The following is a 57,671-nucleotide window of genomic DNA, read 5'->3' on the forward strand; positions in this document are numbered from 1 at the left end:
TTAGGACTTTTGTCCCAGCCACTCTTTTATCCCAGCATCATCCCTAAACCAACTGCCATCAGCCCCAGAACCACCGAGCCAACCACGTAGAGAACTGCCATTTTTACCCAACGTTCCTTGATTAAGCCAATCGTTTCAAACGCCATTGTTGAAAATGTCGACATGCCGCCACAAAAACCAATTCCTAATAATCCGTAAAAGGTTCCGTCTCCATGGCTCATCGTCATGAAGATTCCCAACGAAAAACACGCAATAACGTTAATAATCAGCGTTCCTAGTGGAAAATAGGTCCGCCACATAAGCTTGAAAAATCGCGTTAACTCATAGCGAACGACCGCACCAACGCCAGCGCCAAGTGCAACAAACGGAATCATCATTCTGACACCTTCTTTAGTTTGTGACCAGCCTGGACTCCTAGGTATGACCCAGCTAATCCAAAGACTAAACTGCCAAGCGTATACAGTCCCGCAATCAGCCAGTCATGCCCCATTAATAAGTTTAAAATTTCGAGTGTGAACGATGAAAACGTCGTGAAAGCACCGATTAAGCCCGTTCCTAATCCAAGAGATAACCGTGCTGGCACTCGCTCTGAAACTACCAAAGTTGTGTTCAGAAGGGCTAAAAGGAAACAGCCCACCAAATTTATGCTAAAAGTTGCAATTGGTAGTGGACTATTGGGAATTAATTGGTCGATACCGTAGCGCATTGTACCGCCAATCATTGCAAAAATAATGATGAATAGTTCGTCCATGTTGCCACCACCCTCTTTTGGTAAATACAAATAATATCATATCAAACTTTTCAAAAAGTGCCAAAAAAATTGAGTACACCGGTAATGGGTACTCAATTTTTATTTTGGGGCTTCATTTTTGTCGTAGTACTTTGGCGTATTTTGACCAAATGACTGAGTTTTCAGCCAGTCATTCAGTTGATTGCCTAATTGATCTGCCATTGAACCCGCCGCTGCAATTTGCGCTTTGGTAATACCGTCAACGTGGATGCCAGCAGTGATGGTACAACTCCCAGGTAAATTTGCTTGAATCGCCTTCGCAATCCGATTTGAAACGAAATCATCCTTATGGAATCGTCCGTCATGACTTGGAAATCTGACCGTTTGCGGTTCATCATTCCTTGTGAGCGTGGTGACGTCTCCAATATGCGGATGATCTCCACCAGTGATGACAATGAGCAAATCCTGGCCAATGACCGTTACTTTTGCGGAAATTTCATAGTTCTCCTGGTTAACGCTTATTTCAAAACTCAAGTGGCTCACTCCTTTTGATCAACTATAAAGGTCATAATACCGTGCTGACAGGCTTATTTCAACCATCTTTCTCCAAATAAAAAAGCAGGGGCCCACTCCTGAACACTATCAGGATCCCTGCTTTACTCAAATTCTATTTAGTCTTCATCATCGTCATCGTCTTCTTCAACGAGACCTTCCCAAGCAGTCTTGCCTAGAAGTGCTTGCAATTGACGAATTGCTTGATTGTTATGACCACGGAGCGCTGTCAAAAATGCAGCCATTGCTGGTCGAGATTCTTTTTCAGCTAATTTGATGGCACGATCGACAAATAGGTTTTGCGTGTTGTAGTCGTGTGCCGCAATATCAACTAACTCTTCAGCAGTGAGATACTTATTGCGTCCGTTTTCCTCAAGCATCGAATACTTGGTGTACTCCGCAACCGTTGAAGGCGCAATTTCATTTTCGTCGAGTAAAACGAGGCCAAGTTCATCATAATCTTGACGAGTTTGCTCGATTAATGACTTAAATAAGTCACTAATTTGAAACGCTTGCAACCCCTTCACGTACCACTGAGCCTGGTGCAATTTCACGTTATTAACCACTAAGTTTGATAAAATGTGACCCGTCATGGCACCAGCCGTTGGTTTATGGTGATCAACGTCTGCTTGCTTTAATTCTGCTTCATATTTTGCATCTACATCTGTCATATTAATTTCCTCCTGAATGTCGCTTACTTAACTTACAAATTCAGTTTAACGCGCATCCAGAAAGTTTAATTTGATCTAGGTCAATTTTGCTAAATTAATTATCAAATCCGTTCATCACGAACATGGCAAAGCCACCCACAACGACCGCTAATATTAAGGCGCCACCAACCGCAAGGCTAAAGAAGAACCCCAGCCCACCGCACAGCAACAAAATAATAAAGAGGATTGGGTGGCGGAAGCAAAACTTAATGAATCCAATGATAATCTTGAAAAACAAAAGAACAAACACGATAATTCCGGCAATGATGCCAATTTGGCCTGCATTGCTAGCTGCAACTGAAAATAATGTACTCATTTAATAGGTTCCTTTCACTTTTGATAAATCGATTTCAGACCTTTTAAATCGGCATCGGACAGCGTGGTGATTCCCTGATCGATTGGATACATCAAATAACTCTGCTGGTCGCTATGTCCCAGCCCAAGTGCATGTCCCAGTTCGTGCATCGCAACCGATAATTTAACCGATTGCGAATACTTAATATTTAATCCAGAACGGGCATGGTTGGCAGTATAAGCGCCGAAACCATATTGCTGAATAATTTGCGGACCTCCATGGCCCAACTCAACTGCTCCCTGTTGCTTATCGGACATATTCTTTTTATAGACGAAAAAATTAATCTGATTTTGCTTGGCGGTTCCTTCACCAGCTATTAATTTAACCAAACCGGTTTGATTATACTTTTCAACCGCCTGCTCAAATACGTTTCGAACTGATGTGGGCACGTTCTTAGAAAAATGGTAGTAATAGGTTTTCGATAGCCCACTTGATGGGACATTCGATTCCAAAGGCGTTTCTTTTTTAGAGGAGGTTGTCACCGTTTTTGATTCACTACGACTCTCCTCTTTTGGAGAGTAAGCTTGCTTTATTTGGGGAATCGTTAATTCAATTGATTTTTTTACTTCGGTTATTGTGGCTGCGGCTGAATCGCGTAAGTCTTCGTTTTCATACACAACTCCAGCACCAATTAATAAGAACAGCCAAAAGAATAGGGAAAGACGTTTCAAACTGACTCCTCTTTTCAAATTACTTAGTGGTTTAGCGTTAGATAACTATAATCCGTTTCAGAGAAAACGGCTACATTTTTGGCCTACCTTAACGCTTTATTAGTGAAAATATAAGAAAAAATCAAATAAGCCGATAGACCACGATGGTCTACCAGCTTTTTTTAATTCACTCTAGAAGTTTTGGAACATGCCACCTTCGGCCATCAATTGCACATAATCGCCTGCAGTTTCACTCCGATTCCAATCTCGCTGCAATTCACATGCCAATTGTGCAATGCTCGTTAGCTGCGCGCCAGCTTGTTCGATTCGCCGAAGCGCAATTTCATGGGCAACGGTTGAGGTTCCACCAACCGCATCCACAACTGGAAAGACTTCATAGCCTTCCTTTAACGCATCCAAAGTTGGAAATGCTAAACAAGCTTCAGTCCATAATCCAGCAATAATAAGTTTTTTCCGGCCAGTTGCCTTAACCGCCTGTTTAAATTCAACATCTTCCCATGCGTTGATGGTTGTTCGATCATAGCTCACGTTGTCGGGCAGCAGTGACCTCAACCGTGGAATCGTATCTTGATTTCGGTGGGTGCCAACATTCACGGTGGAAAGTACCGTTGGGACCTTGTACAAATTCATTAGCTTAACGGTTTCTTCAATATGATCTAGCAACTCCCCGCGGGGAACTGAACTAACCGAATCAATTTGAACGGGTTGATAATCAATTAATAAGAATACTGAGTTTTCAGGGGTTAACAGGTTGTCATTCTGGGGATCTCGTCTTGCTTCACTCGTCATGCGAATCGCTCCCTTTTTAGTTGTTAACGTAAAAGTAACCGCTTTCAAATTAAATTTCAAGCAATATGACTCCATAAAAAAACGGGCCCTTGCCCGTTTTAAAGCTTAAACTAATTTGCCAACCACTGTTAACTTCGATAAAACACTCTTACCGTGTGGGGCCTTCGTAATTTCTTCAGACAAATCCTTACCAGCGGTCAACCCATGGTGTTTGCCATTTTCCCAGGCACCAATTTCCGTTAGATCATAAACTAATCCGTCAATTGCTACGTAAGCCTTATGACCATCTTTCCCATCAAATTGGCTTAACTCTTCTTTAGTGAATTCTTTTTCTGCCATTAAAAATACCTCGCTTTCGTGTTCTTGAATTAAGTATAGCGCTTACATTTTCTTAGTCAATTTTTACCTATTGTGGCACGGCTAGTCTAACGCTAAAACTTTATAGTCAAAGTTCATTGCGTGAATGAACTTAAAAACATCGCTTGTCGCAACAAAAATGGTATGCGTATTCACGTTTGGATGAAAACTCATTCGGTCTTCTTCGATGATATCCCGATCAAAGAATACTTGAACATCCCGCTCTTGATTGTTAATCAGGCCAAATATTGACACCATCCCTGGGGCTAATCCCAATTTTTCCTGCAAACTTTCTGGCGATGCCATCTTGACTCGTTTGGCACCGGTCAACTCTTCAAACTCGTGAAAGTTTAGTCGCTTGGCGTCATCCATAATCAACAGGTAAAAGGCCGTTTTCTTCTTATTAGTCATGAACATTGACTTGGTCCGGACGCCCTCAATCCCAACAATGTATTGATCCGCCTCATCAGTTGTGAAGACGGCAGGATGATCCACCATTTGGTAAGAAATGTCGAGATTCTTCAATGTTTGCTTAACTTGTTCAAATTGCGTCATCAAAGGTGCCTCCTCTATTTAAACGTTAAGATAATCAGTGCCAAATTGATGACTGCTGGTAAAAATTGGATGAACAGAATTTTCTTGGTTGCGGTCATTGCGCCGTATAGCGCTACCACTGCAATAAAGACCATCAGCAAGCTTAAAAAGGTCAGCATTGTGCCAATGGGAAAAATAAATAGGGTGGCAATAATTAAAATTCCCAGCATCCCATTATAAATTCCTTGATTACCTAGGGCGACCTTAGTGTTGGGTAGCTTCACGTAATCGATTGGCATATCAAATGCGTTGGCCTTTACCGAATCACTCGCAAACATTTCTATTCCCATGATACCGATGTGTTCAATTCCAATTAGGGCGGATAAAATTATAATTATTAAGTTCATCAAATCACTCCTCACCCCTTAAGAATGCCCCAAATCACTAAAAAAATCTAGCAAGCCGACTATTTTTCAAAAAAAGGAGACTGGCAAATTGCCAATCTCCTTACCCCTTAATTAAAGAGGCTGATTATCATGTTTTCCAAATTGACGCACGTGTTCCTGCGCAATCGCCACAATCGTCTTAGCGGTCAAAGCCATGGCTTCCGTTGTCACATACTCATACGGTCCATGAAAGTTGTCACCACCATTGAACAGGTTGGGCGTTGGAATCCCCTTTGCTGTTATCGCATTTCCATCGGTTCCACCACGAAACGGCTGAATATCAGGCGTTAAGCCAATCCTCCTGTAAGCATCCAATGCTAAATTCACGATGTAGGGATTTTTGCGAATTTCATCCCCAATATTTTGATACTGTTCCGTAATTTCCAACATGACTCGTTGCTCATCAAACCGACTATTAAGTCGATCGACAATCTTTTGAAGTACGCCTTCGTTTTTATGAAACCTTGGGGTATCAAAATCACGAATAATTAGTTAGATGCTGGCGTGAGCCACCGTTCCATCAAAATGATTAACCAGAATAAAGCCGTCATGATCTTTACTTTTTTCTGGTACTTCATCTTTTGGAAGTGCGCTGATAATCTCGTTACCAAGCGTCACCGCGTTGACCATCAAACCATACGCATCGCCGGGATGCACCGCAGTCCCCGCTATTTCAATTTTAGCTTCCGACGCATTAAACGTTTCGTATTCAAATTGCCCCGGCTGCCCGTTATCTAACGTATAGGCAAAGTCCGTTCCAAAATGGGCTGCATCGAACCGTTTGGCACCTCGACCGATTTCTTCATCTGGTCCAAATGCAATGCGAATGGGACCGTGTTTCACTGATGGATTCTTAAGTAAGAATTCTAAGGCCCCGAATAAAGCCGCAACTCCTGCTTTATCGTCTGCGCCAAGGAGCGTCGTCCCATCTGTCGTAATGAGTCGTTGGCCCTTCACCTTTTTTAAATTGGGAAACTCGCTCACTTTCAACACAATGTTTTGTGCTTCATTTAGCACGACATCTTGACCATCATAGTTCGGATGGACTTGCGGTTGAATATTATCTGCCGGAAAATCGGCCGTATCCAAATGGGCGATGAACCCCAACGCGGAGATTCCTTTGCTGGCATTTCCTGGCAGCGTCGCAGTGACGTAGCCATTCGTTTCATCAAATTTTACTTCTGAAACACCGAGTTTCTTCAAATCGGTTTCAACTTGTTTAGCGAGGACTACCTGTCCGGGCGTCGTTGGTACCGTTTGGCTACCTGCGTCAGAGCGAGTATTCACTTTTGCGTAATCAATGAACAGCTTTTCAATATAATGCTGATTAATCTCACTCATGCATTTCACCACTTATTTCGTAATATAGGTTGTCTTCCAGTCATAAGGCACTCCTGCAGGGTTGTAGATAATTCCCTTCACGTTTGAACGAACGAGCTGGGACTTTGCTGCTTGGTAAAGTGGAACGGTGCCTTGGTCATTTAAGAGCACTTTTTCGGCCTCTACCAATTTAGCCCAACGTTCTGAAGCATTGTTGGCATCCTGGTTTTCTGATTCATCCAGTAACTTATCAAATTTGCTGTTGCTGTAACCGGACGTATTGTAGCTAGATCCCTTTTCGTAAACGTCCAAGAAGTTAATTGGATCCGCAAAAACTGATTGCCAACCTTTGACGGTAATGTCGTACTGCTTTGAACTTTGTTTTTGAATCAAAGTGACATATGGAATCGTTGAAATTGACACCTTAACGTTCGGCAACTTTTGAAGTTCCGTTTGTAGGAATTCAGCGGTTTGTTTACTACTGTCGGTATCGGAAACAAGTAAGGTCACGTCAATATTCTTGAGACCTGTTTGCTTGTAACCCTTCTTGAGGAGCTTCTTAGCTTGGGCCAAGTCGTAACTAACGGATGACTTAACTTCGGATTCTTTATCAAATGCCTCGCCCGTCTTCGGGTTATTTCCCATTCCTGCTGGAACAAATCCCTTTGAAGGTTCTGACCCATCTTGGAGGACATTTTTGGTCAATTGCTTACGATTGATAGCTAATGAGAAGGCCTTTCGAACGTTCACATTTTTGAAGGCTTTGACCTTGTTTTGGTTAAGTTCCAAACGTTGAGTCCCAGTTGGGAGGCGTTTAACGAAATCAGAACTAGCCTGGTTATTCTTAACTTGTTGGCCACTTAATAACGTTTCGTCAACTTGTTTTGATTTAAATAAATTGTAGCTGGTCGTCGTGCTGACCGTAACCAATTCATTAATCTTCGTCAAATGAACCGACTTTTTGTCCCAGTATGACTTGTTTTTAACCAACGACCACTTGTCGCTTTGGCCGTTCCACTTTGTGAGCTTGAAAGGACCGCTATAGACAGAGTACTTGGCCTGAGTGCCATACTTTTTGCCGTACTTTTGAACCGCATTTTGATTGACGGGGTAGAAAAGTGGCCATGCGAGTAATTTTTTGAAATAGGTAACGGGTTTCGTCAAATTAACGGTGAGCTTGTACTTGCCATCCGCCTTAATGCCTAAACTACTTAATGGTTTCTTACCAGAATTAATGGCTTCCGCATTTTTCACTTGGTAAAAGTAGAAGGCGTCCTGAGAAGCGGTTTTAGGATTAACCGTGCGTTGCCAAGAATAAACGAAATCTTGAGCGGTTACGGGATCCCCATTTGACCACTTGGCATTCTTCCGAAGTGTGAAGGTGTATGTCTTACCACCATTTGTAACTTTCGTGTCCGTTGCAAGCGCGCTGTTATCCTTAGCAGCCCCCTTACTGTTTAACCGATAGAGACCTTCTTGGGTTTCCATCAACGTGTTAAAACTTAACGTGTCTGTTGCCTTTGAAAGATCGGCAGTTGCCAATGTTGAGGCTTCCGTCCAGTTGAGTTCCTGCGTCTTTGCTAACTGTTTATCACTGCTTGATTTTGCTTGACTGCCACAACCCGCTAATACTAATGCAATTAACGCAGCTGCTCCAAATAATGTTGCTTTCCGACTCATAAAAACTTCCCCCTCAAATTAAAAAAGTCGCCCTCATTGCTGAAGGACGACTTTCGCGTTACCACCTTAATTTATGACGTACTCACATACGCCACCTCAAAACTTCTGTTGCCAAAAGTTAGAGGCTTTAACGTGCCTAATTCCGAATAGTCAGCTTGCACTGCCTATTAACTCAGAGCTCATCTTCACCCAGTTTTTAGATCCGCATTCTCACCAATCTGCGGTCTCTTCAATCTTGATTACTGGACTACTCTTCTCATCATTGTTGATTGTTCCTCATATATTTCTAATATGATTTTAATATTATCATTTTTTATTAAAGTGTCAAGGCGGGATTTTAATTTCTAGTCAAAATTGACGTCATTTGGGAATCTTGCAATTCTTGCACCCTTCCCCAGATCCTCTTCAATTCTAAGCAACTGATTATACTTTTCCACACGTTCAGAACGAGCTGGAGCCCCCGACTTTAATTGGGCTGAATTTGTTGCAACCGTAAAGTCAGCAACAAAGGTATCACCCGTTTCACCCGATCGATGGGAAATCATCGTTGTGTAACCATTTTTACGAGAGAGCCGAACTGCTTCAAGCGTTTCAGTAACCGTTCCAATTTGATTTAATTTGATTAAAATTGAGTTCGCCAGTCCCTCTTTGATTGCCTTCGTAATTAATTCAGGATTCGTGCAAACGGGATCATCCGCCACGATTTGAACTTTGTCGCCCATTTCCTTGGTGAAGGTCTCAAAGTTTTCCCAGTCGTCCTCACTAAAGGGATCTTCAATAGAAATGATTTCTGGAAATTCCTTTAGTAACTCTTTGTAGTACTGACCCATTTCTACGGCGGTTTTATGCGTGCCTTCAAAATCATACTGCTTGGTCTTCGTGTTATAGAAGTAGGAAGCAGCTGCGTCAAACGCAATCGCAATTTCCTTGCCTGGCGTATAGCCAGCCTTTTGAATCGCTTCGTGCAACATTTTAAGTGCCTCAGTCGAAGAATCCAAATCTGGTGCGAACCCGCCTTCATCGCCTAAACCTGATTGGTAGCCAGCGTCTTCAATCACCTTTTTTAAGGTGTGATAGGTATTCGCAATTTTTTCAAATCCATCACGAAAACTGGTTCGCTCAACGGGGGTAATCATGAACTCTTGCATGTCGATGCCGTTGTCTGCATGTTCGCCACCATTAATGACGTTATGGAAGGTTTGTGGCAATTCCAAGTCTGTTCCACCTAAATACCGGTAAAGGGGAATTCCTTCATAATTGGCGGCAGCACGGGCCGTTGCCATCGAAACGCCTAAAATGGCATTTGCACCTAAACGGGCTTTATTTTTGGTGCCATCTAGGTCAATCATTATTTGGTCAACGTTAGCTTGATTAAGTGGAGATACGCCCTTTAGCGCTTTATTAATTTCGGTATTGACGTTATTGACAGCCTTGCTAACCCCTTTGCCCATAAGGCGGTTTCCGCCATCACGCAATTCAACTGCTTCCAACTCACCAGTTGAAGCGCCAGAAGGTACTTCTGCCCTGCCTAACGTGCCATCCGACAAAATAACGTCGGCTTCAACGGTTGGGTTTCCTCTTGAATCAAAAATTTCTCTAGCTTTGACTTGTTCAATTACAATACTCATCAAAAATTCCTCCTCAATTATGTCTAAAAAAAAGACGTCTGCTAGGAGAAAAACTCCTAACAGACGTCGTCAATTATCTTAGATAATATTACGTGAACGTCATCACGTATTCGATTACAACTGAATTATAGGTCAACGTTAAACTGAATGCAAGATGCGTTACTCTAATTTAGTTAGGCCCCATCTTCTATTTATATACACTCTTTTGGAAACCTGTTATTCTAATATCACCAAATACCTCGTTTAAGGAGTTCGTTATGAAAATTATTAAACTTAACGAAGCTAATTCCAGAGCCCAATTTGAAGTCAGTCAAATTTTTGTTGATGGTTTTTACGACTGGCTAAAATTTTTTTCAAAAGATCGGGAGAAACTTTCTCGCGCTTTTGCGCACATTTTTAATGCTGATGTCTTTTATATTGCTGTTGAAGATGGTGCTGTTATGGGCTTTGCAGCTTGTACTAATTCTCAGCATCCGTCAATCATGCTCAATAAAAAGGAATTTCGGAAACACTTTGGGTTAATAATGGGCACAATTGCTTATCGAATTTTGCACAGGGAACTTGAGACCAAGCCCTATCCGTTCACCCTCGAACCAAATATGGGAGCGATTGAATTTGTGGCAACTTCAGCTAATCATCGGGACAAAGGTGTCGCAACCGCCTTAATTAACTATCTCCATGAAAATACGCCATTTAGCTCGTACGTTCTTGAAGTAGCAGATTCAAACTTGAAGGCCATTAATCTTTATAAAAAGTTGGGCTATCAAGTTTTCATGAAAGTTTCAGAAAAACACGCTAAGCAAAGTGGCTTCGAAAACTATCTGTATATGAAATATAGTCAATAAGCACCAAACTCGTTTTCGCCAACTTAACCCTGTAAACTTAAGGTAGACAAAGCTAAGGAGGCAATTTCATGACAAATGCAGCTAGTGATCATCCAGAATTTCCTGCCCATCCGCGGGATCCTAACCGGACGAAACCGCCTATGCCAAAGGAACAACCCCCTATCAAGCCGGAAGTAATGCCCAAACCAGGGCCAATCGAACATCCGCTTCCAACTCCTGGAAAGGCGCATCCGCCAATTCCTGAGGAGCATCCGGAAAAGGAATCGTAAACAAAAACAAGGGTGCGACAAAAGGCGGTTTGCTTATGAGCATAGCCTAGATTAACGAATAATCCTGCACTTGGGATTGTTTGTTGATCGTAGCTAGGCGGAGAAAGCAGCCTTTTGGAACCCGACTAAGCAAAAGTATTCGGAAATAACAGAGCNTATTGATCCAAATATTCCTTCGTTGACGCAATAATTTCTTGCAATCCTTTTTTAGCATCCGAGAAGAACATTCCCGTCTTATCATTTGAGAATAACGGATTTTGAATTCCTGCGTAACCCGTGCTCATCGAACGTTTGATGACCACGATTGATTTCGATTTATCGACGTCCAAAATTGGCATCCCCGAAATCGCCGTGTTTGGTTCACGTGCTTCCGGATTAGTGACGTCATTTGCACCAATAACCAACGATACATCGGTGCTTTCAAACATCGCGTTCGCATCCTCAAGCTGTTTCATTTGATCGTAAGGAACGTTCACTTCTGCCAAAAGAACATTCATATGCCCAGGCATTCGGCCGGCCACTGGATGAATGGCGTAATTAACGTTGATGTCGTGATCACTCAATAACTTGGCCAATTCGGCAACTTCGTGTTGCGCCTGTGCAGCTGCTAACCCGTATCCAGGAATAATCATGACGTTCTTGGCATAGGCGAGCTGAACCCCGATATCATCAGCGGTCGTTTCCTTTACGTTAACTGGCACATCAGATTTCGTTGCAGCGCCACTATCACCGGTACCAAATCCACCGGCGATAATGTTTGCAACAGAACGGTTCATTGCTGCAGCCATTTGTAAGGTCAAAATGGTTCCGGCCGCACCAACTAAGGCACCCGCGATAATCAAAACTTGGTTATCGATGACGAAACCAGCCATTGCAACTGCCAAACCAGTAAAGGCGTTCAATAGCGATACAACCACTGGCATATCAGCGCCACCGATTGGAATGGTCATTAAAATTCCAAAGACTAAACTTGCGATAATTGCAATTAGGAGCGTTGAGACGCTGGTCGCAAAGCCAACCGTCATCGCAATCGCACCAATAATGACTAGAACGACTAGTCCATTTAGGAGCTTAGCGCCAGGAAAACTAATCGGTTTACCGGAAATCTTACCAGCTAATTTTCCGGTCGCAATTAACGACCCCGAGAAGGTTACACTCCCGATAATCAAATCCAGAATCACTGGAATTGAAAAGGCGAGCGATAACATTTTTCCGTTAGGTTGACTGAGGTAATCAAAAGCCCCGATTGCGGCGGCTGCACCACCACCAACTGCGTTAAATAAACTAACCAGTTGAGGCATATCGGTCATTTTAACGGTTCGCGCCTTAGCGGCACCGTAGCCAACTCCGATAACAAGTGCAACGACCAACAATATCCAGCCGATTAACGATGCTTCACTTTTTTCAATCGCCACTACAAAGGTCATAATGACGGCTAAAAACATTCCGACTGCTGAAAGACGATTCCCATTACGCGCCGACTTTGGCGTTCGCATCATGTGCAACCCAATGACGTAGCAAATCGCACTCACTAAGTAGAATAAAGAAACAATTGTCATTGTCACTGACATCATTTGTCATCCCCTCCCTTCTCAGAATTCTTGGGAGTCTTAGGCTTGGAGAACATCGTCAGCATTCGATCGGTGACAACGTAGCCACCTGCAACGTTAATTGCCCCCAAAAGAACTGCAATAAACGCAATTACGTAGAATAAAGGTGTTTGGGCCTCTAACGCAATTAAAATACTACCAACCACAACAACGCCATGAATCGCATTTGCACCGGACATCATCGGGGTGTGTAAGGTTGCTGGAATCTTACTAATTACTTCGAACCCAACGAGCAAGCTCAAAACGAAGATGGCTAAATTTGTAAATAACTGTTGACTCATCTTAACGGCCTCCTTCAGTTGGCTCTGACGCTGGCTCAGGTAATTCAGGTAACTTTAAGGCCTTCCGAAGGCGAGCGTTGATAATCTCACCACCGGTTGTGGCAACCAGTCCCTTAAAGACGTCGTCAGTTGGATCAATTTTAATTTCATCCTCAACCACTAAGGCGTTAATGACTGCCTGAACATTTTTTGAAAATAATTGTGAGGCGGAATTTGGTAGTTGGCTGGCTAAGTTGCCCGCACCCACGACCATCACTTGGTTATCAGTTGTAATCGTCTCATCTGGTTTACTGGATGCCACGTTACCACCCAGATTGCTAGCTGCTAAATCAATGAATACGGTTCCTGGTTTTGCGCTATCAACACTAGATTGAGGAACTAACAGCGGTGGTTTGTGTCCTGGCACCTGAGCAGTCGTGATAATGACATCATTTTGTGCAATAAAACCAACTAATTCAGCTTGTTGTGCCTGTTGCTCTTCAGCCGTTAGTTCACGCGCATAGCCGCCCGAACCGGACCCATTTGCGACAGAGCTGGTCAAAAAAGTAGCTCCGAGGGATTCAACCTCCCCCTTTGACGCCGCTCGAACATCGTATCCGGAAACGACGGCGCCCAATCGCTTGGCAGTTCCAATGGCCTGAAGTCCCGCAACACCAGTTCCTAAGACAAGTACCTTAGCTGGCTTAACGGTACCAGCGGCCGTAATCATCATTGGAAAATACTTCGGGTATAAATCACTCGCAACTAAAGCCGCTTTGTAGCCGGCAACACTAGATTGTGAGCTCAAAACGTCCATTGATTGCGCCCGGCTAATGGTTCTTGGTAGCAGTTCAAAGGATAATGCGCTTACATTTTTCTCCGCCAACGCAGTCATTTTGGCTGGTTCAATCAGTGAATTCAATAACCCTAAAATAACCTGGCCAGCTTTTAATTTGGCCAAAGTTTCATCCCCAGGATTATTAATCACCGCAATAACATTGCCGTCATCAAGCGCGGTCTGGCGATTTACCACCTTTGCACCTGCTTGTTCATAACTCGCATCACTATAGTAAGCTGATGCGCCTGCACCCTTCTCAACTAAAACGGTCATGTTGTTTTTGACTAACTTTTTCGTAACCTCCGGATCAATTGCGACCCGATTTTCCTGTGGCTGTGTTTCTTTTAATACTGAAACCACAATACTCATTCAAATGACCTCCCCTGTTTCATACTCTTCTTCAGAATTTGTCGCTAAACATAAAAGGAAGTTGTCACAAAACCAATGTTTTGTTCAACCTCCTTTATTATACCAAATTTACGGAATCACCTTTGCTAAATAGCGTAATCCCTTTTAACTTGTTTAATTGAACTGGTACTTAGCTTTGCGCCTTTTCGGGGTGTCCCTGAAGGTAAATGACGTGGGTGTTCAAGAATTCTTCAATTCCATGACGACCATCGTCACCACCAATCCCTGATTCTTTCCAACCAGAGTGTGACCCATTCATGGCTTCAAAGTTGAATCGGTTGATATAGGTTTCACCGTCTTCAAGTTCATTCGCAGCACGAGAAGCTGTATCCAAATTTTCAGTGAAAATTGAAGAAGTTAAGCCAAAGTCACTGTCATTTGCCATTTCAATTGCGTCATCCAAGGTCTTGAAGGTAACAATTGGTAGAACAGGTCCAAAGATTTCATCTTGAACAATTTCCGAATTCTGTTTAACATTCACAATAACAGTTGGTGCATAATAGAATCCTTTTTCAATCTCAATCTTATGACCGCCAGTTGTCACTTTGCCACCGGCTTCAACGGCTCGTTTGACCATTCCGTCAACCTTGTCTAACGCTGCTTGATTGATTAATGGACCCATTCCAGAATTTTTATCTGAAATTGGATTTGCCACCTTAATTGCCGCCATCTTTTTCGTCAATTTGTCGATAAATTCGGTTGCAACATCTTCTTGAACATAAACTCGCTCACAGTTGTTGCATAACTGACCATTATTATCAACTCGTGAATCAATGATGGATTGAACTGCCAAATCAATGTCCGCATCGCTGCAAACAATGGCTGGGGCTTTTCCACCCAACTCCAAGGATACCTTTGCCATATGTGTAGCAGCGGCTGCCATGACTCGTTTTCCTGACCCAACGGATCCAGTCAAACTAATAATGCCAATCTTCTTGTTGTGTGATAATTCATCACCAACGACTGAACCAGGACCAGAAACGAAATTCACAACACCCTTAGGAATGCCAATTTTGTCAACAATCTTAGCAAACTCCAAAGCTAAGTTTGGTGTGTCTGAACTAGGCTTCAACACAATTGTATTACCCGTTACCAAAGCTGGACCCATTTTACGGGCAATCAAGAAGAATGGGAAGTTCCAAGGTAAAATACCTGCCGCAACCCCGATTGGCTGTTTGGTAATCATGATGTTTTCATGCGCATTGTCTGATTGTAAAATTTCACCTTCATAAGTTCTTGCAGCGGAACCCATGTAATCAAAGTAATCAGCTGAGAACATGATTTCAGTTGTCGCCAAGGATTTAATTTTTCCCTGTTCCTCTTGTAGTAACGCAACTAAATGATCCTTCTGGTTTCGAATCTCGGTTGCCAGATCATGTAAATATTGTCCTCTAGTTGCTGCGGGAACCATTTTCCAGGTCTTTTGAGCTTCGTATGCATCATCAATTGCTTCCTGTGTTTCTTCACGAGTCGCACTTGGGACCGTTGAAATTTGCTCCCCAGTTGAAGGATTGATCACTGTTAATAGTTTGCCTGAAGTTGAATCCTTAAATTCTCCGTTGATGTACATTTTATAATGCTTTAACTTTGTCAATGTCTCTGACATCGTAACTGCTTCCTTCCAAATTTGGAAAATAACGCACTTCATTTCGACAACGACTAATTGATGCCTATCATCCTCAACTGATAAGTCGATTTGTAGTAAACACTTTTACATTTGTGAAATTAATCACATTTGCTTATCGCCTTCGTTATAGTCCCTTTTTGGTGAGAATGAAAGTCTTTTGTCGTAAAAAAGTAAAAATAATTATTTGATAGTGGTTTCCATGTAAAACTGATATGCTTTAGTGAAACATGGATATTTGGAGGAATAAACGATGGTATGGTTAGAATTGTTCGTTGCCGGCATTTTTGAAACCGTTTGGGCAACACTGATGAAGTACAGTCATGGATTTACAAAGTTGGGATTCTCAATTGCGACAATCGTCACCATGGCAATTAGTATCCTGCTTTTAGCACGAGCCACCAAGTCCCTACCGCTTAGCATTGCCTACCCTGTCTGGACTGGAATTGGCGCAGTTGGTAGCATCCTTGTCGGTGTCGTTTTGTTCAAAGACGCTCTTTCTCCCCTTACTTGGGGATTTGTTGCATTACTGATTATTGGAATTGTTGGTATTAAAATGACAACTGGAAGTTAAAAAGAACGGCCAAAATTGGCCGTTCTTTTTAGTCTACCCCGTTGCATCCTGCTCAATGATTGGGTCAAACAGTCCCCAACTAAAGACGGACATTACCTTTTTAAAGTTTTGAGTGGGTAGCTTTCCTTTATTCGCCATGGTTGCGTATTCGCCGCCAGGTTCCTTGAGTCGGTGCGGTGTTAAGTAAAACCCGTTGCGTTCATAGAATCGCACCCGTTTTTGTCGCTGATCATAATTAGCGGCCTTTTCGTCTAATGGTTCAACGTTTAAAACAATCTGCTTTTCGGGATAAGTTTCGAGTAACCAATTGATAATTTTGGTTCCATAACCCTTCCCACGAATGGCATCGTTAATCGCCAAGTAACTCACATAAATTGTCTGGTCAGCAAGACAATAATAAATGAACCCACACAGTGTTTCATCATCATAAAATACCCTGAAAATTAACTGTTTTCGTAAGGTCATCAATGTTAGAATCTCCAGCGGATAAGTTTCGTTCGGTGGAAACGCACTCTTATAGAGCTTCTTAATTTCTGGAAAGTTCCTGGAAAATAGGCGTACGTTTTTTACTAGCATATAGTGTCCTTTCTATCTGTCTGTATTTAACGCTAGCGTAACATGGTGGCTTTTTTAAGACAAGAAAAAGACTGCAGCCGGTTCACTGCAGTCACAATCCACTTATTTACATAATCCCCGCTAAAATGATGCCAGCAATCATTGCCACGATGACGTAGCCGACCGCCACAACACTCGTGACTAATGCCGATTTTTTTGAATTTTGATTTTCCATTGAAATCTCCTCTATTCGTTATGCCGTTGCGAGTTTTGTCTTGTTCAAGAGTAAAGAACTAGCGACAACTGACAGTGAGCTAAGTGCCATTCCCAATCCGGCTAACTCTGGACTGAGTACTAAACCAAGGCCAAAAAAGACGCCTGCTGCAACCGGAATACCGAGTGAATTATAGATAAACGCCCAGAATAAGTTTAATTTAATTCGATTAAAGGTCTTTTTACTCAATTCCAAGGCCCGGACGACATCCATCAAGTCATTTTTAACCAAAACGATTCCGCCCGATTCAATCGCAATATCCGTTCCAGAACCCATAGCAATCCCAACATTAGCAGTTGTCAATGCTGGAGCATCGTTGATTCCATCGCCAACAAATGCGACCGGTGCCTGCTCCTGTAGTTTCTTAATATGGTCTGCCTTATCACCTGGCAAGACGTCGGCAATAACTTCATCGATTTTAACTTGATCCGCAATTGCTTGGGCAACCCGCTGGTTATCTCCTGTTAGCATTACCGTCCGCATCCCAGCCTTTTTCAAGGCTGCGATTGCAACGGCGGAACTTGGCTTGGGGACATCCTGAATAGCAATTAATCCGATAATGTCACCATTCAAACCGACAACTACCACCGTTTTCGCTTCATTTTGAAGTTGGGTCATTTGCGCCTGTAACTCAGCTGACAATTTACTATCTTCTAATAGTTTGGCATTTCCAACGAATGCTGATTGTCCGTCAACTTGCGCACGAACACCCTTACCTTCAATTGCTTGGAAGTTTTGGAGGTTGGTGTCTTCAATATTCTTTTCGTTTGCCTTATCTAAAATTGCGGTCGCAAGTGGATGTTCTGAAGCAGACTCAAGCGCTGCTGCAATTTTGAGGACTTGGTTCTCATCACCGATAATGTCAGTCACTTTTGGCTTACCAACCGTAATCGTTCCTGTCTTATCAAAAACAACCGTTTTAACGGTGTTAACAGCCTCAAGAACTTCACCATTTTTGATTAAAATTCCCATCTTTGCACTGCGACCAGTTCCAACCATTAACGCAGTTGGTGTTGCGATTCCAAGTGCACAAGGACAGGCGATAATAATCACTGAAACAGTGAACAGCATTGTGCTGACCGCACTTGCCCCCACGATTGAATACCAGACAACAAAGGTCAGAATGGCAATTATTAGAACGACGGGAACAAATATGTCCGCAACTTTATCGACTACTTTTTGAATTGGTGCGTGGCTAGATTGGGCCTTCTTAACCATTTCAACAATCTGAGCTAATAACGTATCGTCACCAACTTTGCTTGCTTTAAACATGAAGGTTCCATTACTGTTCATGGTTGATCCAATAACCGCATCACCAACCTTCTTTTCAGTTGGCATACTTTCACCCGTGACCATGGATTCATCAATTGTTGAATTTCCCTCAGTAATGACGCCATCAACTGCAATCTTTTGGCCTGGCTTAACGCGCAATATATCCCCCACAACAACTTCTGATAGTGGAATCGTCACCATTTTGCCATCACGTAAAACTTCAGCATTTTTAGCCTGCAAATTAAGAAGTTTATCAACTGCACCCGATGCGCTATGTTTCATATTTTCTTCAAATACCTGTCCCAATAGGATTAGCGTAATCACCACGGCTGCATCTTCAAAAAAGACGCCTTGGTTATTTAACATCGCGTAAACACTATAGAGATAAGCCGTCAGAGTACCAATCGCAACCAGTGTATCCATATTGGCATGATGATGTTTAAATGATGCCCAAGCAGTTTGAATAAAGCCTCGACCAGATACCAACATAATCGCCGTGGTCAGCAGGAACTGACTCCAAACGCCTCCTGGAATCTCGTAGCCAAACGGCATCATCATCATGTTAATTAGGATTGGAATTGAAACGATTAATGAGAAAATGAATCGATTCCGAATACTCATGACTTCACGACCACCTTTCCGTGGAACATGTTCATGCCGCAAGCAAAGTCATATTCACCCGCTTTACTTGTATCAATTTCAATTGAATGGTTTTCATTTTGTGGTAAGTACTCATTGATCCCGAATTTTTCAAAGACCACTTGTTCCAAACAACTTGAGGGATCTATCCGGTTAAAATTAATTTTTGCTGGAATGCCCTGCTTTAGGACGACGGTTGCCGGTGAATAGCCACCACTCACAACGACATCCACACTTTGACCATCGGACTCAACATCAGCAGTCACTGCCTTTGTAACGTGCTTACCAAAGAACCACCAAACAATAAACCCAATTAAAAGTACTGCAATAACGGCAACTAATATTTTATCCATGATGAAAGATCTCCTTTTATGTATAATATAGAATTATTATGATTACATTTGTAATCCACAAATTAAATATACACCCTATGTTTACGTTTGTAAACAGTGGAGACAAAAAAACAATCTCCAATTAAGAGATTGTCCGTTATTTCTTATTTAATTGGTTTTTTCTGTCATTTCCAAAACGCTCTTTTAGCTTATGCCAAGCTTGCAAAATCATCTTGTTAACACTTCGATATAGACTGTGTGAGATTTGGGAGAAGGTAAATACGTTGTAATAGAGCCTGATAATGAGGACGTAGAAAATGATTCGTCCCAAAATTGAATGGGCAAAGAAGAAAATATCGGCGCCAAAAAAGTGAACGAGTATAATGACACTCATCAAACGAATCAGGTTCGCCACGTAAATCCAGATTACCCCAACAATAACGAAAAATGCCTTTTCAAACCGATTATAGAATTGGTAGAAAAACAACCAAACTGACAAAGGCCGTTGTTTCAATAATGCCGGAACACTCATAATCAATCATCATCGTGACGGGTGACGTCGAATTATAAATGCTAACTAATCCATACTTTGGCATAATCTCACTCATATGGGTTAACGAGCCTAGCCAACCAATTCCGTGCATGACGGCATGGGTAAAGAACCAGATCCAATAGGGATCACTTAATGTAATCAAAATAAAAAAGAGCCCAACGCTACCAACAATAAAGAAGAATGCGTATAGCTTTGAACGCTTTAATACTGAAAGGGCATATAACCAGACAACTGCGCCAATTATTTGAAAAATGCTCATTTAATGGTCTCCGTTTTTTCTACCTAATTTTATTTTACGGGTTCCAGTCACACTAACAACGGCTAGAATGGCAATTGCAAATCCAACTCCGGCGAGTACAACGGGACCTGTACTACCACTGGTGGTCATGACCTCGCCACTCCAAAGATTGGAATTCTCTAGGGTAATCGTTTGGTTCTCAGTCTTTGTTATCCCATCAAGTTTATCAAATGGAATCTTAACTTCCCATACGTAACCAGTTCCTGCGTAATCCGACCCATCACCATTCTTTTATGTGATGTTCTGTCGACTTACTCCACCACCATCTTGCACAGTCGCATCTGTATTTGTAGCCGCGTCCCAGATATCAACTGGTACAACCTTTTGCTCGCCAACATTTAGGTATACTGAACCATGATTATTTAAAGATATGTCATAGGTATGTCCACCCATTTTCAATTTGTAACCACTAGCCTGAAAATCGGTATAACCACCTTGTAATTTAGGCGTCATTGCAACATAAAAGTAAACGTTCTTTTTATCAGTCACCATTGCGACTTGCTTATCATTGTCATTGTCACCGTCAGAAGTCATCGTTGATTTCGTAATGCTATCCCAATCGGAGAAAGCACCATCAATACTAATATTCATGTCACCGCTGATGTTGTTGTTCTCTGCTAAATTTTTATCTTTAGCGGGTGTGTCCTCACCATTTAAAACCTGCTGAGCAGCGCTAGAATCGTCACTATCAGTTGTGGTCGTATCATCAGGTACCGTCGTCGCCGTGTCAAAAGGCGTTGAAAAGTCATTACTTTCAGCGACTATTGGTTGCGGACTGAGTTCTGAGCTTGAAATCGAGACAGTTTGATCACCATCAGTATCGCCAAGAGCCGTCTTTGAAATCTGGCCCTCTAATTCAACCGAATGCCAGATATAATTTGGCCCTTCGTTAGCTGAATACTCGACTGAGCCAACATTAGAATTTTTCTTCTGCCAATTTGAATCAGCCGATGAAATTGTATATTGTTTCGTTTCTCCGTAAGGCGGCGTGTAAGCATTCAGGTTCACAAAATAGGTATTTTGACCAACAGTCAGGTTAAACCCATAAGGAATATAATTTTGTTGAGTCGAGCTAATATGAAAGTAAATTTCATCATTGCTTGTTATTACCGAAGTTGAATACCCCGAAGTAGACAAGGTCTGTGAAGCACCTTGCCAATCATCGTAATTTCCATCAATAGATATTGATGATGCATTAACCGAAACGGGATGTGCAATCGCTGCAATAGTCACAGCAAACATAACGGTCCCTAAAATCGTTAATCCTAATTTCAAAATTCTTTTCATTGCATTTCTCATTTAGATGACCCCCATCCCTAAATAAAAGTCGTGTCTTTTTTATATAATCGAACAACCACATACCTTTTGCTTTGTCAACTACAGTATACACCTTTTATTTTACATTAATTACTCGTTCGTTTGATTTTAAGACAATTAGAGCACTTATTTGCAAGTCATTTCAGGTCATTGTGTTCTCTAAGTGCTATCTTACTCAAGCCCACAAAGAACTTTCGCGAATCGTTCGCCACCATCGTCGCTAGTAAAATTATAACGGGCAAGTACTGAATCAAATAACGACTCCGTCCACCTTCAAACAGCAGTAGGTAAGCAAATCCACCCAGTATAGCGAGACGGAATAGTTGTGTCATTTTCTGCTTATTGTGCCAGCCAAAAGCAACCAACCCGAGTAAGAAAACCCACCAAACTTGCGAGATATATCTAAAATCTCCTAGATGAGTCCCATACAAGTACACAAATTGTCGAAGAAATCCTGAAAAACCAGTTTCCTGAGGCGTTGGATTTTCATTAATAAAATGACCTTCTTTGACCCAAGCAAAGGTTCCATCAGCCGTATTATTTCGATGCTTTAAAATTAAAAATTTTGCGTAGCCTACTGGTCCTAGCTTTTTAAGCCGTTTAACCAGCAACTTTTTAGAATAGTCAGATCGCGCTTTAACAGTCGGTAACTCTCCCATTTTTAATGCATCCTTGGGATTGTACCCACCGTCTCCCGAGACACCCATACTAATAAAATGGATAGCTGGAACTGCCCGCAACCGGTTCACCACAATGTAATTCTGATTGTTGGTTACTTGCTTACCTCCAAAATAACCAGCTCCCAGCGCGACAACACAGAGCAATAGCAATCCCCACTTAGGCAAATTGTTTCTCCCGAGGCTATTACGAAAGTCTTTTAAATTAACTTGATGATCCTTTGTTCAATAAATGACTTCTATTAGAACAATCGCAATTACCGGCGCAATGGCGGAAGGTTTCATGAAGTAAGTGCCGGCAACTAATAATCCAAATAAAATTGCAAACACGGAACGTTGCCATAATTTGAACTTTTTATTTTTCAGTGCCACGTAACACAGTAAATATCCAGAAACGAATGGTAACACCCACGCATCCGTATAGGGAATAATGATGGTTGGAAACAGCAGTAGCCATGCTGATTCGATATACATCGCCAACGGAATCCGTTTCTTATCTAATAACAAGATTGTCAACAAAATAAGAACAGCTGATAGATCCACAACCAATAAGGTCATCAGATCAAAAAAGAGCCAAGAAGTCGTTGAAAATAGCGTCGCCAGCGCATGTTGAATAAGGAGCAATGCCATATTGTTGTAGTACAAGCCAAAATAGGTTCGCAACTCAATATCCTGGGTGTTAATCAGGCCTTCATGAATGGCCCCCGCATCAAATCCAATCGCCGGGTGAACATTCAGAACGAAAATAATCTGCCAACAAACCACCAGAGCTAAACAAATGGCCGCCGTTAGTTTCTGATGTTTGACGAAAATTAACAAAAAATAGTGGCGCGCTTTCGGGTAAACGATAACTGACAGAATTAGAACGATCGAAATAACTATGAAAAAGGTCGTTACCATCGTGGTCCCAGCTCCAGTAATTTTATTGTCCCCTAAAATTAGGTTTGGCGAGGTTATCGCAAAAATCAATGCGAGAAAGAAAAAAATATTAAAAAGGATTAACATTGCTCGATTGCTAAATCGAAAAAACCGATTCGTCATATGCTGCTTGCCGCTCCTCACTTATTCTTATTCATCCTCATCTACTGACAAACAGTAGAACCGAGTTGGCGATTCTCCAACCTCAATTCGAGATAGTCTGGCATGAATTTTCTTTAGTTCTTTTCTGATTAGGTTAAACAAGTAGACCGTCACGTTTTCCACACTGGGATTTACCGTTTCGAAATAGGCCAAATCGTTCAAAAATTTTCCGTTAATTAAAGATAAGACTTCATTCACAGATTTCTCCATGTCGTTAAAGATGACCATTTCATTTTCTCGAGTATGAATTTCACATATAACTTCCCAAGTATGGTTATGTTACTTACCCATTCCACCTTCCCAGCGCATTGCATGACTCGCATTAACGTAGGAAATAATTTTATATGAATGCTTTACAGTCGCCAATTTTATTACTTACCTCTTTTTTTTAGTTTCTCAAAGTCGTCCTTAAAGACAATACCCAAGTTGTGCCGTTCATCGTCAAAATTCTGAGAATTCCATTTTGATGATTTTGTCATACTGTTGATAATTCCCACAAACCGAATCCAAGCACAAATGAAGTTATAGATTGGCATCGTGAAAGCAACCCACCCTTGTTTTAAGAAGAAATGGCGTTCCTCCGTAAAGTCGCGGAGCATTAACTGCGAACAGATCAAGTTCATTAGCTCCATAAATACGTACAAAATGTAGATAATGACGTACGACATCCCTAATAGAATAGGCGAATAATTGAGCATTAATAAGACCAAACTCGCGAATATCCAAATCATCCTAGGAAACAAAAATGTGTGGTCAATCACCATTCGTCTGACCAAAAAATCTTTAAAAAAGTGCTTTAATTCAACACTATTTGAATAGTTATGATCAACTTCAATTTCACCCCGTTGCCACCGTTGGCGTTGGGTATAGAGCTCACCCAGATTCTCAATTGGCTCCACATAAAAAATGGCATCTGGGCAAAGAATGACCTTTCGCTTCAACCGATCTCTCAGCTGAAATGTCATATCTGTGTCTTCACCAACTGTCGACGTACTGTACAGAAACGTTGACATCAACGCTTCTTTTCTAAAAGCAGAAAAGGCGCCAGACATCGTATATAGCTCATTTCTATCGGATTCAATGGTTCGTCCCACCAAAAAGGCTTGAGCATACTCAAAATATTCGTTTCGTTGTAAGAGGCGATGTCACAGGTTAGATGTGCTCTGAATTAATTTCTTCTGAGGCAGTATCGTTCCCGTCATCGCAGCAACGTCATAATCATTTTCAAAACGCAGCACCATATTCATTAAAGCGTTCTTTTCAAGAATGCCATCACTATCGATGTTAATAATATAGGTGCCAATACTTTCATAAATAGCAAAGTTTAAGGCTTTTGCTTTACCCTTTTCTGTATGGATGAGCTGCATATGCAAATCCTTAAATTCATTTTGAGCGTGTGCAAAAGCCCCAAAGCTATCATCCGTACTTTGATTATCAGCAAGGATAATTTGAATTAAATTAGATGGATATGTCGAATTCGCAATCGATTGAATACATTCAAACAATGTTTCTTCCGAATTATACACGGGAACGATCAGGGAAATCATTGGCATTTTATCTGGAATATCTAACTTGTGCTTTCTAAACTGAGTAAAAAGGAGTTTGATTGCTTTTAAAAAGGCAGGTATCAACTCGACGATAAGTGGAATTAATGACCAAGTCAGCCAAAATCCCATACTTAAAAGTGTTGTTTCAATCCAGTATCTCATCGTCAAGCCTCCCTCTGCTTTTGAGTCAGTGTATCCATTCTAAATCACTTACCCGTGATGTACAAATGGGACTAATCAGTCTCTCATTAAACCGGTTTACTGAACTCTTCGTTCTATTTTACCCGACATGTATCCAAAAAAGCAATCCAAGGCGCGTCATTCTCATGATTTGCCTTGAATTGCTCTATTTAAATTGATTTGAATAAAAATCAGTCTCAATCTCAAATCGAGGACGATGTTTTACCTCTGTAAAGACTTTTCCAACGTACTCACCAATAATGCTCAATGACACCAGCTGTACGCCACCCAAAAACCAAATGGAAATCATCAGGGATGACCAACCTGCCGTCGTGTTACCCACCATTCATTGAATAATCGTATAAATCATTAAGTAAAGGCTCAAGAGGACAATAATCGTACCAAGATAGAGAATTGCTTTAATTGGGGCAATTGAAAAGGAAGAAATGCCATCAACCGCAAAACTCAGCATTTTTCGGAGTGGATACTTCGTCTTACCGGCAAATCAGGATTTTCTAGCATAGTAAACCTTTGAGCTTGGATAACCGACTAACGGCACAATTCCTCTTAAAAAGAGGTTTTCTTCCTTATATTTCAAAAGGCCCACCATTGCTCGGCGACTTAACAACCGGAAATCAGCATGATTTGGAACCATTTTGACGCCAAAGCCTGCCATCAATCGGTAAAAAAGCTTTGCAGTTGTTCGCTTAAACCACGTATCAGTTTCCCGATTATTCCGAACGCCATAAACAACGTCCTTGCCTTCTGCGTAGTCCTGCACCATTTTGGGGATTGCATTAACATCATCCTGTAAGTCAGCATCAATGGTAATGGTCATATCCGCATGCTCCTTGGCAACGGTCAATCCGGCAATCAAGGCATCTTGGTGCCCAAAATTACGGCTAAACTTGATCCCAGTCACATACTTATTTTTCTTCATTAACATTTCAATTAATTCCCAAGTACGGTCCTGGCTGCCATCATTGACATAGAGGATTCGACTGCCTTCCCCAATCAGGTGTTCACCACTCAATTTATCTAAAATAATTGATAACTGTCTTGTCGTTTCCTCAACGACAGCCTCTTCATTGTAACAAGGCACAACAATCGTCAAATTATTCCCGCGTTCCTCCAAAATTGACATCTTCTTTCCGTTTGATTGCAATTGTGTCATCACTTCCACCCAAGAAAGAGATATCGTTCATCGCCATGATAATGAAGCCATTTTTTGGCCCTGATTAAGGCATTAAATTCATGCCAACCAACAACAGCCAGCGTCGAAATCATTGGTAAAAATTGAATTAAATATCGTGAACGGCCGCCTTCAAATATCAGCAAATATAGAATGGCTCCAAAAACACTCATTCGAAGAATTCGCATGATCATCGACTTATCAAAGAAACTAAATAGAATTCCCGCAAACATTGTAATCCAAATAATTTGAGAAATTGTCGATGAAATTCTCAAGTTAGAACCGTATGGATAAAAGAAGGTTCTAATAAAATGATAATGATCATAATTCGATTTGCTAAAGAATTGTCCCTCCTTGAGCCAGCCAAGGGTTCCGTCGCTCGTGTTTGTGTAGTTCTTTTTAATTAAGAACCCAGCATATCCGAAAATACCAAAATTACCGAGGCGTTGACGAATCACTTTCATATTCCATTTTTGTTGTTGTTTTAAAGTTGGGAAACTAATGCTGTACTCGTAATCAACCTGTGAATAGCCACCCGTTGATTGTTTATTCATTCCCATCATGATGAAATGGCTTGGTAATTGCTTTTGATTGGGATTAATGCCAATAAATTACTGTTGCTTAACGTATGATTGACCCGCAATCTGGTAAACGCCAAATAAGATAATTGTCAATAATGACGTTAACCCAACCGCTTTCCAATTAAGCTTTGAACGGGCAAAAATAGCGACTAAAATGAGTTCTACCACCACTGCAATTAAAAGGATGATAGCAGTCGGCTTCAACTCGTATGCCACCCAGGATACAATTCCGAGCAAACCAGATTGCCAAGTGAGCCGTAGCCACGATTCCTGCTCCTGTTGCCAGCTCGTCACAATCAAACTCAGCAACAGAACCATTCCTGCTACAAAAGGTAGAACAAACGTGTCAGAGTATACGACAACAATCCATGGTGAAATGAGTAAAACCAGTGGAATCATTGTCCCTAAAATGGCTGATTTTAAGTACTTTCTCAACATCAAGGCAATCAAGAAAATCGCAATATCGATTAAAACTAAGTTCACAACGTCCAGCGTAATCATAAAATTCGTAATGTTGAGTCCTTGACTAATGTGGTAAATGCCACGTTCCAGGAACATCAACATGAGGTTGTTGGGATACTGTGAAAAGTAGTTAGCTAAATACGATCCGCCCTCAATTGAGGGACTGGCTGCCGCCCACTTGACAATACCAGAATCAAATCCAGTCTCGCCCGCGATGGCCACCAATAAAACAATTTGGTAGATTCCAACAAGGATCATAAAGGTCCATTTGGTGCTTAACCATTTGACTGCCTTAAGATTAATCTGGCGCTTTCGCAGAGCCCAATGTCCGGCACCCAACAAAAGTAAGACGAACAACCCGCCACCAATAATCAACCCATTCAGGTTATCTGAAACAAGTACGCCCGCAAACGTCACAAAAAACACAATTCCCAATATCCAATTGATAATTGCGATAAATTTATTCTCCATATTTTCCACCACTTCTAAATAATTATTAAACGACTATGTATATAACACATTATTAAGTATAGCGTATTTAATTATCAAAAGTTAATTTTTTCTAATAAAAGAGCAATCTCACGGCGAGATTGCTCTTTTCTTCATTAAATTGCTAAGTAGCTCACTAACAAATCGACACCCGCCTGCCGGCTCTGTGCCATGATCGACTCAGGGTCGCCTTTGAAATGGTACGTTTTTGCAATTGATGTGTTTCGATCCGCGACACCAATACATACTGTTCCCACCGGTTCACCATTCAGCGGCGTTGGTCCCCCAGCCCCAGTAAATCCCAATGCAAAATGAGTGCCGGCTAATTTACGCGCCTGTTGCGCCATTTTCTTGGCAACCTCCTCGCTCACCACCCCACACTTATCGATCACGGTTTCCGGCACGCCCAGAATTTTGGTTTTTGCTTCAGTTGCGTACGTAATGAACCCCCCAGGATAAATGTCGTGTGCTTCAGGCGTCGCTGCCAAATGAGTTTGGAAGGTACCACTTGTCAGGCTTTCAGCGCTTGTGAGTGTCAGCTTCCATTTGGCTAAATACTTGGCTAAGGTTGGGATATCCATGATTGTGCCTCCGTTGTTGTTCGTTTAATTTTAGCGTATCAAATTACACGGATGTGCAAAAGAAATATGCCCAAACTAACGATCAAACAAAAATAAGCGTTCCCGCTTGCTTTCTGGGTCAAAATCAGATATTCTCATTTCATTAGATATCCACTTACAAAAAGTAAGCATAAAAATGGAGGCACATAAATATGGTAGACATCAATAAATTAGAATTCGGAATTGAAACGTTCGGTGACATTGTTGCTAATGAAGATGGTAGCGTTAAAACTGCAGCAGAATCAATTCGTCAAATTATTCATGAAGGTGAAATTGCGGATCAATACGGGATTGACGTCATTGGTGTTGGTGAACATCATCGACCAGACTACAGTGTGTCTAGTCCGGAAATTGTTTTAGGCGCCATCGCATCGGTCACTAAAAACATTAAGTTAGCAACCGCTGTAACGGTGTTAAGTTCCGACGATCCCGTCCGCGTTTACGAGCGCTTTGCAACGCTTGATGGTTTATCAAATGGCCGTGCTCAAGTAATGCTTGGCCGAGGGTCATTTACTGAATCATTCCCATTATTTGGCTATGATTTAACTGATTACGACGATTTATTCAACGAAAAATTAGAACTCTATAAAAAATTACAGGCAGAAACGCCCGTTACTTGGTCAGGTAAATTCCGTGCCTCACTTAAAAATCAGGAAGTTTATCCTAAGACTGAAAAAGGCGAACTCGAAACCTATATCGGAATCGGCGGTTCTCCTGAGTCAATCATACGAGCAGCTCGCTTCGGTTACAAAGTGATTCTTGCCATCATTGGTGGCCAAGCTGATCGCTTCAAACCCTACATTGATTTATATCATCAAGCAGCTAAAAAGTATGATATGCCTGAATATCCAATTGCCGTTCACTCACACGGCTTCATTGCTGATGATGGCGACGATGCCAAAAAAGTTGCTTTCAAGAACATTAAAGCCAACTTTGACCGAATTGGATTAACGCGGGGCTGGGCACCAATGAGTCGCGAACAATTTGATGGCGAAACTAAGAATGGTTCATTCTACGTTGGGACACCAGAAGTTGTTGCCCAACGAATTGCCAGAACCATCGATTTACTTGGATTAGGCCGCTTTGATTTAGTTTACGGTGCTGGTAACCAGACTGCAGCTCAAAGAGAACGCATGATTGAACTATTTGGTACTAAAGTAATCCCCCGAGTTAAGGAAATCTTGACTGAAAAGGAGGCCGCAAAATAATGACCATTAAACGAGTTGGTATTATTGGTGCTGGTAAAGTTGGAATCGTCCTTGCCGGTCTTGCATTAAATGCCGGTTATGAAGTCAGAATCTCTGGCTCTGGTTCAACCGAAAAAATTGATCTAACCATTAAGACGCTTGTCCCAGGTGCAATCGCCGCCGAGAATGAAGAAGTTGTTGCCAACAGTGACATCATTATTCTCGCTATCCCACTGAGTCGTTATCGAAACATTGATGCTGGCCTGTTTAAGAACAAGCTTGTCATCGATGCAACCAACTACTGGTGGGAAACCGATGGCATTCGTGAGGAAGTTTTATCACCCGACTCAACCTCCAGTGAACAGGTTCAAGCCTATTTCAAAGACGCCACAATCGTGAAGGGTTTTAACCACATGGGTTACCACAACCTGCAAGAGGAAGCTCACGCTAAGGGAGACGCCAAACGTAAGGCATTGTTCATCACTGGTGATAATCATGAGGCCGTTGATACAGTCGCCCAGTTTGTTGATACCATGGGATTTGATCAAATCGTTCACTACAACCTGGCAGATGGCATCATGACCGAACCTGGTAGTCCCCTGTTCGGCGCTAGTTTGAATTATGAAGATTTAAAACAGATTATTGACCACTTTGACGAAACTGAATTTTGTAAGAAAGTGGCAGCATCAAAATTTAATGAATAATATTAAAAAGCTATTCCTTTTTGGAATAGCTTTTTTTAGTTTCTTTCACTATTTTTAAGTTCCCAATTTTGTGCTGCAATTTGCACTGCATCCCACGGTGAGCCAACGGGAGGAGAATATGATAAATCTAAATCACTAATATCGGAAACGGTCATATCATTAAAAATAGCTGTTGCAAATATATCGTTTCGTTTAGCAACCTCGCTACCATACCAACCCACTAATTGTGCGCCTAAAAGTCGGCCTGTGTTTCGATCACCTGTAATTCTAATTTTAATTTTATGAGCCCCCGGAAAATATGCCTTATGATCATCCACCTCAGCTGTTACTGTTAGCGGTAAAAATCCAGCTTGTTTAGCTTCATTCTCCAACAAACCTGTACGTGCCACCACTAAATCAAACACTTTCAGCACCTGTGTTCCAACACTCCCTCTGAAAGCATGTGATACTCCCGCAACACTGAAGCCAGCCACTCGTCCTTGCTTATGAGCAGTGGTTCCTAACGGCAAATATGTCGTTCCTAACAAATGATGTTTGGTCTCTATTAAATCGCCAGCAGCCCAAATATCAGGTAACGATGTCTTCATGTGTGAATCAACTTTAATAGATCCGGAAAATCCAATCTCAGCCCCAGCTTCAACTAACAAGTCTGCATTTGGCGTTACACCAACAACTACAAGAACCAAATCAAAATGAGAAATTGTCTCTTCAAGGTTTTCGTCTATTCCAGTCACCGTAACGATTCCGTTGCTTTCATTAATTTTGTAAATTGTTTGCCCGGTGACGACGTTGATTTCATTTTCAAAAAATTTTTCATGTACGAGTTGACCAAAATCAGGATCAACCGTTGATAATATTTCAGCGCCCCGTTGAAAAATAGTAACCGCTAACTGGCGCTTTTTCATTGCCTCCGCCATTTCAATTCCAATATATCCAGAGCCAACAATTGCAACGTTTTGCACCTCTTTTGTCGACAGCTTCTCTTCAATTGTAAAATAGTCCGCCATCGTATGCAAAACTCGAATGTTACTTGCCGATTGTTGAACGTAAACCGAGTCAATGCCAGTGATACCTGATAATTTTGGCTTTGCCCCAGTTGCAACCACTAGGGAATCATATCGAAAAGTGAGTGATTCACCATCTGACGTGTGAGCTAGCACTTGATGTTTGCTTGAATCAATTTTGTCAGCGGTTGTGTTCATTTGAAACTCAATTCCGTTTGAGGTTAATTCTTTTAAATTTCGATGTGCTAACGAACGCCAATCTGGCACCTCTTTGCTAATGGCATAAGGTAACCCACAAATTGATAAATTTGGATATTCATCAGCTAACAGCACTTTAATTTGTAGCTCAGGCTTAAGCTCTTTGGCCTTTAAAGCAGCAGAAATTCCAGCATCACTGCCGCCGATGATTAATAGATTTTCTGTATTGGTCATTTAATTAATCCCCTTCAAGTTGATTATTGCACCTTTACTCGGCTTAAATTCTGTTGTAAATAATTAGAAAATTCTGTTAGAGTTGGATAATTTTTCTGCTTAACTATTTCTCCATCAAGCAATGTCACCGGTAAAATGTCAATTCCGTAATTTTCATCTTTTATGTCTCCTATTCCCTTTTTACCCAAAGAAACTCAGTGAAATCCACAATCCCAACAAGGTAATGAACAAAACGGGAATGGTGATAGTGATACCAATTTTAAAGTAAGTTCCCCAAGCAATTTTGACACCCTTTTGCGCCAAAACGTGTAACCAAACCAACGTTGCCAATGAGCCAATTGGCGTAATTTTCGGTCCTAAATCAGAACCAATAATGTTGGCATAAACTAATGTTTGATGCATTAGCCCAGTGACGTTTGCCCCCTTGATGGATAGCGCATTAATCATGACGGTTGGCATATTATTCATTGCCGACGATAAAAATGCCGCCAAATAACCCATTCCCATGGTCGCAACAAACCGACTACCGGAAGCAATCCAAGCAATAGCACTTGCAAGTAGCGCAGTCAGCCCAACGTTTTGAAGGCCGTAAACAACAACGTACATCCCGATTGAAAAGAAGACGATGTTCCACGGGGCTCCCTTGATAACAGTTCTCGCATCGACATGTGGACTTCGTTGACTCACAATTAAGAAAATAAAAGCAATCGTGAGCGCAACAAAGGATACTGGAATATTGAAAATACTACTACTGAAGTAGCCAATCAATAATGCCGCAAGGACAACCCAGGAAAATTTAAATAACCCTAAATCTTTAATAGCCGATTTGGGCTCCGCTACTTGGCTGACGTCGTAGTGCTTCGGTAACGCTTTACGGAAGTACAAATATAAAATGCTGACGCTCGCAATTAGTGAGAAAAGATCTGGAATCCACATGCGTAACACATATTCAGGAAATCTGATGCCGAAGAAATCAGATGAAACAATATTAACTAAATTGCTGACGACTAAGGGCAACGATGTTGCATCAGCAATAAACCCGCTGGCAATAATGAACGGAAAAATCTGTTTCTCATCGAAATGCAGTGCGCGAACCATGGCCAAAACAATTGGCGTCAAAATCAAGGCGGCTCCGTCATTCGCAAATAAAGCAGCAACAATTGCGCCTAACACGGCAATTAAAATAAACATTCGCACTCCATGTCCATTTGCTAATCGTGCCATATGTAATGCTGCCCATTCAAAGAAACCAATCTCATCCAAAATAAGTGAGATTAAGATAATGGCAACAAAGGATAGCGTGGCATTCCACACAATTCCAGTGACGGTTCCAACATCCCTAAATGTCACCACTCGGAATAGTAATGCTAAAATTGCGCCGCCAATCGCTGCCCAGCCGATTGATAACCCCTTTGGCTGCCAAATTACAAAAAGTAACGTCAATAAAAATATAAAAACTGCAAAGAAGACTTGCATAACTCCTCCTAATCACCAAGATCAGGGATTTTTTCCCTGATCTTTAGTCTTTTTTTTAATAAATTAGATTTTTAAAAGTTTATCCTCAAAATTGGGTTGCCACTGCTCAACGGCAAAGTGATTATTCGAAATATCCTTCACCTTTTCAATCCATTCTAGTTCATTTTGGGCACGAGCTTGTAAAAATGGATTAGTTGTTTGTGTCGCCAGCATACTTTGATTAACCACCCACCAGGTATGAGCCATATGTGCCCGATTCAAGTCATCATTTAGCCGCATCGACTCATATACCGGTGTTGTTTCTGGCAAAGTTACCATCACAATCTCTGTTTGATCTGGATCTTGTAAGCGTGGCAATAAGTCAACAATTGATTGTGGAACACCGCCAGCACTCCGATTTACTTCTTTTGCATAACTTTGTGTTGAATCTAATAACAATAGTGTGTGTCCCGTTGGTGCGGTATCGATGACAACGACATCACTATCATCTTGCGCGACAATATTGGCGAAAGCACGAAACACCGCAATTTCTTGGGTGCAGGGTGATCGTAAATCCTCTGCCACATAGTCTACATCGTCCGAATTCATTGTTGCTCGCGCATTTTCCATAACTTCATCCTGGTAATCTTTTAAAACCCGCTTTTCATCAATATGACTAATGGTAATTGCTGGATCAGCAGTTTTAAAGAAATTCAAATGATCTGCTGGATCAGTAGTCGCCAAATGAACCGTTTTATTTTGAGCAACCAACTTTTTCGTAATTTGAACGGCAACGGTTGTTTTGCCAACTCCTCCTTTACCCATCGTAAAAATAATTTTCTTATCAGTTGCCACTAAATCAGCAACAATTTTATCAAGGGTGGGATACTGATAATCATAGACTTCTACAGATTGGATATCAGGTTGTTTAGTTTTTAGTAGCAATCGAATCTTATCTAAACCAGTCACGTTATAGGCACGCAAAGGTACCTCGGACATAGGATAATTTTGGAGCAGATGAGGAAGGTTCGCTAAATCAGCCTGTTGCTGTTCAAATATAGCCTGCGAAGCTTCATCATTATGAGTTAGCAGGGTTCCGTTCACAATGACTTGCTGGTGTTTCATACCCATATCAGCCAATTCCCTAGAAGCTCGTGCCGCCTCTATAAAGGAAGCTCGTTGTGGTCGTGTGACCAACATTAGCGTCGTTAAATCTGGATTATTCAGTGTTTCAACGGCCTTAGCATAAGTTGCCTTCTTCTCACCCATACCAGCTAACTGGCCAAGGCAAGATGCCCCGCGATCATTTTTATCTAGGTAATCACTCCAAGCCGATGGTAATTGAAGCATCCTAAGGGCGTGACCCGTAGGCGCTGTATCAAAAATAATATAGTCAAATCGCTTAGCAATTTCCGGACTAGTTAAAAAGTTGGAAAATTCGTTAAAAGAAGCAATTTCAACTGTACACGATCCCGATAATTGTTCTGCCATATTCTTAAGTGCAGCTTCAGGTAAAACGTTACGGTAAGGTCCAATGACACTTTCTCGATATTCATTAGCTGCAACCACTGGATCGAAATTAGCGACATATAACCCCGAAATATTCTTAATTGACTTAGGTTTATTGGTTAGCTCAGTTTCAAAAACATCTTGTAAATTACTGGCAGGATCAGTAGAAACCAACATAACTTGATTACCGTCATCAGCGAGTTGAACTGCCGTTGCACTAGCTGTCGTCGTTTTCCCTACACCACCCTTACCGGTGAAAAATAGGTAATGCGTTAAGTTTTCATTCTCTGGAACATACTTTTGCATCATTTTGTTCCTCCTGAATTTAACAATTTATTGATGTTTAATATATTCACACTCATCTATATATCAAACAAAAAAATATTGGTTTAACCTCTATTCGTTGATGTAAATGCAAGGCCGGTGTAATCAGATAATTCAGCCGTTGTTGGATAGCTGCCTGTTTTAACAATTTCACCATCAATTTCGGTAATCGGCAAAGCTGAGTCTGCGTTAATTTGGATTTCAGCTAAGATTTCTGGCCGTTGTGTAAATATTTTTGGATTTTGACTGAGGTTGTAACGTCTTGCTTCGATGCCTGCATCTTCATTTAAAGCCTCAAAAGCAGAGGTAATTCTTAATAAATCTTGATTGACAGAAGGGCCACAAACCCCTGTAGCACAGCACATAGCCGGTTCAAATAATTCAATCTTTTTCATTAGTAAGTACGCCCTTTCTTGAATCGTTTTCTTGAAGTGGCCCATCATCACACACGCAATGCTCACTCGCATTTAAAAGCGTATCCGTATCCCGTTTAAATAGGTCAATAAATTCTGGCCTCAAAGTGTAATGTTGCCACTTGCCTTCTTTTCGTGCACTGATAATCCCAGCAGCCTGTAACACCTTCATATGGTGGGAAAGTGTTGGCTGAGTGAAATCAAAATGATCTAGAATGTCACAAGCACATAGTGAACCACACGAAAGCAAATCGATGATCTTTAATCGGTTTGGATCTGCCATCGCCTTGAGCATCTGGCCGTAATTTTCGTAATTCATGATAGTCTCCTTGCTGTATAGATAGACGTCTATACGTTAAATATAGATCATCATCTATATGTTGTCAATCTAAACAATATTAAAATAATGACATATAGTCGTTTTTTGTCATATCTGTCATACTTTCTTAAAATGCATGATATATGTGGGTAATGTGCAGCTGTTAGTGTGGTTAATGTTGATTAAATCTAAAACACAGGAGCGTATCTATTTTGAAAAAATTAGTAACGAGTATCATTGCAACTACCGCAGCGGCTTTAGGCCTATTCATTGCCGGCACAACAAGTGCTTCCGCAGACACCACTTACACCGTTAAGGCTGGCGATTCTGTCTGGGCAATCTCACAAAAATACGACACAACGATTAACCACCTTGAAAAAATTAACAGCATTGAGAACCACATGATTCATCCAGGTGAAAAATTATCAATTGATGGCAAAGCAACTGCAAAAAAGACCACAACTGCTAAGACAACAACTAGCTCAACAAAGACAACTACCTCTTCAAGTTCAACATCTTACACTGGTAGCAACTTAAAGAGCTATGTTTTAAGTCAAATGGAATCACGGACTGGCGTTTCTTCATCAACATGGAACACCATCATCACTCGTGAATCAAACTGGCAACCAACTGTTCGTAACAGTTCTAGTGGTGCTTATGGTTTATTCCAAAACATGCACATTAGTAGTGGTTCAGTTGAAACACAGGTTGACGCAGCTGTTGCACTTTACAATGCACAGGGCATGTCAGCTTGGGCACTTTAATTTAAATCGTCACTTTAGAGCAATTGGCTGATGAGGCTGATTGCTTTTTTTATTTCAAAATTTAATGATGACCTTTCCATTTGCTGATCCCTTTCGCACTAGATTCAAAGCCTCATTAATATCCTGGATTTTAAATTCTCGTGGATTAACGGCAGGTTTGATGTCATTTTCTTCAATTATTTTTGTGATTTCTCGAAGTTGATTCCCATCTGCACGGACAAAAATAAATCGATATTCCACATCGCTTTTCTTGGCTAATTTATCTATTTTTGAATCGACCAGACTAAATAGGAGTTGTTTCCACCAAGAAAAATGATTTGAAACAGCAAACTGCTTATTCGGACCCGCTTTCAGCGACACAAGCTTTCCACCCGGTCTAAGGACTGAAAGCTCCCGCTCGATTTCATTTGCGCCAAGTGTGTCGATGACATAATCAACATCAGATACTAACTCCCAATAGTTCTCTGTTTTATAATTAAGGTAAGTGTCGACGCCCATCGCCAGCATTTCTTCCTTTGCTCGCCCGCTTCCACTCACAATCACTTTTAATCCCATGGCTTTTGCAATTGGAACCGCCATTTGACCAAATGAACCAGATCCGCCTGGAATAAACACGGTCTCACCGGATTGTGCGCGAAGTTCTTCATGGAACGCCTGATAAGCAGTTAGGCCTGTCAAAGGTGCTGCTGCAGCTTGATCAAAATCTAAATTCTGGGGCATGTGCCAAATTGCTTGCGCATTAACGGCAACATAGTCAGCAAATCCGCCAATCTGGGACGCTGGTAAACGCCCATAAACTGAATCTCCCTTTTTAAACTCAGAGACAGCTGCACCCACTTGGTCCACGATTCCTGAAATTTCATTTCCGAGCGTCTGGGGAAATTTATAATCCTGAATTAATCGAATACTTCCAGACATAATCAACATTTCAAGCGGGTTCACTGCGGCCGCCTTAACTTTGACCCGAACCTCGTTTGCCTTAATACTGGGAACTGAAATTTCATTGACATCAACATCTATTTGTTTTGAATATCGACTAATTTGAGCTGCTTTCATGCTGTACCTCCAACTGGCATCATTTTAAAATCTGGGTCGAGTATATCGAACTAAGTAACAAAAATCAAATATTGTTACCTTTTCTGCTATAATCCTTTTAGGAGGTAAAATCTCATGCAAACGACAAAAGAAAAATTAATTGCTGCAACGCAAACACTCATTCAAGAAAAAAATAGTACCGACGTTCGCCTAACTGAAGTTGCCGATCGGATTGGCATCACCCATGGTGCAATTTATAAACACTTTAAAAATAAGGAAGCCCTTCTAACCGCTGTCGCCCTGGACTGGTTTAACACCACAATCATCCAGAATATCCATTTATCAGATGACCCTCAACCACCAAAATCCTTGTTACACGAGTGGCTGTGGCAATTCGTCAATGCAAAAAAGCAAGCATACCAGGACACTCCCGGAATGTTTGCTTTAAATGCGACGTATGTTGAGGCTGATCCTCACATTTTAAAATTAGTGCTCCTTGACTCCATGAAGTTCATTGATCAGTTAATGCAATTCAACGACCCCAAACTTCGAAAATCCGAAGCAATCCTGGCTTCGTTTTCTGTGTTTACGTTGCCCAGTTTCAAGTCAACCTGGACCTCACTCGACTATCAGGAACGGTTTGAGGTGCAGTGGCAACTGATTGAGGCTGGTCTTTAAAATAGGGGTTCTGCAATTTACGTTTAGTTGATTGATGCTAATTTCCTTATAACTTTTGCTGGAACACCACCAAGACTTTTGCATCTGTATTCTCCCCCGTTTGTCCCTCATCTAACTTCGATTTAGCTAGTCTAATGATGCTCTTTACTGAATCCATGGCGACTTAAATAAATCACCGTTGCCAAAATCAACACCACTGCCCCAACAATTACCGACACCCTTGTATCTGGATTAATGAACATGAAAACCACAATGACCAATAATGTCGCAAACGCAAAATAATTGGAAAATGGGTAAAGGGGCAATTTGAAGGGGTGTTCAACCATTATTTCAGGATTATTCTTTCGGAATCGTAATTCAGCTAAGAGAATCACAAACCATGGTACCATCCCCGGTAAAACTGAAGAACTAAAGACAACCACAAATAGATTGGCGGTCGATTTACTATAGATGGACGCCACCATATCAATGATGAAGCCAATCAAAATTCCACCGGAAATGCCCAAAATGGCAGCGTCAGGCACGATTCTTTTTGAAATACGCCCTAATATGCTGGGCGCATCACCTTCATGGGCCAATTTAAAGAGCATTCGACTTGAAGAATAAATACCCGAGTTAGCACTCGACAGTGCCGCCGTTAGCACAACAAAGTTAATCACTGAGGCTGCAGCTGTAATGCCAACCTTCGCAAAGGTTGACACAAATGGTGATCCAATCGAACTCAACTGGTTCCACGGATAAATGGTGACGATGACGAAAATAGCCCCCACGTAGAAAATTAAAATCCGAAATAGCACCGACTTAACTGATTTAACGATGGCTTGCTGCGGGTTGGCCACTTCACCAGCAGAAATTCCAAGTAATTCAATTCCTTGATAAGACCCAACCACAATTGACATTGAAAACAAGAATCCTTTTGCGCCACCAGTAAAGAATCCGCCATGACTCCAAAGGTTGCTTAAACCAACGGGGTGACCCCCATTTCCTAGGCCGAAGAAAATAACCATGAAGCCCAACAAAATCATCAAAATAATGGTAATAATTTTGATCATTGCGAACCAAAACTCTAACGAGCCATATGCCTTTGCACTTGCAAGGTTAGCAAGTACTAGAAACCCCAGAATGACAATTCCGGATACAAAAGAATTAATGTTGGGCCACCAATATTTCAAATACTCAGTCGCCGCAACTACTTCCGACATCCCCACAACAATATACTCGAAAACGTTGGCCCATTTGGCAAGATAACCTGCTAATGGGTGGACATATTCCGTGGCGTAATCTGCAAATGACCCCGTTCCCGGGTTCACATAAATCATCTCACCGAGCGCTCTCATCACGATGTAGAGGATGACCCCCACAAACATGTATGACAGTAAAACTGAAGGTCCGGTCCATTTGATGGTCGAACTGGAACCCATAAAAAGCCCCACACCAATGGCACCACCCAAAGAAATCATTTCCATTTGGCCGGCCGTCATTGTGCGGTTTAATGCGGGGGCCTGATTCGTACTCTTTTTCATTAGTTATCTCCAATTTCATCTATGTAAAGTTTGTTGCCGCCTATAATTTTAGGCTAGTTGTTATTATAGCATTTATGAAATATCATGAGAGAATAATTAGAGAAAGGATGACGTCAAATGATTACCCGAGAAATAGTTATTTCTTATATGGCAGAAAATTATGATGTTCAACCTCAATTCGTTTTCAAAGTCTGTTTTTTGTTGCATTTACAACAAAGATGACTTACACTAATGACTAGTTTATTGATAGGGAGTTGTGTCACATATGGCCATAAAAATAAGAAAAGTAACAGTTGCAGATTTATCGACCTTAAAAGAAATCAGTATCAAAACATTTACGGATACATTTGGTAAACAGAACACCGCAAAAAATTTACATGACTATCTGGAAGAATCCTATAATGACGGCCAATTAAAGCAGGAATTAGAAAATGATGATTCGGCATTCTACTTCATCTTTGTTGATCACCAATTGGCAGGTTACCTAAAAGTTAATTCTGACAACGCTCAAAGTGAGTCAATGGGTGAAAATCATTTTGAGGTTGAACGGATATACATTTTACCTGCATTTAAGCACTTCGGATTAGGGAAACAACTCATAAACTATGCAATCAAGCTCGCCAAAGTGGCCAACAAACAAGTCATTTGGTTAGGAGTCTGGGAGCGTAATTTTGCTGCACAAGGATTTTATAATCATCTCGGATTCCAACGGATTAGTGAGCATTCATTTTACATGGGAACTGATCCACAAACGGATTATATTCTGGAAAAGAGCATTTAACTTATCTACATTTTTGTCAAAAATAGGCATTCCTCGGTTGGGGGAATGCCTTTTGTCTTGCGTTGTATTTCAAGTTTGTTATTGCAACCACTAATCATCGACAACTGTAAAACGTTGTTGATAATGTTGCGGATTTTCAAGTTCATCAACCAAGGCACCAGCAAAATTACCAAATGAAACTTCTTGCTTGCCCGCCTTATTTTCCATTACTTCGTCAGTGCCAATCCGGTACTGCGTTTTTTCACCGGGAACAAAATTAACCTGTGGCGACAAAGCACTCCAGTTGACGTTATCTACCCATTGAAGGTAATCGACTTCATGAACCTGTTGAATTGGTGTTGCAATCCATGGCTCATTTGCAAACATTTTCAAAACATCGTCCAACATTCGTGTTCCATCAGCCTTTTTAAGGGAACTTGAGCCAACAATGAACATTAACCGGGTTTGGTCGTCATTACGGAAGAGACTAATCAATTTTGTTGCGAGATCCAAATGCTGATAAGGTTTTTGTGATGCAAAGGCATCAACTACCACATCAAATTGGTTCAAATCTGCAGCTTCAAGTGATAAGGCATCTTTTTCAATAACCGGTGTCCCTTCACCAAACAACTTCTTTGCCTTACTTCCATCACGAACCAATGCTGTGACTTCGTGTCCGCGTGACTGGGCCTCTTTAAAAACCGCGCTGCCAACGTGACCAGTAGCCCCAATAATTCCAATTCTCATTATTTAGTCTCTTCTTTCGCAACTTAATTAATGGCGTCTAAAACCATCACATATATAGTAGCAGTTGCGCTTTCTTCTTTCGATTAATTTGTCCATTTTTTGCTAGCTAATATTGGAACCTGATTTTTAAATAAACGTCATCAGGTCACCACAATATGCGTGGCCAACTCTTTTGGGATGGTAACAAGCGCACCGCCACGTTATGCGCTAATAAATTAATGATTGATGGTGGCGCCGGCTTGATCAACGTCCCTCTAAATTTATGGGGACAATGGAATCAGTTGATCAGCGATTACTACCACAGTAATGATATGCTGCCCCTAAAGCATTGGACTTACAATCATGGTATCGCAGGTGTGACGCTGGGTCCAAAAAACGACTGATTAACAAACCAAAAAGAACACTATACCGAGCAACAAATCACCGCAACGATATAATGTTCCTACATAATTCAGAATCAAAGATCCAGTTATTATTATTTTCACTTGAAATTAACTTATATCACAATAACTGAATCAAAGTGATTTCAGCACTAGCATAATATTTTGTAGTTGCTGTTTTCTTTTTAATATTTACATTGCCATCCATGAAGCTGAAAGAATATTGCCATCAGGATCTTTAATTTCCAACTCATACATCTGATTTTCAGGAATGCCTAATTCAACATGATAATACGAACCGCCATTTGCTGCAGCCTTCGCCGCGAATTCTTTGACCGCCGCAACACTATCAAAACTGAACGCGGTCATACTTCCACTCATATTTTGTGTGTCAGCTATTGTTTGTCCTTGCAGAAACTTGTTATAAAAGTCATGTGTCAATAACATGATCCAGATTGCATCACTCCACATCATGCCCACGCCATTCTCATCCGAAAACTTTTTGTTTTGCTCAAACCCTAACGCCTCGTAGAATTTGATAGAACGTTGCATGTCAGTAACCGGTAAGTTCACAAAAACCATTTTTACCATTGTGCACCTCCTATGTTGATTTCATTACACCGTCATTATCGCAAGTATGATCATAGATAGCAATCAATATACTTACCAAATCATGAAAGTTCCAATCGGGCTTGATTGTTTGCTACACTACTTGCCAGGCCTATAAAATACGTCACTAATAGTGACCAACTCTGTGCTAATTATGACGGCAACTTGTGGTGTTAATTAGTTGAATGAAGTTTTGATCAAAGCAGTAAAGTGCCCCCTAAGACATATCATATAAGCTGTCAAAGTCTTAGCTCATAGTATCCACGTAGCACCCAACATCAAAAAAATGTGTATAAAAATAGGGATTCCTCCACACTCGGAGAAATCCCTATTTGTTTACTTCTAAAATTAGTCTAACTTAGTCTTGCTTTGTACTTCCAACTTGTCATTGAAGTCGTAAACAACTGGTTCGCCAGTTGCCATTTCCAAGTTCATGATACCTTCGTCAGAAATGTCTTCGATGTACTTGCTTAAGGCACGTAATGAGTTACCGTGAGCAGCAATGATAACGTTCTTGCCATCAAGTAACTTAGGAGCGATTTCGTCTTCCCAGAATGGGATAACACGTTCCAAAGTAACCTTCAAGTTTTCGCCACCAGGGATCATCTTAGGATCCAAGTTAGCGTAACGACGATCGTTAGCTGCTGAGCCTTCGTCATCTGCATTCAAAAGTGGAGGAAGCGTGTCATACGAACGACGCCAGATATGAACTTGTTCGTCGCCCCACTTTTCAGCAGCTTCAGCCTTGTTTTGGCCTTGAAGTGCACCGTAATGACGTTCGTTTAAGCGCCAAGTCTTCGTTTCTGGAATCCAAAGTTGGTCTGATTCTTCCAAAGCGTAGTGTAACGTTTTGATTGCTCGAGTTAATACTGAGGTGAATGCATAATCAAATTCTAAGCCTGCTGCTTTGATTAACTTACCAGCATTCTTGGCTTGCTTAACGCCTTCTTCACTCAAATCAACGTCAACCCAGCCAGTAAATTGGTTAGATAAATTCCATTCACTTTGTCCGTGACGGATTAATACTAATTTTGCCATAGTAATCAATTACCTCTTTCTCTTTTTTATTCAAATATCATACTATTGTACACCAAAACAATAGAGATTTCAGCTTCTAGCTCACAAATATTGCTCATTACTTATCTTGTTTGTCTGACCCATACCGTTGACGCATTTTTTTAAGGGCCTCGCCGTGCAGCTTAACACTCTTAACGCCCAATATATCAAGGAAGAACGTAAAGATTGGCACGCTGACAATTAGCCCCCAGACGCCAAACAAAGCCTCGCCACCAATCAGTAAAACAAATGTGTAGAAAATTGGCAGCTCCGTGCGGCTGGACATGAATTTTGGATTTAAAACATAGGCCTCCAACATGTGAACCACAAGAATAACAATGACCACGGCAATGACATCGTTAAAGCCACCCACTGAGTAAGCAATGATTGCCAACGGAATGACTGAAATAATAACCCCGGCAACCGGAATCAGACTCAAGAAGAAAATCATAATGGCCAGCGTTGGCAATTGTGGGAACTTCATGAATGCTAGTGCAACGGTTGTAATGACGGTGTTGCAAAGGGCAATAAAGAATTGCGCTTCTAGAACTACCCCAAATGTGTTGATAAATTTCTTAGCAAAAAACGTAATATCCTGGAAAAACCAGCCGTAATCACTCGTTAGAAATAATTTTGAGAACCGCGCCATTGCCTTTTCCTCAACCGTGAAGAAGAAGCTTAAAATCAGTGAAAGAAGTAAGGTAACGCCCATCGATCCAATTCCAGTCACGTAGGTAATCACAATTTTAATGCCACTCTTAAATTGGTTTAAGAGCTCAGATTGACTGATATAATTGCCAATCCATTTGACCACCTGGTTAGAATCGTTGCTTGGATCCTGATAGAAGGTATAAATATTTTCAAATGAGTGAACCGCCTGCGCCGCCATCTGCGGTAGATATTTGGTCACTGCAACGTACAATGCCCAAATAATAATGGCGTAGACGACCACCACGATTAAGCTTGTCGGAATTTTGATGTAGCGCTGAATAAAGTGGACGAGTTTAATAATCAAAAGTGTAAAAATAAACGTCAAAAGAATGGTACTCATTTCTGCTCGAACTAGATATAGAACCAACATAATGAGTAGCAAAACAGTAAATCGTCGTAACCTAATATTACCAACAAATCTTTCCCAAGCTTTCATTTAATTCCCCACTTCCCGTAAACCAAAAAGACGAGGTCAGTGGCCCCGCCCTTTGTTAAACTCGTTATTTATAGTTTTTCTGTGCGTATGATTTGAAACTTATGCCAGCCTTATTAGCTGCAATTAAGCCACTACGGATATCCTGATCTGAGAATTGTCCCGGTGTCACGCCAATACTTGAAAGTGTTGAACGCGCATTGTTAATTTGAGCAGCGGTGATGGTTTGCCCATCAATTTGCGTTTGACTCTTTGGAACAGTGTACTCATTGCTACCAGAGTAGGCGTTAGCAGCCGACTGCTCGCTAGAAGTTAAACTGGCGCTACTGCTGCTAGCACTACTACTGCTACTGCTACTGCTTGTCGTCGCACTCGTTGCCTCTCCCGTGATTCCTTTGGTGTTTGCAGTTTGTAAGGCACGAGCCTTCGTATAAATGTTCTTATAGTAGGTCTTTGTGAATTCGGAATCTGCAAATAACTGGTTCAAAGTGGCGTTTGATGCTTCATATTCAGTTGCCTTATTTTGCGTAACGGCTTCGCTATAAATCTTGTTATACTTTTTAACATTTTTAATAACAATCTTAAGCGTTGCTAATCGACTCTTAGATCTCGTCACTAAAACCCCTGATGTGTTTTTGGTATTCTTAACGGTTGTAAAGTAATTCTTCGCCGCATTAAAGTGCCGCGACGTCATTGCATTCTTCCCCGAAACGAATGATTGTGTTTGATCTAAATAGCGTTGTGCTGCACTATCGTTGGTTTTACGCTTCAAGGCGTTTTCGAAATGACTCTCAGCGCTTGTATACTGTTTAGCCTGAATAGCGGCTTGTCCGTTACTCATCTCGGTATTGTATTGATTTTCAGTAATTCGATGATTTGAATATGCATAGCCACCGATTAAAACGGCGACGACAACTGCAACAACTGCCCATACCCATCGTTTCAAATTAATCCCCTCTATCCTCTGTCTTATAGTTTGTTTTCTAGTGATTATTATACCATGAAGCACTGGGTGCAACCAATCCTGAGAATAAGTATTCCGTTCTTACAAAAATAGTTAAGAAGCGTATAATGGATTTTGTATTTTTATTAGGATGACCCTAATATCAGAAAGGAATGTTTACATGCTTGAAAAGACGTTTTACAAAACTTTTCTGAGTCGCACCTTTAACATCCCAGTTTCAGTTACGTATTGGGATGGGAAAACCGAAAATTACGGCGAGGGAAAACCAGAAGTTCATATCACCTTTAACGAGGCTATTCCCGTTAAAGAAATCACTCGCAACGCTTCTATTGCCTTAGGTGAAGGTTATATGGATGGCAAAATTGAAATCGAAGGCAGCATTGAAAAGCTAATCAAGTCCGCTTACGAAAATGATAACAGTTTCTTCCATAACAAGAAGTTCATCAAGTTCCTGCCTAAGCAAAAGCATGATGAAGAAGAAAGTAAGGAAGATGTTCAAAGTCACTATGACTTAGGAAATAATTTCTACCAACTTTGGCTAGATAGTACAATGACTTATTCGTGTGCTTACTTTGAAAAACCAACTGATGATCTCGAAACTGCACAAGTAAACAAGGTCCATCACATCATCAAAAAGTTGAACCCAAGTAGTGGTCGTAGCTTACTTGATATTGGTTGTGGCTGGGGTACTTTGATGCTCACTGCAGCTCGCGAGTATGGCTTGAGTGTAACTGGTGTTACGTTGAGTCAGGAACAATACGACTATGTTAACGAGCAGATTAAAGAGCAAGGCCTTCAAGACGTTGCTGAAGTCCGCTTGGAAGACTATCGTGAGCTTGGCAACGAGCAATGGGACTACATCACCTCAGTTGGGATGTTCGAACACGTTGGCCAAGAAAACTTAGGTGAATACTTTGATTGTGTTAACCACTATTTGAAGCCAGATGGCGTTGCTTTGATTCACGGAATCACTCGCCAACAGGGTGGTGCCAACAACGGTTGGTTGAACAAATGGATTTTCCCAGGTGGTTACGTTCCTGGTTTGGTTGAAAATACTGAGCATATCATCGCTTCTGGTTTACAAATTGATGATATGGAACCCCTTCGCCGCCATTATCAAAAGACGACTGAAATTTGGGATGCTAATTTTAATGAACACCGTGCAGAAATCGAAGACATGATGGATAAGAAGTTTGTCCGGATGTGGGACCTCTACCTACAAGCGTGTGCTGCTTCGTTTGCATCAGGTAATATTGACGTGATCCAGTTCTTGTTGACAAAGGGTGCGTCGGGTAAGGTGTTGCCGATGACGAGAGAGTATATGTATAAATAGAAGTGTGAGAATTGCCGGTAAACTTCGAGTACTAGTGGTTGGTCAACGGAAGCGGAACTTGTTTCGCGTGTTGACCACTACTAGACGGAAAAGTTTGGCAATTGGAACACGACAAGAGTGTGAAGCAGTTCGTTTTCATTCGAGCACTATTCGGATTACGTAAGCGCGGACTTGTTCGTGCGTGTAATCTAGAATAGGCACAGAATGATGAACTGGTGAACACGTTTCGACTATGTACTAGTAAGAACTTTAAGTTCGTTTTCATTCTTTACAATAGACACTAATAAAGGCATTTCTATCCCAGTGGTAGAAATGCCTTTTTCATGCTATTTTGACCCATCTAATTTCGTCTAGTCGAATCGTCTGATACTGGTTTTCCACCTCTATCACGATTAAATCTTCCTCATAGCCCGCAATCATTCCCGTTACCGTCATTAAATGTTCATCCTGGTCATCCATCATATTTAATTGGAGTTTCATCAATTTTTGACGATTCCAGCCCACCATCAAAAGGTCGCCAATGGCCTTCTGCGGCATTTGAGCATGGGTTGGCTCATTTGCCTTTGCCGCTTCGTGCTTAAGTGCCTTCGTGTGATCAGATAGGAAAAAGCCACCCCACTTCAGCATCCCCCGGTCATTATAATCATATTTAAAAAACTGATGAGCCACCGCTTCCGATTCTAACTTTTGTCGACGCATACTCATCCCTTCTATCACTATTCATAGCTATTACCACCGTTATGACCGCCCACAAGCGACGCCCGATCAATCATGGTCCCGCCCTTCAGTAAGCTGCTGGCCATCACGAGTGCAGTTGTTCCAAACTTACGCCGAATTGCGTCGGTTACACGATCGTAGCTGTCTCGTTTAATTTGTTGTTCTGGTAGTTCAAATAGGTTCAGCTGTTGCCCCGTGTCAGCCGATAATTGGCCACAATAAACAGAAATGTTCCTGATTGGCTGATGCGCCCAATATTTCCTAAACAACGTCAAAACCGTTAGCGCAATTTCACTATTACTATTAGTCGGCGGAACCTTGACAGTATGGGAGAAGCCTCCTCGTTTATCATCTGCCGCATAGGCAAATCCAATCGATAGGCTCACCTTCCCAGCTTGTTTGCCGTGATGTCGCACTCGAGCGGCTACCTGATTTGCAAGCTCCCGCAGAACAATTTCAATTTCCTCTTGCCGCCGATAGTCTCGCGGCAAGACCTGCGAATTTCCTAAGCTAGGTTCCTTCACCTTTATTCGCTGCGAGAGTTTCGACCGATCTACTCCCCAGGCTAATGCAAATAATTGCGTTCCAATCACGCCCATTTCCTGCTTCAGCCAGTAGGGATCTGTGTGCGCAAGGTCATCCATATTATTAATGCCTAACCGCTTCAAATGCGCCGCCGTTCGATTTCCAATACTCCAAACATCCGTCAACTCCTTAATCGTCCAAATGAGCTGTGGGACTGTTTCAAAGCTTATTTGATCAATAAATTCCGGATCGTGCTTCGCATAAACATCGAGCGCAATCTTTGCTTGAACCGGTGTATCGCCAATTCCGATTGTAGTATACAAGCCTAACCGCTTAAGAACGGTTTGCTGAATAACCCGTGCCGTTTCTCTCGGCGTCTTCCCAAATAACTTCCAGGATTGCGTTAAATCTAAAATGGATTCATCAATTGAATAGGGATATAAATCGGCATCAGCTACAAACTCCTTAAAAATAGCATTTATCTTCAAATTCTTATGAATATACAAATTCATTCGTGGCGGTACCACAATCAGCCGAGGATCATTTGGTAAATCACGGGTTCGGCTGACGTTCGTAATATGAAAGAGCTTCTTTGCCATTGGCGAGGCTGCCAAAATCAATCCTCCGTTTGTATTCTCGGCTTCGGACATGACAACGAGGGGCGTTTCCAGTGGCTTAAGTCTCCGCTCCACACACTCCACGCTGGCGTAGAATGATTTATTGTCGATTAAAAAAAAGACGCCTCGTGGTTCCTCAGAATAATCCATGAAAATCACCTCCGTTTGGTATTAGCTATATTATACGAACAAACGTTCTATTTTACAACCGAACACGGAAATTTTTCGCAAAAAAATAGCCCACCAACTAATTTGGTGAGCCACGAGTTTACACGACCATTGCAATGAGAAAGGCCGCCATTAACCCAATAATAACGGACATCGACATTGATCGCGTTCGATATGCAATTATAATAACGATGAGTGACGCTAATAGTTCCGGAACATGCGTCATTGGCGCTAATTGGTAGTTTGAATCAATAAAAACATCCTTGACGACCAATGCCGTAAAAAGTGACACTGGCACAAATTTCATCCATTCGTTGAACCAAGCGGGTATTTTTCGCTTTGTGAAGATTAATAACGGAAAATATCGGGGAACGAACGCAACGAAAAAGCCTAAAACGATTAACCAAAAATGTTGTGTAGTTGTCCATGTATTAACAGAATTCATATAATATCCCCTGCTAGTTGCTATCAGTTTCCTCTACGGCATCTTTACGACTACCTGGGCCACGCACTTTCCAGAGCCAGCGACTCTTTGGTGTGTGGGTTGTAATGTAATGCTCCAAAGCAAAGCCAATAAAGGATGCGATTAACGTTGAAATAACTAACCCAAGCGTACTCTTTGTTAGAATCATGAAGAATGCGGCTAGGAAGCCAGATAACACACAAATTAGAACCGTGAGTCGACTCTTAATTTGCATCACAATCATATATAGGAACAGTGCCGTTAAGGCAAAATTAACGATAGAAAGGTTAATCTTTAACGCACTACCAACTAAACTGCCAACAACATTGCTGACGGTCCAGAACAGTAGTGAATAGTGCTCCACCATCAGTGCTTGATGGCCATCCCATTTTTTATCCGTCGCAAACTTTAGATAGTTTACGGCATAATTTTCATCATTCATTGAAAGGGAAAAGGCAAAAATAAAACGATGCGGTTGCCCTTGAAGGTATCTGGAAAGACTTGATCCCAATAAGGCATATCGTAGTTCTAGGAAAAATAGCATTAGAACGATAGAAAGTAAGGGCGCATTGATTGTCAGCATTGACGCAATCATAAATTGCGCACCACCTGAGAAAATAAAAATAGAAACTAACGCCGTTAATAACGTATTAAATCCGGCGGCATGCAGCAAAATCCCACAAGCCAAGCCGATAGGAATGTAACTCAAATTAAGCGGCATTGCTACCCGTAAAGTGGATAGCCATAGTGGCTCATTCGGGTTTCGGACCTGTTTAGTCAAGAATAATTCCTCCATCAAAAAACCTGCAGTTAAGTAAGTGACAGTTAAGGCGCCCAATATTAGACGCTCTTGATTAAAACGCATCGAAAATATTTTAACACGAAACTAAAAACTTGCATACCTGATTTCATAAGCTGAATGAATATTGCAAACAGTTTAATCGCTATTCGTTAACTAAGCTCATAAGCTAATATGTAATCGAAGAACAAAGCATTCTCCGCCTACCTATTATAAGAAAGTTTTGGTTAAATACCAATGTTTATTTTACATTTCTTTTACCCAAGACAGGTAAAACGTTACAACAGCGCCCTCCATCCATTTAATTAAATAAATCGACGATAAGCCCATATCTGCAAATAGCAAAATAGACTGCAACAAAACCCACGTTTTGCTTCAGTCTATTCATCATGATTAATTAAAATAAAGCAACGAGTCCACGCCACATCCGAACAAAGATATTGGCCTTTTCAACTTTTGTCGCAGTTTTAACTGACACACAGGTAGCGGATTTGCCATCAACAAATCCAAGTTGATCACCCTTTAGCGAAATTGAAGCAGCACCAATGGTTTTTCCCTTTGAAACGGGTGCAACTAATTTGCCATCTTTATTCAGCGATTTCTTCAGCTTAATTGAACCAGTCGCATTGCTTGCCACCTGGTTGTTCCGAATCCAAAGCTTAAGTGGTGATTTCAACTGAACTTTAACCGTCTTTTCCTTACCATTACTAGTAGAAATCGACTTAACGCCCTTAATCTGACTATTCGTATAAGTGGTTGTCTTAAAGTTTTGGAAAACGTACGACATGATGTGTTGCGTTTGTACAAATCGTGATGAGTCCGTTTCTGATTTATGTGCGGCACCCATTACCACCGTAATAATTCGGTTACCATTCTTTTTGACCGTTCCGGTAAAGTTGGCGCCAGCTGCATCAGAAGTACCTGTCTTTAGCCCATCAACGGGTAGCGCAGAGTATGAGTTCGCTAAACCTGGTAACATCCAGTTCCAGTTTTCCATCTTGATTTGGTCGTCTGTTCCCTTTTCAAACCACATCTTCTTGATTGACGTTGTTTGGAGAATTTCTGGATACTTATTTAAAAGGGCAACCGCTAATTTACCCATATCTCTTGCTGAAAATTCATTCTCAGCACTATTCGCCACGTTATCATAACCTGCATCACTAACCTGTTTATTGGTTAATCCAGAAGCATTATAAATCTTGGCATCCGTAATTCCGAGCTTCTTAGCTGTTGAGCGCATTTGACTGACAAATGCGTGAGGAGAGCCGGCAACAGCATCTCCCAAAGCAGTCACTGCTGCATTAGCAGAATAAATAATTGACGCTTGGTACAGTTCCTTAACGGTGTATTCTTTGTCCTTCCGAAGCGGAACGTTAGATAGATTGGTGTCCTGGCTCATTTTGTAGACGGTATTATCAATTTTAATTTTTTGATCCCATTTTAATTTACCAGAATGGATATTTTCCAAAATAATATAAAGGGATAAAAGCTTACTCATCGAAGCAGCGGGCAAAACCTTAGTTGAGTTTTTATCATATAAGATTTGACCTGTTTTAGCATCGATTGCCAAACCAGCCTTTGCCTTCAAATCAACCGTGGTTACCTTTGCTGCTGTGGCAGCCTGTGCGCTTGGTGTTGCTGCTGCAGGAATGCTCATTCCTGCGGTTGCGATCATAAGTGTTGCTGCTAAACCTGTTGCAACTTTTTTTAGTCGTTTAAACATTGTCATTTCCTCACTCTAATATGTAATTAAGGACGGCAAAAATTGCCGCCCTCCTATTTTACCACATGAAAATTTAATTAAGCTGCTTTTGCAATGATTCATTGACTTTATTTACAGCCTCATCTTCATCAGAATCTACCTTAGCTTGTCGAATCGGCAAAATGATATCAAACGTTGTCATCTTGTCCGTCGATTCCACGGTAATTGACCCATGGTGAAGCTGGACAATGCTTTGAGTAATCGCAAGTCCTAGCCCAGTTCCACCCGTTGCTTTGTTTCGTGATTCTTCAACGCGATAAAACCGTTCAAAAACGTGATCAAGCGACTCCTTAGGAATCTTCGGTCCATCGTTTGCAACCTTAATTTCGATTTCCTTATCATTGTGACGGTTGGCAATCATATAAATATGCTTACCACCATCCCCATATTTCAAAGCATTGGAAATCAGATTATTAAAAACCCGACTTAGCTGTTCAGCATCCGCATCAATCATCAATGGCGATTCCTCGCAAGTGACCTCGATTGCCTTATCCTGCTTTTCAGCTTCTAGCTCAAAACTGGCTGAGATTTGTTCCATCATTTGAGAAAGATCGACCTGGTTAAAGTTAACCTTGGCGGCAGCTTGCTGAACCTTTGTGTATTCAAACAAATCTTCAACCAGGGCCTTCATCTGAGATGCTTTCAAAAAGGCCGTGTGCGTGTACTTCAAAATGTCTGCTTCAGATCGATACTGTTTATCCTCAATTAAGCCTAAATAGCCAATGATCGACGTCAAAGGGGTGCGCAAGTCATGACTGACATTTGTAATCAGTTCATCCTTAGACCGCTCGATGTCTCGTTCTTCCGTCATTGACTCCAAAACGGAATCGACTAGCGCATTCACAGAATCGACGACATGCTGAATATCGCTGCTTACTTTGAACTGGATTCGGTGGCCAAAGTTTCCTTGAGCAATGTAATGAAGCTCATCGATTATATGGTAAAGCTGCATTTGCCGATATCGCCGCATAAGCCGCCAGTAAACAACCCAGACATCCAAAATTGCCATCAATCCGATAAACAGATTCTCCCAACTCCAAAGCTGGAAGTGATCTGGTCCAATGACGATTGATTGTTTGATAATAAAGATTCCATCTCGGAGTCCCGGATTTAGCTGAATTGCCTGGGTGATGATGACTAAAACCGACAAGTTTAAAAGCAGTAACAAAATAACCGTTACAATACCCTCAAAGAATAATTCACTTTTTTCACGTCCCGTTAGTTTCAAGTGTGACGGCCCCTTCTCCTAGTTAAATCTGTCATGACGACTTGTGTTGCGAAGCTGATGCATTGTCGTGTAATTCCAATCAGCCCCCTCCGTCTAACTTGACCAATACGCAAGACAAGTCTTGCTACTATTGGTCTTTGTTAGTACTCGGTGCCTACCGATTGAAATTGCACTTCCTTAAATCTAGTGCGACTCTATCTTATATCCCACGCCCCACACCGTTTGGATGACCTTTTCACCATTCGTTGCTTCTTCAATCTTATCCCGCAAATGGGAAACGTGCACCATCACCGTTTTGGCAGAAATGATGGATTCCTGACGCCATACACGTTCAAATATTTCATCAGCTGAGAAGACCCGATTTGGGTGACTTGCTAGCAAATATAAAATACCAAATTCAAGCGCCGTCAATGAAATGACTTTACCCGCAATTGTTTTAACTTCATGTGAATCCTTGTTAATAATCAGCGGACCAATATCCAAAATGTCTGGCGTATCATCGGTCACATTATCCTGGCTTCGACGTAGAAGTGACTTGACCCGAGCCATGACTTCAAGTGGATTAAACGGCTTGGTGACGTAATCATCCCCACCCGTAATTAATCCCTGAATTTTGTCCATATCTGCCGTTTTGGCAGACAGAATTAAAATGGGAATCTGAGAATCTTTTCGAACTTCTTTAATAACTTCCATCCCGCTCATTTCAGGCATCATAATGTCCAAAATCATGAGTCCAATATCCGGTGTGGTACGTAATTTGGTTAAGGCTTCACGACCATCATAAGCAGACACTGGTTCGTAGCCTTCATTTTTAATGTAAATTTCGAGTAACTGTGCAATTTCTTTATCATCGTCGACAACTAAAATTTTCATGATAACGCTCCTTTTCGAGATAAACATCCCTGTTATCTGTCAATAACTTTACCAATTAATTTGGTAAAAGTCGCAAAATTCACTAAAACTTAACCGAGTTTAAACTAAATTAAGAAAATAGTAAGTTCTAATCAGTCTTATAAGACTATCATTCCACAAATACAGGCGCTAGACAAGTTTGAGGTAAATAAAAATCGACCACATTTTGTGATCGACTTTGACGTGACTTAAAATAAGAATCCTTTTTTCAACCCATACTGACGGCGAATAAGAAGTGCGCCACCACCTGAGAGAACCCCTACAATAACGGCAGGCCATGATTGTAGAACTGGGTTTGCAACGCTTGGAATAGCACTTGTGATGTAGAAGAGTCCCATCCAAACAACAAATAGTGCAATGACAACTAAAAGTCGAACCCAAATTGATTGTTTGTGCTTTCGCTTTGGATCGAAGATTGTTGACATGTATGGCAATGCCAAACCGGCAAGTGCCGATGAAATAAAGATTGACACAATTCCGACTGGTTGACTGCTTGCAGCCGTTTTTGGTGAGAGGAGCATAATTGCGCCAAACATCACGTTAAAGATCATGAAGAAAATTAGGCCGTTATATAACGCACTTGGCCAATAGGGATCATCCGCATTTGGATCCTTAGCTGGACCGTTCACAACGTAATCAATCCGTTCTGAAACATCCCCGTACATATTCTTAGCAGTTTTCCCACTCTTTTGACCATCAACCAACTCTTGAACCATTTCATTAACAACTTCCGTCTTCTTTTCAACCGAAAGCTTGGTTTTTTCTATTTCTTGATTAAATCGGAACATGTAGTCAGCGTTTCGCTTCGACAGTCCTAAATTATCAAATGCACTATGCTCATTCTTCTCGACTGTATGGCGAGCTTGTTGCGCACCAGCATTACGTTTACGGTTTTGATTATCGCTCACGAGAGACCTTCCCTTCCATAATTCCGAATTTTTAAACGTTAAATCTAAATTCTACGATGTCGCCATCACTCATGACGTATTCTTTACCTTCTTCACGAAGTTTACCAGCATCTTTGACCGCAGACTTGCTTTCCAGCTTGTCCAAATCATCAAACGCCATTACTTCGGCACGGATGAAACCACGCTCAAAGTCAGAGTGAATGATTCCGGCAGCTTGTGGTGCCTTAGTCCCTTCACGGAAGGTCCAGGCCTTGGTTTCCTTACCACCAGCAGTGAAGAAAGTTTCAAGTCCAAGTAGCTTATATGAGGCACGGATGAGTCGGTTCAAACCAGGCTCTTCCACTCCCTCAGCTTCTAGGAAGTCAGCCTTTTCGGCATCATCCAACTGGGCAATTTCCTCTTCAGCTTCAGCGGCAACCGCAATTGCTTGGGCGCCTTCTTTGCTAGCGTATTCTTCAATAATACTAAAGTACTTAGAATTTTCAGGATCCGCCATGTCATCTTCGGCAATGTTGGCCACGTACAGAACTGGCTTTGAAGTTAACAAGAACAAGCCTTTAACAATCTTTTGCTCGTCTTCATCAAATTCAATCGTTCGAACGCTACCACCAGCTTCAAGAACTGGCTTAATTTTTTCGAGAACTGCTAATTCAGCTTTAGCTTCCTTGTCGCTCCCCTTTGCAGCACGGGCAACTTTTGCCAATCGCTTATCAACGGCTTCAAGGTCTGATAGTCCCAATTCCAAATTAATGGTTTCGATATCATCAGTTGGATCGATTTTCCCTGAAACGTGGGTGATGTTGTCGTCATCAAATGCCCGAACAACGTGCACAATGGCGTCAACTTGCCGAATGTTTTCTAGGAATTTGTTACCAAGTCCCTCACCCTTACTAGCACCCTTTACAATTCCGGCAATATCGGTAAATTCAAAGGTGGTTGGCACCACTTTTTTAGCTGGAATGAGTTCCTGAATGCGATCGAGTCGATCATCTGGAACTTCAACCATTCCCACGTTAGGATCGATTGTTGCAAATGGGTAGTTGGCCATTTCGGCACCAGCCTTAGTGATTGCGTTAAATAGGGTAGACTTTCCAACGTTTGGTAAGCCCACAATACCTGCAGTTAATGACATTAATTATTCACTCTTTCCTTAGTTATCTGCGTTATCGGCTTTTTCCAATACGCGTTTTAATTTTTTCTCAAATTCTCGCCGTGACAGCATGACAATATGACCGCAACCCGTACATTTGATTTTAATGTCCGCGCCCATTCGAATAATCTGCCAACGGTTAACACCACAAGGATGTGGCTTCTTCATTTCAACTAAATCGCCAAAATCATACATATGAAGCCTTCCCTTCTGTTAATTAATCTAAGTTTACATCCAAAATATCCAAAATGCGGCTCAAGTCGTCATTCGTTAAGTAATCAATTTCAATCTTCCCAACACCCTGTTTGGTGCTATTCTCGTTGATTGAAACCTGCGTGCCAAACTTCTCTTGAAGCTGATCCTCACTAGACCGAATGTACGGTGACTTTCGTCTTGACGGCTTACTTTGCTTAATTTTCTTCTTTGACTGACCATTAATTTGACCAACAATCTCTTCCAAAGCCCGAACCGTTAACTTTTCATCAACAGCTCGTTTTGCAAGATCGCCAAGTCGGCTACGGTCCTTAAGTGACAATAATGTCCGTGCCTGGCCCATTGAAAGTTGCTTCTTGTTCAAATATTCCTTCACAATAATGGGTAATCCCAATAATCGTAAATAGTTTGCAATGTACGGTCTACTCTTACCCAATCGTTCAGAAACCTGGGCTTGGGTCAAATCGAGCCGCGTCATCAGTGTATTATACGCTTCAGCCTCTTCTAGCGGTGTTAAATCCTCTCGCTGTAAGTTTTCGAGTACCGCAATTTCCATCATTTGTTCTTCAGTTACGGAACGAACAATCGCTGGAATCGTTTTATTATCAATCAACTTGGAAGCTCGAAATCGTCGCTCACCCGCCAATATCTCGTAGCGTTCTTTCTTAGCATCAGGTTGGCGAACAATGATTGGCTGAAACACGCCAGATTCCTTAATGGAAGCTGCTAAATCGTTTAGTGCAGCTTTATCAAATTTTTGTCTAGGTTGATAAGGGTTTGGCGTAATCGTCTTCAAATCGATATCAGAAACAGTTTCTTCCTTTGGGTCAACCCCGTTGTCCGCAAAGAGTGCTTCAATGCCTCTTCCTAAACCCTTTTGATTTTTATTCGCCATGAGCTGCTAACACTTCCTTTGCAAGTTCACCATAAACGATGGCACCCTTTGACTTATTATCGTAATCCATAATTGGCATCCCGTAACTTGGCGCTTCGGATAGCCGAACATTCCGCGGAATGATTGTTTTATAGACTTTATCGCTAAAGTATTTTCGAACTTCTGCATTAACTTGTTTTCCAAGGTTCGTTCGTGCGTCATACATCGTCAGCAAAACGCCTTCAACCGCTAAATCGCGATTGAAATGCTTTTGAACAAGCTTAACGGTGTTCAGTAATTGACTAAGCCCCTCTAGCGCATAGTACTCACTTTGAACGGGAATTAAAATTGAATCACACGCCGTAAATGCATTGATTGTGATTAAACCTAACGAAGGTGGACAATCGATTAAAATATAATCATATTGATCCTTGACCTCTTCTAGCGCGTCCTTTAACCGGGTCTCTCGAGCCATTTGCGGAGTCAACTCAATTTCAGCACCAGAAAGTTGGATTGTTGCGGGCACAATGTCTAATCGTTCATGAGCCGTTTGTAAAATGGCTTCCGAAATGGGTTCCTCATTCACAATGACATCATAAATATCCTTTTCAATTGTGGACTTCTTGATGCCGACACCACTCGTTGCATTTCCCTGAGCATCAGTATCCACGAGCAATACTTTTTGATTAAGATCCGCAATGCTGGCGCCTAAGTTTACCGCAGTGGT

At 41.4% G+C, this 57,671-nt stretch carries 57 protein-coding genes, 8 pseudogenes and 1 other annotated feature (1 of these 66 running past the window's edge); of the genes and pseudogenes, 10 read left to right on the plus strand and 55 right to left on the minus strand.

Annotation, left to right across the window (positions count from 1 at the left end; all coding sequences use genetic code 11):
* Positions 1–26: 26 nt before the first annotated feature.
* The 13 genes and pseudogenes from crcB to eno all read right to left on the minus strand — a co-directional run bounded on the left by crcB (position 27) and on the right by eno (position 9,772).
* On the minus strand, positions 27–377 hold the full coding sequence (gene crcB / locus FD44_RS01615) for a fluoride efflux transporter CrcB (RefSeq protein WP_010620175.1): 351 nt from the start codon (positions 375–377) through the stop codon (positions 27–29).
* The gene (locus FD44_RS01620; RefSeq protein ID WP_010620176.1) at positions 374–751 is read right to left on the minus strand and encodes a fluoride efflux transporter FluC; all 378 of its coding nucleotides are present in this window, start codon (positions 749–751) and stop codon (positions 374–376) included. Before FD44_RS01620 ends, crcB begins: the two co-directional genes overlap by 4 nt.
* Before the next feature lie 99 nt (positions 752–850).
* Entirely contained in the window at positions 851–1,264 is a 414-nt protein-coding gene (gene lpdD, locus FD44_RS01625; RefSeq protein WP_010620177.1) for a prenylated flavin chaperone LpdD, read from the minus strand.
* A gap of 137 nt (positions 1,265–1,401) precedes the next feature.
* The gene (locus FD44_RS01630) at positions 1,402–1,953 is read right to left on the minus strand and encodes a ferritin-like domain-containing protein (protein ID WP_010620178.1); all 552 of its coding nucleotides are present in this window, start codon (positions 1,951–1,953) and stop codon (positions 1,402–1,404) included.
* A gap of 94 nt (positions 1,954–2,047) precedes the next feature.
* Positions 2,048–2,308, minus strand: coding sequence for a hypothetical protein (locus FD44_RS01635; protein ID WP_050899328.1), 261 nt, complete (start codon positions 2,306–2,308; stop codon positions 2,048–2,050).
* A gap of 14 nt (positions 2,309–2,322) precedes the next feature.
* A complete protein-coding gene (locus tag FD44_RS01640) occupies positions 2,323–3,018 on the minus strand; it encodes a M57 family metalloprotease (RefSeq protein ID WP_010620179.1) in 696 nt (231 codons plus the stop codon).
* A gap of 171 nt (positions 3,019–3,189) precedes the next feature.
* A complete protein-coding gene (locus tag FD44_RS01645; protein ID WP_010620180.1) occupies positions 3,190–3,807 on the minus strand; it encodes a hydrolase in 618 nt (205 codons plus the stop codon).
* Between the two features lie 105 nt (positions 3,808–3,912).
* Entirely contained in the window at positions 3,913–4,146 is a 234-nt protein-coding gene (locus FD44_RS01650; protein ID WP_010620181.1) for a cytochrome b5 domain-containing protein, read from the minus strand.
* 81 nt (positions 4,147–4,227) lie between these two features.
* Entirely contained in the window at positions 4,228–4,719 is a 492-nt protein-coding gene (locus FD44_RS01655; RefSeq protein ID WP_010620182.1) for a prolyl-tRNA synthetase associated domain-containing protein, read from the minus strand.
* A gap of 14 nt (positions 4,720–4,733) precedes the next feature.
* The gene (locus tag FD44_RS01660; protein ID WP_010620183.1) at positions 4,734–5,105 is read right to left on the minus strand and encodes a DUF1304 domain-containing protein; all 372 of its coding nucleotides are present in this window, start codon (positions 5,103–5,105) and stop codon (positions 4,734–4,736) included.
* Between the two features lie 111 nt (positions 5,106–5,216).
* Positions 5,217–6,485: pseudogene (gene pepT / locus FD44_RS01665) on the minus strand (peptidase T).
* Positions 6,486–6,497: 12 nt separating this feature from the next.
* Positions 6,498–8,144 (minus strand): peptide ABC transporter substrate-binding protein, encoded by a 1,647-nt coding sequence (locus FD44_RS01670; RefSeq protein ID WP_010620184.1) that lies wholly within the window; start codon positions 8,142–8,144, stop codon positions 6,498–6,500.
* 39 nt (positions 8,145–8,183) lie between these two features.
* Positions 8,184–8,416 (minus strand) — a binding site (T-box leader).
* A 72-nt stretch (positions 8,417–8,488) separates the two neighbouring features.
* On the minus strand, positions 8,489–9,772 hold the full coding sequence (eno, locus tag FD44_RS01675; RefSeq protein WP_010620185.1) for a phosphopyruvate hydratase: 1,284 nt from the start codon (positions 9,770–9,772) through the stop codon (positions 8,489–8,491).
* A gap of 257 nt (positions 9,773–10,029) precedes the next feature.
* Between eno and FD44_RS01680 the strand changes: the two genes are divergently transcribed.
* Together FD44_RS01680 and FD44_RS01685 are read left to right on the plus strand one after the other, a co-directional pair.
* Positions 10,030–10,617, plus strand: a complete 588-nt coding sequence (locus FD44_RS01680) for a GNAT family N-acetyltransferase (RefSeq protein ID WP_010620186.1) — start codon at positions 10,030–10,032, stop codon at positions 10,615–10,617.
* A gap of 68 nt (positions 10,618–10,685) precedes the next feature.
* Complete coding sequence (locus FD44_RS01685; RefSeq protein ID WP_010620187.1) at positions 10,686–10,886, plus strand: hypothetical protein; 201 nt, start codon at positions 10,686–10,688, stop codon at positions 10,884–10,886.
* Positions 10,887–11,042: 156 nt separating this feature from the next.
* On the opposite strand, the pseudogene FD44_RS01690 reads toward FD44_RS01685, so the two are convergent.
* From FD44_RS01690 to aldA, 4 genes and pseudogenes are all read right to left on the minus strand, one after another.
* Positions 11,043–12,457: pseudogene (locus FD44_RS01690) on the minus strand (NAD(P)(+) transhydrogenase (Re/Si-specific) subunit beta); the annotation flags it as partial.
* Entirely contained in the window at positions 12,457–12,777 is a 321-nt protein-coding gene (locus FD44_RS01695; protein ID WP_010620189.1) for an NAD(P) transhydrogenase subunit alpha part 2, read from the minus strand. The gene FD44_RS01695 and the pseudogene FD44_RS01690, both read right to left, overlap by 1 nt.
* A 1-nt stretch (position 12,778) precedes the next feature.
* Entirely contained in the window at positions 12,779–13,963 is a 1,185-nt protein-coding gene (locus FD44_RS01700; protein WP_010620190.1) for an NAD(P) transhydrogenase subunit alpha, read from the minus strand.
* A gap of 169 nt (positions 13,964–14,132) precedes the next feature.
* Positions 14,133–15,608 carry an aldehyde dehydrogenase gene (gene aldA / locus FD44_RS01705; protein WP_010620191.1) on the minus strand — a complete coding sequence of 492 codons (1,476 nt, stop codon included), beginning with the start codon at positions 15,606–15,608 and terminating at the stop codon, positions 14,133–14,135.
* A gap of 271 nt (positions 15,609–15,879) precedes the next feature.
* Here aldA and FD44_RS01710 point away from each other — a divergent pair, with 271 nt between their 5' ends.
* Positions 15,880–16,200, plus strand: a complete 321-nt coding sequence (locus FD44_RS01710) for a DMT family transporter (RefSeq protein WP_010620192.1) — start codon at positions 15,880–15,882, stop codon at positions 16,198–16,200.
* 33 nt (positions 16,201–16,233) lie between these two features.
* Here FD44_RS01710 and FD44_RS01715 read toward each other — a convergent pair whose 3' ends face one another.
* The 13 genes and pseudogenes from FD44_RS01715 to FD44_RS01770 form a co-directional block, all read right to left on the minus strand.
* Entirely contained in the window at positions 16,234–16,776 is a 543-nt protein-coding gene (locus tag FD44_RS01715) for a GNAT family N-acetyltransferase (protein WP_081484025.1), read from the minus strand.
* A 232-nt stretch (positions 16,777–17,008) separates the two neighbouring features.
* On the minus strand, positions 17,009–18,922 hold the full coding sequence (locus FD44_RS01720; protein ID WP_010620194.1) for a copper-translocating P-type ATPase: 1,914 nt from the start codon (positions 18,920–18,922) through the stop codon (positions 17,009–17,011).
* Complete coding sequence (locus FD44_RS01725) at positions 18,919–19,293, minus strand: cupredoxin domain-containing protein (RefSeq protein ID WP_010620195.1); 375 nt, start codon at positions 19,291–19,293, stop codon at positions 18,919–18,921. Before FD44_RS01725 ends, FD44_RS01720 begins: the two co-directional genes overlap by 4 nt.
* Positions 19,294–19,429: 136 nt before the next feature.
* Positions 19,430–20,084: pseudogene (gene xrtG, locus FD44_RS01730) on the minus strand (exosortase family protein XrtG).
* Positions 20,085–21,422: pseudogene (locus tag FD44_RS01735) on the minus strand (Firmicu-CTERM sorting domain-containing protein).
* Between the two features lie 155 nt (positions 21,423–21,577).
* A complete protein-coding gene (locus tag FD44_RS10665; protein ID WP_235786624.1) occupies positions 21,578–22,285 on the minus strand; it encodes a glycosyltransferase family protein in 708 nt (235 codons plus the stop codon).
* A 57-nt stretch (positions 22,286–22,342) separates the two neighbouring features.
* Positions 22,343–23,158 (minus strand): hypothetical protein, encoded by an 816-nt coding sequence (locus FD44_RS10670; protein ID WP_235786625.1) that lies wholly within the window; start codon positions 23,156–23,158, stop codon positions 22,343–22,345.
* A 27-nt stretch (positions 23,159–23,185) separates the two neighbouring features.
* Positions 23,186–23,563: pseudogene (locus tag FD44_RS10285) on the minus strand (6-carboxytetrahydropterin synthase).
* Between the two features lie 5 nt (positions 23,564–23,568).
* A pseudogene (locus tag FD44_RS01750) lies at positions 23,569–24,906 on the minus strand (TIGR03111 family XrtG-associated glycosyltransferase).
* Positions 24,907–25,090: 184 nt separating this feature from the next.
* Positions 25,091–26,068: pseudogene (locus tag FD44_RS01755) on the minus strand (glycosyltransferase family 2 protein).
* A gap of 29 nt (positions 26,069–26,097) precedes the next feature.
* A complete protein-coding gene (locus FD44_RS01760) occupies positions 26,098–26,670 on the minus strand; it encodes a glycosyltransferase family protein (RefSeq protein WP_010620201.1) in 573 nt (190 codons plus the stop codon).
* Between the two features lie 57 nt (positions 26,671–26,727).
* Positions 26,728–27,630: a glycosyltransferase family protein gene (locus tag FD44_RS01765; protein ID WP_010620202.1), complete on the minus strand. Its 903-nt coding sequence runs from the start codon at positions 27,628–27,630 to the stop codon at positions 26,728–26,730.
* Positions 27,631–27,764: 134 nt separating this feature from the next.
* Complete coding sequence (locus FD44_RS01770) at positions 27,765–28,229, minus strand: CinA family protein (protein WP_010620203.1); 465 nt, start codon at positions 28,227–28,229, stop codon at positions 27,765–27,767.
* A 191-nt stretch (positions 28,230–28,420) separates the two neighbouring features.
* On the opposite strand from FD44_RS01770, the gene FD44_RS01775 reads away from it, so the two are divergent.
* Positions 28,421–29,476: an LLM class flavin-dependent oxidoreductase gene (locus FD44_RS01775; RefSeq protein ID WP_010620204.1), complete on the plus strand. Its 1,056-nt coding sequence runs from the start codon at positions 28,421–28,423 to the stop codon at positions 29,474–29,476.
* Complete coding sequence (locus FD44_RS01780; RefSeq protein ID WP_029327580.1) at positions 29,473–30,159, plus strand: NADPH-dependent F420 reductase; 687 nt, start codon at positions 29,473–29,475, stop codon at positions 30,157–30,159. The genes FD44_RS01775 and FD44_RS01780 overlap by 4 nt, the downstream gene beginning before the upstream one ends.
* Before the next feature lie 35 nt (positions 30,160–30,194).
* On the opposite strand, the gene FD44_RS01785 is transcribed toward FD44_RS01780, so the two are convergent.
* From FD44_RS01785 to FD44_RS01805, 6 genes are all read right to left on the minus strand, one after another.
* Complete coding sequence (locus FD44_RS01785) at positions 30,195–31,595, minus strand: FAD-dependent oxidoreductase (RefSeq protein ID WP_010620206.1); 1,401 nt, start codon at positions 31,593–31,595, stop codon at positions 30,195–30,197.
* A 23-nt stretch (positions 31,596–31,618) separates the two neighbouring features.
* Entirely contained in the window at positions 31,619–31,783 is a 165-nt protein-coding gene (locus FD44_RS10810; RefSeq protein WP_081484027.1) for an arsenic metallochaperone ArsD family protein, read from the minus strand.
* On the minus strand, positions 31,776–33,071 hold the full coding sequence (locus FD44_RS01790) for an arsenic transporter (protein ID WP_010620207.1): 1,296 nt from the start codon (positions 33,069–33,071) through the stop codon (positions 31,776–31,778). The genes FD44_RS10810 and FD44_RS01790 overlap by 8 nt, the downstream gene beginning before the upstream one ends.
* Positions 33,072–33,134: 63 nt before the next feature.
* Positions 33,135–34,865: an arsenical pump-driving ATPase gene (gene arsA, locus FD44_RS01795; protein WP_010620208.1), complete on the minus strand. Its 1,731-nt coding sequence runs from the start codon at positions 34,863–34,865 to the stop codon at positions 33,135–33,137.
* 83 nt (positions 34,866–34,948) lie between these two features.
* On the minus strand, positions 34,949–35,278 hold the full coding sequence (gene arsD, locus FD44_RS01800) for an arsenite efflux transporter metallochaperone ArsD (protein ID WP_010620209.1): 330 nt from the start codon (positions 35,276–35,278) through the stop codon (positions 34,949–34,951).
* Entirely contained in the window at positions 35,265–35,615 is a 351-nt protein-coding gene (locus FD44_RS01805; protein ID WP_010620210.1) for an ArsR/SmtB family transcription factor, read from the minus strand. Before FD44_RS01805 ends, arsD begins: the two co-directional genes overlap by 14 nt.
* Before the next feature lie 212 nt (positions 35,616–35,827).
* Here FD44_RS01805 and FD44_RS01810 point away from each other — a divergent pair, with 212 nt between their 5' ends.
* A complete protein-coding gene (locus FD44_RS01810; protein ID WP_010620211.1) occupies positions 35,828–36,379 on the plus strand; it encodes a LysM peptidoglycan-binding domain-containing protein in 552 nt (183 codons plus the stop codon).
* A 54-nt stretch (positions 36,380–36,433) separates the two neighbouring features.
* On the opposite strand, the gene FD44_RS01815 is transcribed toward FD44_RS01810, so the two are convergent.
* Entirely contained in the window at positions 36,434–37,435 is a 1,002-nt protein-coding gene (locus FD44_RS01815) for an NADP-dependent oxidoreductase (RefSeq protein WP_010620212.1), read from the minus strand.
* Between the two features lie 114 nt (positions 37,436–37,549).
* On the opposite strand from FD44_RS01815, the gene FD44_RS01820 reads away from it, so the two are divergent.
* A complete protein-coding gene (locus FD44_RS01820; protein ID WP_010620213.1) occupies positions 37,550–38,092 on the plus strand; it encodes a TetR/AcrR family transcriptional regulator in 543 nt (180 codons plus the stop codon).
* A 131-nt stretch (positions 38,093–38,223) separates the two neighbouring features.
* On the opposite strand, the gene FD44_RS01825 is transcribed toward FD44_RS01820, so the two are convergent.
* Positions 38,224–39,615 carry an amino acid permease gene (locus FD44_RS01825; protein WP_010620214.1) on the minus strand — a complete coding sequence of 464 codons (1,392 nt, stop codon included), beginning with the start codon at positions 39,613–39,615 and terminating at the stop codon, positions 38,224–38,226.
* A 265-nt stretch (positions 39,616–39,880) separates the two neighbouring features.
* Here FD44_RS01825 and FD44_RS01830 point away from each other — a divergent pair, with 265 nt between their 5' ends.
* A complete protein-coding gene (locus FD44_RS01830) occupies positions 39,881–40,396 on the plus strand; it encodes a GNAT family N-acetyltransferase (RefSeq protein WP_010620215.1) in 516 nt (171 codons plus the stop codon).
* 90 nt (positions 40,397–40,486) lie between these two features.
* Here the strand turns inward: FD44_RS01830 and FD44_RS01835 are convergent, their stop codons facing one another.
* Positions 40,487–41,122 (minus strand): NAD(P)-dependent oxidoreductase, encoded by a 636-nt coding sequence (locus FD44_RS01835; RefSeq protein WP_010620216.1) that lies wholly within the window; start codon positions 41,120–41,122, stop codon positions 40,487–40,489.
* Positions 41,123–41,268: 146 nt separating this feature from the next.
* Here FD44_RS01835 and FD44_RS10880 point away from each other — a divergent pair.
* A pseudogene (locus FD44_RS10880) lies at positions 41,269–41,505 on the plus strand (filamentation induced by cAMP protein fic); the annotation flags it as partial.
* 189 nt (positions 41,506–41,694) lie between these two features.
* Here the strand turns inward: FD44_RS10880 and FD44_RS01845 are convergent.
* The 4 genes from FD44_RS01845 to FD44_RS01860 all read right to left on the minus strand — a co-directional run bounded on the left by FD44_RS01845 (position 41,695) and on the right by FD44_RS01860 (position 45,257).
* The gene (locus tag FD44_RS01845) at positions 41,695–42,093 is read right to left on the minus strand and encodes a VOC family protein (RefSeq protein WP_010620218.1); all 399 of its coding nucleotides are present in this window, start codon (positions 42,091–42,093) and stop codon (positions 41,695–41,697) included.
* A 366-nt stretch (positions 42,094–42,459) separates the two neighbouring features.
* The gene (locus FD44_RS01850) at positions 42,460–43,149 is read right to left on the minus strand and encodes a 2,3-diphosphoglycerate-dependent phosphoglycerate mutase (RefSeq protein ID WP_010620219.1); all 690 of its coding nucleotides are present in this window, start codon (positions 43,147–43,149) and stop codon (positions 42,460–42,462) included.
* A gap of 97 nt (positions 43,150–43,246) precedes the next feature.
* A complete protein-coding gene (locus tag FD44_RS01855) occupies positions 43,247–44,314 on the minus strand; it encodes an AI-2E family transporter (protein WP_010620220.1) in 1,068 nt (355 codons plus the stop codon).
* 64 nt (positions 44,315–44,378) lie between these two features.
* Positions 44,379–45,257, minus strand: a complete 879-nt coding sequence (locus tag FD44_RS01860) for a hypothetical protein (protein ID WP_010620221.1) — start codon at positions 45,255–45,257, stop codon at positions 44,379–44,381.
* 178 nt (positions 45,258–45,435) lie between these two features.
* Here FD44_RS01860 and FD44_RS01865 point away from each other — a divergent pair, with 178 nt between their 5' ends.
* Positions 45,436–46,608 carry an SAM-dependent methyltransferase gene (locus FD44_RS01865; RefSeq protein ID WP_010620222.1) on the plus strand — a complete coding sequence of 391 codons (1,173 nt, stop codon included), beginning with the start codon at positions 45,436–45,438 and terminating at the stop codon, positions 46,606–46,608.
* Between the two features lie 321 nt (positions 46,609–46,929).
* On the opposite strand, the gene FD44_RS01870 is transcribed toward FD44_RS01865, so the two are convergent.
* From FD44_RS01870 to FD44_RS01925, 12 genes are all read right to left on the minus strand, one after another.
* Complete coding sequence (locus FD44_RS01870; protein WP_010620223.1) at positions 46,930–47,307, minus strand: hypothetical protein; 378 nt, start codon at positions 47,305–47,307, stop codon at positions 46,930–46,932.
* A 17-nt stretch (positions 47,308–47,324) separates the two neighbouring features.
* The gene (locus FD44_RS01875; protein WP_191976428.1) at positions 47,325–48,623 is read right to left on the minus strand and encodes a Y-family DNA polymerase; all 1,299 of its coding nucleotides are present in this window, start codon (positions 48,621–48,623) and stop codon (positions 47,325–47,327) included.
* A 112-nt stretch (positions 48,624–48,735) separates the two neighbouring features.
* Positions 48,736–49,080 carry an AzlD domain-containing protein gene (locus tag FD44_RS01880; RefSeq protein ID WP_010620225.1) on the minus strand — a complete coding sequence of 115 codons (345 nt, stop codon included), beginning with the start codon at positions 49,078–49,080 and terminating at the stop codon, positions 48,736–48,738.
* A gap of 13 nt (positions 49,081–49,093) precedes the next feature.
* Positions 49,094–49,894 carry an AzlC family ABC transporter permease gene (locus tag FD44_RS01885; RefSeq protein ID WP_033445247.1) on the minus strand — a complete coding sequence of 267 codons (801 nt, stop codon included), beginning with the start codon at positions 49,892–49,894 and terminating at the stop codon, positions 49,094–49,096.
* A gap of 400 nt (positions 49,895–50,294) precedes the next feature.
* Entirely contained in the window at positions 50,295–51,626 is a 1,332-nt protein-coding gene (locus FD44_RS01890) for a D-alanyl-D-alanine carboxypeptidase family protein (RefSeq protein WP_029327582.1), read from the minus strand.
* A 67-nt stretch (positions 51,627–51,693) separates the two neighbouring features.
* Positions 51,694–52,887, minus strand: coding sequence for a sensor histidine kinase (locus FD44_RS01895; RefSeq protein WP_010620228.1), 1,194 nt, complete (start codon positions 52,885–52,887; stop codon positions 51,694–51,696).
* Positions 52,888–53,070: 183 nt separating this feature from the next.
* Positions 53,071–53,760 carry a response regulator transcription factor CroR gene (croR, locus tag FD44_RS01900; protein ID WP_010620229.1) on the minus strand — a complete coding sequence of 230 codons (690 nt, stop codon included), beginning with the start codon at positions 53,758–53,760 and terminating at the stop codon, positions 53,071–53,073.
* Between the two features lie 227 nt (positions 53,761–53,987).
* Positions 53,988–54,707: a DUF1129 domain-containing protein gene (locus FD44_RS01905; RefSeq protein ID WP_010620230.1), complete on the minus strand. Its 720-nt coding sequence runs from the start codon at positions 54,705–54,707 to the stop codon at positions 53,988–53,990.
* 31 nt (positions 54,708–54,738) lie between these two features.
* Positions 54,739–55,839, minus strand: coding sequence for a redox-regulated ATPase YchF (gene ychF, locus FD44_RS01910; RefSeq protein WP_010620231.1), 1,101 nt, complete (start codon positions 55,837–55,839; stop codon positions 54,739–54,741).
* An 18-nt stretch (positions 55,840–55,857) separates the two neighbouring features.
* The gene (locus FD44_RS01915) at positions 55,858–56,052 is read right to left on the minus strand and encodes a DUF951 domain-containing protein (RefSeq protein WP_010620232.1); all 195 of its coding nucleotides are present in this window, start codon (positions 56,050–56,052) and stop codon (positions 55,858–55,860) included.
* 22 nt (positions 56,053–56,074) lie between these two features.
* Positions 56,075–56,965, minus strand: coding sequence for a ParB/RepB/Spo0J family partition protein (locus FD44_RS01920; RefSeq protein WP_010620233.1), 891 nt, complete (start codon positions 56,963–56,965; stop codon positions 56,075–56,077).
* Positions 56,955–57,671, minus strand: the 3' portion of a protein-coding gene (locus tag FD44_RS01925; protein WP_010620234.1) for a ParA family protein. The gene runs 51 nt beyond the window's last position; the window shows 717 of its 768 coding nt (coding positions 52–768); its start codon lies off the right edge, out of view — the gene reads right to left on this strand; it ends in the stop codon at positions 56,955–56,957. The genes FD44_RS01920 and FD44_RS01925 overlap by 11 nt, the downstream gene beginning before the upstream one ends.

The organism is Secundilactobacillus malefermentans DSM 5705 = KCTC 3548 (genome assembly GCF_001436395.1).
GTDB lineage: Bacteria > Bacillota > Bacilli > Lactobacillales > Lactobacillaceae > Secundilactobacillus > Secundilactobacillus malefermentans.

Excerpts from the sequence above, each read along its gene's own strand:
- FD44_RS01865 (WP_010620222.1), top strand. The coding sequence starts at position 45,436 with ATGCTTGAAAAGACGTTTTACAAAACTTTTCTGAGTCGCACCTTTAAC.
- FD44_RS01825 (WP_010620214.1), bottom strand. The coding sequence starts at position 39,615 with ATGAAAAAGAGTACGAATCAGGCCCCCGCATTAAACCGCACAATGACG.
- FD44_RS01845 (WP_010620218.1), bottom strand. The coding sequence starts at position 42,093 with ATGGTAAAAATGGTTTTTGTGAACTTACCGGTTACTGACATGCAACGT.
- FD44_RS01695 (WP_010620189.1), bottom strand. The coding sequence starts at position 12,777 with ATGAGTCAACAGTTATTTACAAATTTAGCCATCTTCGTTTTGAGCTTG.
- FD44_RS01710 (WP_010620192.1), top strand. The coding sequence starts at position 15,880 with ATGGTATGGTTAGAATTGTTCGTTGCCGGCATTTTTGAAACCGTTTGG.
- FD44_RS01830 (WP_010620215.1), top strand. The coding sequence starts at position 39,881 with ATGGCCATAAAAATAAGAAAAGTAACAGTTGCAGATTTATCGACCTTA.
- eno (WP_010620185.1), bottom strand. The coding sequence starts at position 9,772 with ATGAGTATTGTAATTGAACAAGTCAAAGCTAGAGAAATTTTTGATTCA.
- FD44_RS01720 (WP_010620194.1), bottom strand. The coding sequence starts at position 18,922 with ATGAGTATTCGGAATCGATTCATTTTCTCATTAATCGTTTCAATTCCA.
- FD44_RS01785 (WP_010620206.1), bottom strand. The coding sequence starts at position 31,595 with ATGACCAATACAGAAAATCTATTAATCATCGGCGGCAGTGATGCTGGA.
- FD44_RS01850 (WP_010620219.1), bottom strand. The coding sequence starts at position 43,149 with ATGGCAAAATTAGTATTAATCCGTCACGGACAAAGTGAATGGAATTTA.
- FD44_RS01760 (WP_010620201.1), bottom strand. The coding sequence starts at position 26,670 with ATGAATAAACAATCAACGGGTGGCTATTCACAGGTTGATTACGAGTAC.
- FD44_RS01855 (WP_010620220.1), bottom strand. The coding sequence starts at position 44,314 with ATGAAAGCTTGGGAAAGATTTGTTGGTAATATTAGGTTACGACGATTT.
- FD44_RS01685 (WP_010620187.1), top strand. The coding sequence starts at position 10,686 with ATGACAAATGCAGCTAGTGATCATCCAGAATTTCCTGCCCATCCGCGG.
- croR (WP_010620229.1), bottom strand. The coding sequence starts at position 53,760 with ATGAAAATTTTAGTTGTCGACGATGATAAAGAAATTGCACAGTTACTC.
- FD44_RS01770 (WP_010620203.1), bottom strand. The coding sequence starts at position 28,229 with ATGGATATCCCAACCTTAGCCAAGTATTTAGCCAAATGGAAGCTGACA.
- FD44_RS01650 (WP_010620181.1), bottom strand. The coding sequence starts at position 4,146 with ATGGCAGAAAAAGAATTCACTAAAGAAGAGTTAAGCCAATTTGATGGG.
- FD44_RS01880 (WP_010620225.1), bottom strand. The coding sequence starts at position 49,080 with ATGAATTCTGTTAATACATGGACAACTACACAACATTTTTGGTTAATC.
- FD44_RS01660 (WP_010620183.1), bottom strand. The coding sequence starts at position 5,105 with ATGAACTTAATAATTATAATTTTATCCGCCCTAATTGGAATTGAACAC.
- FD44_RS01680 (WP_010620186.1), top strand. The coding sequence starts at position 10,030 with ATGAAAATTATTAAACTTAACGAAGCTAATTCCAGAGCCCAATTTGAA.
- FD44_RS01635 (WP_050899328.1), bottom strand. The coding sequence starts at position 2,308 with ATGAGTACATTATTTTCAGTTGCAGCTAGCAATGCAGGCCAAATTGGC.
- FD44_RS01790 (WP_010620207.1), bottom strand. The coding sequence starts at position 33,071 with ATGCAAGTCTTCTTTGCAGTTTTTATATTTTTATTGACGTTACTTTTT.
- FD44_RS01630 (WP_010620178.1), bottom strand. The coding sequence starts at position 1,953 with ATGACAGATGTAGATGCAAAATATGAAGCAGAATTAAAGCAAGCAGAC.
- FD44_RS01645 (WP_010620180.1), bottom strand. The coding sequence starts at position 3,807 with ATGACGAGTGAAGCAAGACGAGATCCCCAGAATGACAACCTGTTAACC.
- arsD (WP_010620209.1), bottom strand. The coding sequence starts at position 35,278 with ATGAAAAAGATTGAATTATTTGAACCGGCTATGTGCTGTGCTACAGGG.
- FD44_RS01700 (WP_010620190.1), bottom strand. The coding sequence starts at position 13,963 with ATGAGTATTGTGGTTTCAGTATTAAAAGAAACACAGCCACAGGAAAAT.
- FD44_RS01915 (WP_010620232.1), bottom strand. The coding sequence starts at position 56,052 with ATGTATGATTTTGGCGATTTAGTTGAAATGAAGAAGCCACATCCTTGT.
- FD44_RS01775 (WP_010620204.1), top strand. The coding sequence starts at position 28,421 with ATGGTAGACATCAATAAATTAGAATTCGGAATTGAAACGTTCGGTGAC.
- FD44_RS01805 (WP_010620210.1), bottom strand. The coding sequence starts at position 35,615 with ATGAATTACGAAAATTACGGCCAGATGCTCAAGGCGATGGCAGATCCA.
- FD44_RS01765 (WP_010620202.1), bottom strand. The coding sequence starts at position 27,630 with ATGGAGAATAAATTTATCGCAATTATCAATTGGATATTGGGAATTGTG.
- FD44_RS01870 (WP_010620223.1), bottom strand. The coding sequence starts at position 47,307 with ATGCGTCGACAAAAGTTAGAATCGGAAGCGGTGGCTCATCAGTTTTTT.
- FD44_RS01715 (WP_081484025.1), bottom strand. The coding sequence starts at position 16,776 with ATGCTAGTAAAAAACGTACGCCTATTTTCCAGGAACTTTCCAGAAATT.
- FD44_RS01920 (WP_010620233.1), bottom strand. The coding sequence starts at position 56,965 with ATGGCGAATAAAAATCAAAAGGGTTTAGGAAGAGGCATTGAAGCACTC.
- FD44_RS01815 (WP_010620212.1), bottom strand. The coding sequence starts at position 37,435 with ATGAAAGCAGCTCAAATTAGTCGATATTCAAAACAAATAGATGTTGAT.
- FD44_RS01820 (WP_010620213.1), top strand. The coding sequence starts at position 37,550 with ATGCAAACGACAAAAGAAAAATTAATTGCTGCAACGCAAACACTCATT.
- FD44_RS01835 (WP_010620216.1), bottom strand. The coding sequence starts at position 41,122 with ATGAGAATTGGAATTATTGGGGCTACTGGTCACGTTGGCAGCGCGGTT.
- FD44_RS01670 (WP_010620184.1), bottom strand. The coding sequence starts at position 8,144 with ATGAGTCGGAAAGCAACATTATTTGGAGCAGCTGCGTTAATTGCATTA.
- FD44_RS10670 (WP_235786625.1), bottom strand. The coding sequence starts at position 23,158 with ATGACGAATCGGTTTTTTCGATTTAGCAATCGAGCAATGTTAATCCTT.
- FD44_RS01655 (WP_010620182.1), bottom strand. The coding sequence starts at position 4,719 with ATGACGCAATTTGAACAAGTTAAGCAAACATTGAAGAATCTCGACATT.
- FD44_RS01620 (WP_010620176.1), bottom strand. The coding sequence starts at position 751 with ATGGACGAACTATTCATCATTATTTTTGCAATGATTGGCGGTACAATG.
- FD44_RS01890 (WP_029327582.1), bottom strand. The coding sequence starts at position 51,626 with ATGACAATGTTTAAACGACTAAAAAAAGTTGCAACAGGTTTAGCAGCA.
- FD44_RS01725 (WP_010620195.1), bottom strand. The coding sequence starts at position 19,293 with ATGGATAAAATATTAGTTGCCGTTATTGCAGTACTTTTAATTGGGTTT.
- crcB (WP_010620175.1), bottom strand. The coding sequence starts at position 377 with ATGATGATTCCGTTTGTTGCACTTGGCGCTGGCGTTGGTGCGGTCGTT.
- FD44_RS01885 (WP_033445247.1), bottom strand. The coding sequence starts at position 49,894 with ATGGAGGAATTATTCTTGACTAAACAGGTCCGAAACCCGAATGAGCCA.
- arsA (WP_010620208.1), bottom strand. The coding sequence starts at position 34,865 with ATGCAAAAGTATGTTCCAGAGAATGAAAACTTAACGCATTACCTATTT.
- ychF (WP_010620231.1), bottom strand. The coding sequence starts at position 55,839 with ATGTCATTAACTGCAGGTATTGTGGGCTTACCAAACGTTGGAAAGTCT.
- aldA (WP_010620191.1), bottom strand. The coding sequence starts at position 15,608 with ATGTCAGAGACATTGACAAAGTTAAAGCATTATAAAATGTACATCAAC.